56 protein-coding genes (2 of these 56 cut by a window edge) are annotated in these 56,233 nt (G+C 63.2%); 23 read left to right on the forward strand and 33 right to left on the reverse strand.

Annotation, left to right across the window (positions count from 1 at the left end; genetic code table 11):
* Together O7B34_RS14330 and O7B34_RS14335 are read right to left on the reverse strand one after the other, a co-directional pair.
* Positions 1-156, reverse strand: the beginning of a protein-coding gene (locus O7B34_RS14330; protein ID WP_337146645.1) for a glucose 1-dehydrogenase. The gene continues 627 nt to the left of window position 1, outside the view; 156 of the gene's 783 nt are visible here — the first part of the coding sequence; it begins with the start codon at positions 154-156; its stop codon lies beyond the left edge, outside the window.
* Between the two features lie 159 nt (positions 157-315).
* Positions 316-606 carry a muconolactone Delta-isomerase family protein gene (locus O7B34_RS14335; protein WP_337146646.1) on the reverse strand — a complete coding sequence of 97 codons (291 nt, stop codon included), beginning with the start codon at positions 604-606 and terminating at the stop codon, positions 316-318.
* Between the two features lie 119 nt (positions 607-725).
* Here O7B34_RS14335 and O7B34_RS14340 point away from each other — a divergent pair, with 119 nt between their 5' ends.
* Positions 726-1,649 (forward strand): LysR substrate-binding domain-containing protein, encoded by a 924-nt coding sequence (locus O7B34_RS14340; protein ID WP_337146647.1) that lies wholly within the window; start codon positions 726-728, stop codon positions 1,647-1,649.
* Positions 1,650-1,702: 53 nt separating this feature from the next.
* On the opposite strand, the gene O7B34_RS14345 is transcribed toward O7B34_RS14340, so the two are convergent.
* Positions 1,703-2,314 carry a TIGR00730 family Rossman fold protein gene (locus O7B34_RS14345; RefSeq protein ID WP_337108062.1) on the reverse strand — a complete coding sequence of 204 codons (612 nt, stop codon included), beginning with the start codon at positions 2,312-2,314 and terminating at the stop codon, positions 1,703-1,705.
* Between the two features lie 126 nt (positions 2,315-2,440).
* Here O7B34_RS14345 and O7B34_RS14350 point away from each other — a divergent pair, with 126 nt between their 5' ends.
* From O7B34_RS14350 to O7B34_RS14365, 4 genes are all read left to right on the forward strand, one after another.
* The gene (locus O7B34_RS14350; RefSeq protein ID WP_337146649.1) at positions 2,441-3,916 is read left to right on the forward strand and encodes a LysM peptidoglycan-binding domain-containing protein; all 1,476 of its coding nucleotides are present in this window, start codon (positions 2,441-2,443) and stop codon (positions 3,914-3,916) included.
* A gap of 77 nt (positions 3,917-3,993) precedes the next feature.
* The gene (locus tag O7B34_RS14355) at positions 3,994-4,341 is read left to right on the forward strand and encodes an ArsR/SmtB family transcription factor (RefSeq protein ID WP_442920963.1); all 348 of its coding nucleotides are present in this window, start codon (positions 3,994-3,996) and stop codon (positions 4,339-4,341) included.
* Positions 4,342-4,366: 25 nt separating this feature from the next.
* Entirely contained in the window at positions 4,367-6,250 is a 1,884-nt protein-coding gene (locus tag O7B34_RS14360) for an ABCB family ABC transporter ATP-binding protein/permease (protein ID WP_337146651.1), read from the forward strand.
* Positions 6,251-6,340: 90 nt separating this feature from the next.
* Positions 6,341-6,694: a hypothetical protein gene (locus O7B34_RS14365; protein ID WP_051442686.1), complete on the forward strand. Its 354-nt coding sequence runs from the start codon at positions 6,341-6,343 to the stop codon at positions 6,692-6,694.
* Here the strand turns inward: O7B34_RS14365 and O7B34_RS14370 are convergent.
* Positions 6,691-7,557, reverse strand: a complete 867-nt coding sequence (locus O7B34_RS14370; RefSeq protein WP_337146652.1) for an SMP-30/gluconolactonase/LRE family protein — start codon at positions 7,555-7,557, stop codon at positions 6,691-6,693. The two genes, O7B34_RS14365 and O7B34_RS14370, sit on opposite strands and share 4 nt — an antisense overlap.
* A gap of 240 nt (positions 7,558-7,797) precedes the next feature.
* Here O7B34_RS14370 and O7B34_RS14375 point away from each other — a divergent pair, with 240 nt between their 5' ends.
* The 4 genes from O7B34_RS14375 (at position 7,798) to O7B34_RS14390 (ending at position 10,754) form a co-directional block, all read left to right on the forward strand.
* Complete coding sequence (locus O7B34_RS14375) at positions 7,798-8,784, forward strand: DMP19 family protein (RefSeq protein ID WP_337146653.1); 987 nt, start codon at positions 7,798-7,800, stop codon at positions 8,782-8,784.
* A complete protein-coding gene (locus O7B34_RS14380; RefSeq protein WP_337146655.1) occupies positions 8,769-9,068 on the forward strand; it encodes a hypothetical protein in 300 nt (99 codons plus the stop codon). The genes O7B34_RS14375 and O7B34_RS14380 overlap by 16 nt, the downstream gene beginning before the upstream one ends.
* A gap of 166 nt (positions 9,069-9,234) precedes the next feature.
* On the forward strand, positions 9,235-9,933 hold the full coding sequence (locus tag O7B34_RS14385) for a phosphatidylserine decarboxylase (protein ID WP_337142962.1): 699 nt from the start codon (positions 9,235-9,237) through the stop codon (positions 9,931-9,933).
* 2 nt (positions 9,934-9,935) lie between these two features.
* Positions 9,936-10,754, forward strand: coding sequence for a CDP-alcohol phosphatidyltransferase family protein (locus O7B34_RS14390; RefSeq protein WP_337142961.1), 819 nt, complete (start codon positions 9,936-9,938; stop codon positions 10,752-10,754).
* On the opposite strand, the gene O7B34_RS14395 is transcribed toward O7B34_RS14390, so the two are convergent.
* The 4 genes from O7B34_RS14395 to O7B34_RS14410 all read right to left on the reverse strand — a co-directional run bounded on the left by O7B34_RS14395 (position 10,751) and on the right by O7B34_RS14410 (position 15,161).
* Positions 10,751-11,344, reverse strand: a complete 594-nt coding sequence (locus tag O7B34_RS14395; RefSeq protein ID WP_337146657.1) for a TetR/AcrR family transcriptional regulator — start codon at positions 11,342-11,344, stop codon at positions 10,751-10,753. The genes O7B34_RS14390 and O7B34_RS14395 overlap by 4 nt on opposite strands.
* Before the next feature lie 78 nt (positions 11,345-11,422).
* A complete protein-coding gene (locus tag O7B34_RS14400) occupies positions 11,423-12,223 on the reverse strand; it encodes an SDR family oxidoreductase (RefSeq protein WP_337146658.1) in 801 nt (266 codons plus the stop codon).
* Between the two features lie 204 nt (positions 12,224-12,427).
* A complete protein-coding gene (locus O7B34_RS14405) occupies positions 12,428-14,650 on the reverse strand; it encodes an AMP-binding protein (protein WP_337146659.1) in 2,223 nt (740 codons plus the stop codon).
* Between the two features lie 103 nt (positions 14,651-14,753).
* Positions 14,754-15,161, reverse strand: coding sequence for a tautomerase family protein (locus O7B34_RS14410; RefSeq protein ID WP_337142957.1), 408 nt, complete (start codon positions 15,159-15,161; stop codon positions 14,754-14,756).
* Positions 15,162-15,273: 112 nt separating this feature from the next.
* Here O7B34_RS14410 and O7B34_RS14415 point away from each other — a divergent pair, with 112 nt between their 5' ends.
* Positions 15,274-16,137 (forward strand): LysR substrate-binding domain-containing protein, encoded by an 864-nt coding sequence (locus tag O7B34_RS14415; RefSeq protein WP_337146660.1) that lies wholly within the window; start codon positions 15,274-15,276, stop codon positions 16,135-16,137.
* 205 nt (positions 16,138-16,342) lie between these two features.
* Here O7B34_RS14415 and O7B34_RS14420 read toward each other — a convergent pair whose 3' ends face one another.
* Both O7B34_RS14420 and O7B34_RS14425 read right to left on the reverse strand, forming a co-directional pair.
* Entirely contained in the window at positions 16,343-17,251 is a 909-nt protein-coding gene (locus O7B34_RS14420) for a DMT family transporter (RefSeq protein WP_337146661.1), read from the reverse strand.
* A 53-nt stretch (positions 17,252-17,304) separates the two neighbouring features.
* Positions 17,305-18,192, reverse strand: coding sequence for a DMT family transporter (locus O7B34_RS14425; protein ID WP_337146662.1), 888 nt, complete (start codon positions 18,190-18,192; stop codon positions 17,305-17,307).
* A gap of 336 nt (positions 18,193-18,528) precedes the next feature.
* Between O7B34_RS14425 and O7B34_RS14430 the strand changes: the two genes are divergently transcribed.
* The 3 genes from O7B34_RS14430 (at position 18,529) to O7B34_RS14440 (ending at position 20,859) form a co-directional block, all read left to right on the forward strand.
* Positions 18,529-19,110: a VOC family protein gene (locus O7B34_RS14430; protein WP_337108047.1), complete on the forward strand. Its 582-nt coding sequence runs from the start codon at positions 18,529-18,531 to the stop codon at positions 19,108-19,110.
* A 26-nt stretch (positions 19,111-19,136) separates the two neighbouring features.
* Entirely contained in the window at positions 19,137-19,985 is an 849-nt protein-coding gene (locus O7B34_RS14435) for a glutathione S-transferase family protein (protein WP_337146663.1), read from the forward strand.
* A gap of 166 nt (positions 19,986-20,151) precedes the next feature.
* On the forward strand, positions 20,152-20,859 hold the full coding sequence (locus tag O7B34_RS14440; protein WP_337146664.1) for a response regulator transcription factor: 708 nt from the start codon (positions 20,152-20,154) through the stop codon (positions 20,857-20,859).
* Between the two features lie 19 nt (positions 20,860-20,878).
* On the opposite strand, the gene O7B34_RS14445 is transcribed toward O7B34_RS14440, so the two are convergent.
* From O7B34_RS14445 to O7B34_RS14455, 3 genes are all read right to left on the reverse strand, one after another.
* Entirely contained in the window at positions 20,879-21,982 is a 1,104-nt protein-coding gene (locus O7B34_RS14445; RefSeq protein WP_337146665.1) for a polyamine ABC transporter substrate-binding protein, read from the reverse strand.
* Positions 21,983-22,057: 75 nt separating this feature from the next.
* Positions 22,058-23,164, reverse strand: coding sequence for an agmatine deiminase (gene aguA / locus O7B34_RS14450; RefSeq protein WP_337146667.1), 1,107 nt, complete (start codon positions 23,162-23,164; stop codon positions 22,058-22,060).
* Between the two features lie 182 nt (positions 23,165-23,346).
* Entirely contained in the window at positions 23,347-24,864 is a 1,518-nt protein-coding gene (locus tag O7B34_RS14455) for a S10 family peptidase (RefSeq protein WP_337146668.1), read from the reverse strand.
* 191 nt (positions 24,865-25,055) lie between these two features.
* Here O7B34_RS14455 and O7B34_RS14460 point away from each other — a divergent pair, with 191 nt between their 5' ends.
* Positions 25,056-25,559, forward strand: a complete 504-nt coding sequence (locus tag O7B34_RS14460) for an OsmC family protein (RefSeq protein WP_027144133.1) — start codon at positions 25,056-25,058, stop codon at positions 25,557-25,559.
* A 50-nt stretch (positions 25,560-25,609) separates the two neighbouring features.
* Here O7B34_RS14460 and O7B34_RS14465 read toward each other — a convergent pair whose 3' ends face one another.
* The 3 genes from O7B34_RS14465 to purF all read right to left on the reverse strand — a co-directional run bounded on the left by O7B34_RS14465 (position 25,610) and on the right by purF (position 28,342).
* On the reverse strand, positions 25,610-25,828 hold the full coding sequence (locus tag O7B34_RS14465; protein ID WP_015318519.1) for a hypothetical protein: 219 nt from the start codon (positions 25,826-25,828) through the stop codon (positions 25,610-25,612).
* Between the two features lie 255 nt (positions 25,829-26,083).
* Positions 26,084-26,824, reverse strand: a complete 741-nt coding sequence (locus O7B34_RS14470; protein ID WP_337146669.1) for an SDR family NAD(P)-dependent oxidoreductase — start codon at positions 26,822-26,824, stop codon at positions 26,084-26,086.
* A 48-nt stretch (positions 26,825-26,872) separates the two neighbouring features.
* Entirely contained in the window at positions 26,873-28,342 is a 1,470-nt protein-coding gene (purF, locus tag O7B34_RS14475; protein WP_337146670.1) for an amidophosphoribosyltransferase, read from the reverse strand.
* 133 nt (positions 28,343-28,475) lie between these two features.
* On the opposite strand from purF, the gene O7B34_RS14480 reads away from it, so the two are divergent.
* Positions 28,476-28,952, forward strand: coding sequence for a DUF4826 family protein (locus tag O7B34_RS14480; protein WP_337146671.1), 477 nt, complete (start codon positions 28,476-28,478; stop codon positions 28,950-28,952).
* A gap of 30 nt (positions 28,953-28,982) precedes the next feature.
* Here the strand turns inward: O7B34_RS14480 and O7B34_RS14485 are convergent, their stop codons facing one another.
* The 9 genes from O7B34_RS14485 to rpsF all read right to left on the reverse strand — a co-directional run bounded on the left by O7B34_RS14485 (position 28,983) and on the right by rpsF (position 37,380).
* The gene (locus O7B34_RS14485) at positions 28,983-29,642 is read right to left on the reverse strand and encodes a CvpA family protein (protein WP_337146672.1); all 660 of its coding nucleotides are present in this window, start codon (positions 29,640-29,642) and stop codon (positions 28,983-28,985) included.
* A 47-nt stretch (positions 29,643-29,689) separates the two neighbouring features.
* The gene (gene radA / locus O7B34_RS14490) at positions 29,690-31,093 is read right to left on the reverse strand and encodes a DNA repair protein RadA (RefSeq protein WP_027144129.1); all 1,404 of its coding nucleotides are present in this window, start codon (positions 31,091-31,093) and stop codon (positions 29,690-29,692) included.
* Positions 31,094-31,218: 125 nt separating this feature from the next.
* Positions 31,219-32,709 (reverse strand): replicative DNA helicase, encoded by a 1,491-nt coding sequence (locus O7B34_RS14495; protein ID WP_337142942.1) that lies wholly within the window; start codon positions 32,707-32,709, stop codon positions 31,219-31,221.
* Between the two features lie 245 nt (positions 32,710-32,954).
* Positions 32,955-33,920 (reverse strand): small ribosomal subunit Rsm22 family protein, encoded by a 966-nt coding sequence (locus O7B34_RS14500; protein WP_337146673.1) that lies wholly within the window; start codon positions 33,918-33,920, stop codon positions 32,955-32,957.
* A 3-nt stretch (positions 33,921-33,923) separates the two neighbouring features.
* Positions 33,924-34,247 (reverse strand): YnfA family protein, encoded by a 324-nt coding sequence (locus tag O7B34_RS14505; protein ID WP_337146674.1) that lies wholly within the window; start codon positions 34,245-34,247, stop codon positions 33,924-33,926.
* Between the two features lie 89 nt (positions 34,248-34,336).
* Positions 34,337-35,683, reverse strand: a complete 1,347-nt coding sequence (locus tag O7B34_RS14510; RefSeq protein ID WP_337146675.1) for a cyclopropane-fatty-acyl-phospholipid synthase family protein — start codon at positions 35,681-35,683, stop codon at positions 34,337-34,339.
* A gap of 161 nt (positions 35,684-35,844) precedes the next feature.
* On the reverse strand, positions 35,845-36,429 hold the full coding sequence (gene rplI / locus O7B34_RS14515) for a 50S ribosomal protein L9 (RefSeq protein ID WP_027144124.1): 585 nt from the start codon (positions 36,427-36,429) through the stop codon (positions 35,845-35,847).
* Between the two features lie 214 nt (positions 36,430-36,643).
* Positions 36,644-36,892, reverse strand: coding sequence for a 30S ribosomal protein S18 (rpsR, locus tag O7B34_RS14520; RefSeq protein ID WP_006203718.1), 249 nt, complete (start codon positions 36,890-36,892; stop codon positions 36,644-36,646).
* The gene (gene rpsF, locus O7B34_RS14525) at positions 36,892-37,380 is read right to left on the reverse strand and encodes a 30S ribosomal protein S6 (protein ID WP_027144123.1); all 489 of its coding nucleotides are present in this window, start codon (positions 37,378-37,380) and stop codon (positions 36,892-36,894) included. Before rpsF ends, rpsR begins: the two co-directional genes overlap by 1 nt.
* A 463-nt stretch (positions 37,381-37,843) precedes the next feature.
* On the opposite strand from rpsF, the gene O7B34_RS14530 reads away from it, so the two are divergent.
* Entirely contained in the window at positions 37,844-39,484 is a 1,641-nt protein-coding gene (locus O7B34_RS14530; RefSeq protein ID WP_337146676.1) for a pilus assembly protein, read from the forward strand.
* A 42-nt stretch (positions 39,485-39,526) separates the two neighbouring features.
* Here the strand turns inward: O7B34_RS14530 and O7B34_RS14535 are convergent, their stop codons facing one another.
* Entirely contained in the window at positions 39,527-41,488 is a 1,962-nt protein-coding gene (locus tag O7B34_RS14535) for an LTA synthase family protein (protein WP_337146677.1), read from the reverse strand.
* A gap of 245 nt (positions 41,489-41,733) precedes the next feature.
* Here O7B34_RS14535 and fabD point away from each other — a divergent pair, with 245 nt between their 5' ends.
* The 7 genes from fabD (at position 41,734) to gmk (ending at position 48,333) form a co-directional block, all read left to right on the forward strand.
* Complete coding sequence (fabD, locus tag O7B34_RS14540) at positions 41,734-42,687, forward strand: ACP S-malonyltransferase (protein WP_337146679.1); 954 nt, start codon at positions 41,734-41,736, stop codon at positions 42,685-42,687.
* Between the two features lie 57 nt (positions 42,688-42,744).
* Positions 42,745-43,482, forward strand: a complete 738-nt coding sequence (fabG, locus tag O7B34_RS14545) for a 3-oxoacyl-[acyl-carrier-protein] reductase (RefSeq protein ID WP_337108030.1) — start codon at positions 42,745-42,747, stop codon at positions 43,480-43,482.
* 222 nt (positions 43,483-43,704) lie between these two features.
* On the forward strand, positions 43,705-43,941 hold the full coding sequence (locus tag O7B34_RS14550) for an acyl carrier protein (RefSeq protein ID WP_006203723.1): 237 nt from the start codon (positions 43,705-43,707) through the stop codon (positions 43,939-43,941).
* A 34-nt stretch (positions 43,942-43,975) separates the two neighbouring features.
* Positions 43,976-45,238: a beta-ketoacyl-ACP synthase II gene (fabF, locus tag O7B34_RS14555; RefSeq protein WP_027144118.1), complete on the forward strand. Its 1,263-nt coding sequence runs from the start codon at positions 43,976-43,978 to the stop codon at positions 45,236-45,238.
* Positions 45,239-45,340: 102 nt separating this feature from the next.
* Positions 45,341-46,609: an endolytic transglycosylase MltG gene (gene mltG, locus O7B34_RS14560; protein WP_337146681.1), complete on the forward strand. Its 1,269-nt coding sequence runs from the start codon at positions 45,341-45,343 to the stop codon at positions 46,607-46,609.
* A gap of 155 nt (positions 46,610-46,764) precedes the next feature.
* A complete protein-coding gene (locus tag O7B34_RS14565) occupies positions 46,765-47,655 on the forward strand; it encodes a YicC/YloC family endoribonuclease (protein ID WP_027144116.1) in 891 nt (296 codons plus the stop codon).
* Between the two features lie 21 nt (positions 47,656-47,676).
* Positions 47,677-48,333 carry a guanylate kinase gene (gmk, locus tag O7B34_RS14570; RefSeq protein ID WP_140509905.1) on the forward strand — a complete coding sequence of 219 codons (657 nt, stop codon included), beginning with the start codon at positions 47,677-47,679 and terminating at the stop codon, positions 48,331-48,333.
* Between the two features lie 6 nt (positions 48,334-48,339).
* Here the strand turns inward: gmk and O7B34_RS14575 are convergent, their stop codons facing one another.
* The 7 genes from O7B34_RS14575 to lptF form a co-directional block, all read right to left on the reverse strand.
* Complete coding sequence (locus tag O7B34_RS14575) at positions 48,340-48,633, reverse strand: DUF1330 domain-containing protein (RefSeq protein WP_337146682.1); 294 nt, start codon at positions 48,631-48,633, stop codon at positions 48,340-48,342.
* Positions 48,634-48,701: 68 nt separating this feature from the next.
* On the reverse strand, positions 48,702-49,535 hold the full coding sequence (gene rsmA / locus O7B34_RS14580; protein WP_337146683.1) for a 16S rRNA (adenine(1518)-N(6)/adenine(1519)-N(6))-dimethyltransferase RsmA: 834 nt from the start codon (positions 49,533-49,535) through the stop codon (positions 48,702-48,704).
* 25 nt (positions 49,536-49,560) lie between these two features.
* Positions 49,561-50,589 carry a 4-hydroxythreonine-4-phosphate dehydrogenase PdxA gene (gene pdxA, locus O7B34_RS14585; protein ID WP_442920964.1) on the reverse strand — a complete coding sequence of 343 codons (1,029 nt, stop codon included), beginning with the start codon at positions 50,587-50,589 and terminating at the stop codon, positions 49,561-49,563.
* A 1-nt stretch (position 50,590) separates the two neighbouring features.
* Entirely contained in the window at positions 50,591-51,523 is a 933-nt protein-coding gene (locus O7B34_RS14590) for a peptidylprolyl isomerase (RefSeq protein WP_337146684.1), read from the reverse strand.
* Positions 51,524-51,611: 88 nt separating this feature from the next.
* Positions 51,612-54,032, reverse strand: a complete 2,421-nt coding sequence (locus O7B34_RS14595; protein WP_337146686.1) for an LPS-assembly protein LptD — start codon at positions 54,030-54,032, stop codon at positions 51,612-51,614.
* Complete coding sequence (lptG, locus tag O7B34_RS14600) at positions 54,032-55,117, reverse strand: LPS export ABC transporter permease LptG (protein ID WP_337146796.1); 1,086 nt, start codon at positions 55,115-55,117, stop codon at positions 54,032-54,034. Before lptG ends, O7B34_RS14595 begins: the two co-directional genes overlap by 1 nt.
* Positions 55,114-56,233, reverse strand: the 3' portion of a protein-coding gene (lptF, locus tag O7B34_RS14605; protein ID WP_337146688.1) for an LPS export ABC transporter permease LptF. Its footprint extends 83 nt past the window's final position; the window shows 1,120 of its 1,203 coding nt (coding positions 84-1,203); its start codon lies beyond the right edge, outside the window — the gene reads right to left on this strand; the stop codon is at positions 55,114-55,116. The genes lptG and lptF overlap by 4 nt, the downstream gene beginning before the upstream one ends.

A 56,233-nucleotide genomic window follows, 5' to 3' on the forward strand; every position in this document is an offset into this window, starting at 1 on the left:
CAGATCGTCGGCCTTGCGGCCGCCGATCGTGACGCGAGCGCCCGCGCTCGCAAGCGCCTCCGCGAAGGCCAGGCCCAGGCCGCGGCTGGCGCCGGTGATGAAGGCATGCTTGCCCTCGAGGCCGAACAGGCGGCCGAGATAGTCAGTCGAATGCAATTTTGCACCTTCATCGATTGCGATTTATCGCCGCCAGTGCGAAGGCTCGTCTGACCTCGGCGAGCGGCAGCACCAGCGTGCCGCGTGGCTTGACGACATGCAAGGCGCTTTGTCGCCCTGGCGCCTGGCTGACGGCCTCGGTTGTCGCGGTCGTCAGCCTCAGCGTTTCGGCCCAAACCCCGGATAGGGGTTGAGCGGCACGATCGCGGCAATGTCCATCATGCCGGCCTTGACCAGCGGCAAGGTGGCGAGATGGCCGCGCACATCGGCATCGCTGCCGGCTTCGAACATCATGCCGCTGCCGGGAATGTCACCGCGATTCCAGATCTGGCGCACGGCGCCTTCGGCATAGAGGGTGCGACGCTGCTCGGCCTCGCCAGGCAGAAGGGGTGCGAAGTCGGCGTCGGCGAACTTTTCCGTGTTGCGGATGAGAAGGGCAAGGAACTGCATTTCGGTCTCCTGTTGTCAGCGGTTGATGACAGGAGATATCGCGCCGGATGGTCAGACTGTCCAAGACTGATTAGGCTAAAGTTGAGACCTGATAGGACTTGGGTTTCGAGGAGCTAAAAATGTTCGACCTGCGACAGATCAGATATTTCGTCACCGTCGCCGAAACCGGCAATGTCGGTCGAGCCGCCGAACTGCTGCATATCTCGCAATCGCCGCTCAGCCGGCAGATCATGCAGCTGGAGCAACAGCTTGGTGTCCCCCTGTTCGAGCGGGCAAAGCAGCGCGTTCATCTCAATGCCGAGGGCCGCGCCTTCCTGACCGAAGCCCGTGCCTTGCTGTCGAATGCGCGCCGGCTGGAGGAACTTGGCCGCAATCTGGCCAGCGGTTCCATTGGGCGTCTTGCCATCGGCTATGTCGAGGGTGCGGTCCATGCCGGGCTTGTCGCCGGCATGCTGCGCCAGTTCCGCCGCGACCGGCCGGATTTTCATCTGCAGTTGAGAAGCCTGCGCTCGGCGGCGCAGATGGACGGGCTTCGGCAGCGGTCGCTGGATCTTGGTTTGGTGTATGCCCCCGCGGCGGCCGACGATCCTGACATCGCCAGCACGCCGCTGCGCCACGAGCCGCTGGTGCTGGCCATTCCCGAAGACGATCCGCTCGCCGATGTGGCTGATATCCAGCCGCATCATCTCGACGGCCGCGTCTGGATCACCGTCGTGCGCCAGCCCGACGACACCAATCGCGGCCAGTTCCTGGCCGCTTGCGCAGAGGCTGGCTTTACGCCCGACATCGCTTACGAGACGGCGGACCCTCTGACCTCACTCGGGCTTGTGAGCGCCGGCCTCGGTCTCGCCACCGTGCAGGCAAGCCTGCGCACCGCCGCGCCGCCCTCGATCCTGTTCCGCGACATGCCATGGTTCGGGCGCATGGTTTCCATCCACCTCGCCTGGCGGCGGCAGGACCGGCGCGTGGTGATCACTGACCTGCGGGAGGCTGCCCGGAGGGAGGGGAGTAGGGGAGGGGGGAGTAGGGGAGTAGGGGAGTAGGGGAAAAGTGTACACTCCGGAGACTGCAAACCTACTGCCCTACTCCCGTGACTCTACATCTTGTCGATCACCGACTGGACGCCTTCCGTTGGTGCATCGACCGAGGACCCGGCTACCATGATGGCGGCGACGATAGCCTCGGGATCGTTGACGACCAGCGGCTTCACACGCTGCGCGGTATGAATGAAGCCTTCCGCCGCCATGTGGTCAAGCAAAGCCGTCATCGGATCCCAGAATCCGTTGACATTGCCGAAGACGATCGGCTTGCGGTGATGGCCAAGTTGCGCCCAGGTCATGATCTCGACGATCTCCTCGACTGTGCCGATGCCACCAGGCAGCGCCACAAAGGCGTCGGATTTCTCGAACATCTTATGTTTGCGCTCGTGCATGTTGTCGGTGATCAACAACTCGTCGAGCCGGTCAAGCGCGGTTTCGGTTGCTTCCTTGTTGATGAGGAAGCGCGGAATGATGCCCGTCACCTTGCCGCCGGCCTTGAGTGCGCCTTCGGCGACGGCGCCCATGATGCCTTTGGTGCCGCCGCCATAGACCAGCCGCAGTCCTGCCTTGGCAATTGAGCGTCCAAGCAGGTGACCGGCCTTGGCATAGATTTCGTCGCGGCCCGGAGACGAGCCGCAATAGACGCAGACGGATCGAATCGTGTTCATGCCGATGATTGGTGATTGGGTCTGAAAGCGCGGTCAAGCCCCAAGGGCTGAGAAGGCCGGGCTTTTTCTTGTCGGTCATGGCAAAACACGCTAGACCGGCGTTAGGTGGCTAAGGGGTAGGGAAATATGGCAATCAATCCACTGAAGGCGTTCCTGTTCGCGGCGGGTGGGACCGTCGCGGCCGCGGGAACCGCCTATGTATCGGGCGCGCTCGACCCGTATCTTCATCCAACGCCGCCGGCGGAAGTCGCGGCCTTGACGCCGCCCGCGGCGCCGAAGCCGGCCACGGAAGGGCGCCTGCCGGCTCCGGCGGTGCCGGCCGCTCCGGCCACAGCACCCCAGGCGACAGCTCCGGCAGCACCCGCAACCGATGCGGCGGCGCCTGCGGCGCCCGCGACGGCGGGTCCGATCGCCCCGACTTTCGACGTCGTTCGCGTTGAGGGCAACGGCTCGATCGTCATTGCCGGCAACGCGGCGCCCAACTCGAAGGTCGAAATCCTCAACGGCACGATGGTGATCGGCTCGACGGTGGCTGGCCCCGATGGTGCCTTTGTCATCGTGCTCGATGATCCGCTGAAGCCCGGCGACTATACAATCGCCTTGCGTTCGACGGTCGGCACGGTCGTGACCGCCTCGACGCAGACCGCCGTGGTCTCGGTGCCCGCGAATGCGGCTGGCCAGGTGCTGGCCATGGTCGAGGAGCCAGGCAAGCCGGCCGAACTGCTGACGGTCCCGGCGCCCGAGACAAAGCCTGCGCCGGCAACCGGCGACCAGGCCGCCGCTCCGGCTGCTGAAGCGCCCGCGACGGTCGCTCCAGCGACCGCCGCGCCGGCGGCGACTGCGCCAGCCGTGGTTGAAGCAAAACCCGATCCGGCGGCACCGGCCGCGCCCGCGGCGGCTGTGGCCGAGCCTAAGATCGTCGTCGAGGCGGTCGAGATCGAAGGCAACAAGATCTTTGTCGCCGGTCTGGCCGATCCGGGCCGCAAGGTGCGCGCCTACGCCAACGACATTCTGCTCGGCGACGCACAGACCTCGTCGGACGGCCATTTCCTGGTCGAGGCGACGCGCGACATTCCGGTCGGCAATTATACCATTCATGTCGACGGCCTCGATACCGATGGCGTGAAGGTGGTGGCTCGCGCCGCCGTGCCCTTCGAGCGCGAGCCGGGCGAGGCGGTCGCAGCTGTTGCCCCCGCCGCGACCAAGCCCGCTGCACCTGCTGCGGAAGCACCAGCCGCTCCGGCGCCTGCTGCTGCCGCCGCTGCTCCGGCTGAGACCGCACCGGCCACCGAGGCTCCGGCCGCCGTCGCGGCAGCCACGCCGCCAAGCGACGTGCCCGAAATCGTGTCGCCCAAGCTCGAACATGCCGACGGCGCGGTCATCATTCGTCGCAACGATACACTGTGGCGGATTTCACGGCGGGTCTATGGTCACGGCACGCGCTACTCCACCATATACCTCGCCAACCAGGACCAGATCAGGAATCCGAACCGCATCTGGCCGGGGCAGGTGTTCAAAGTCCCGGAAAAGTCGAAGGAAGGCGAAGCCGCCGACTTCAAGGCGATGGGTGAACAGGCGACCACCGCGACGAAGACGGAGTAGGGAGACCGGCAATTCCGGCGATCTACCCATCGGCCTAGCTTGCCCTGTCATCGTTCATCGTCTATCGCCGATGAACGATGACAGAGTGCTTCCCCATACCAGACCACGCCGTCTCGGCACTGTCCGGCCGCATGCCGGACAGTCGCGTTGTCGCGGCCCGGTTCGCAGCGCTTTCGCATCCGGCCCGGATCGAGATACTGAAGCATCTGTCCGCCAGCAATTCCTGCTGCTGCCGTGAGGTCGTCGATCATTTCGATCTGGCGCAGTCGACCATCTCACAGCATCTGAAAATCTTGGTCGAGGCTGGCCTGGTCCGGTTCGAGCCCGACCGTCAACGATCGCGCTATGCGGTCGATCGTGCGGCACTTGCCGACTTATCGGCATCGCTGGGCGCACTCATCAATTCCTGCTGCTCCGGCCGCTGACCCTCTCACCCAAAAGGCAAGAAAAGTGGCCGAAAAAACCGTCTCCGCCGACACCTCGACACTCACGACGTTGCGCAATCTCTGGCCCTATATGTGGCCGGCCGACCGCTCCGACCTCAGGGCACGGGTGACCTGGGCGACGCTGCTGCTGGTCGTGGCCAAGGTGACGCTGGTCGCCGGTCCCTATTTCTTCAAATGGGCAACCGATGCGCTGGCGGGCGGCTTCAAAACGCCCCCGCCGCTGCCGTCGTTCATGCTCGCCCCGGTGATGCTGGTCGTTGCCTATAATGTGCTGAGGCTCGTCCAACTCGGCTTCAACCAACTGCGCGATGCGCTGTTTGCCCGTGTCGGCCAGCATGCGGTGCGTCAGCTTGCCTTCCGCACCTTCGTGCACATGCATCAGCTGTCGTTGCGCTTCCACCTGGAGCGCCGCACCGGCGGCCTGTCGCGCATCATCGAGCGCGGCACCAAGGGCATCGAGACGATCGTGCGCTTCATCATGCTCAACACGGCGCCGACGATCCTCGAATTCGCGCTGACCGCCGGCATATTCGGCTTCACCTATGGCTGGAAATATGTGGCCGTCGTGGCGATCACCGTCTGCGTCTACGTCTGGTTCACCGTCAAGGCGAGCGACTGGCGCATCTCGATCCGCCGCGATATGAACGACAGCGACACCGACGCCAACACCAAGGCGATCGACTCGCTGCTCAATTTCGAGACGGTCAAGTATTTCACCAATGAGCGCATGGAGGCCGAGCGCTTCGACCGCTCGATGGCGCGTTACGAGATCGCCGCCACCAAGACCTGGACCTCGCTCGGCTGGCTGAATTTTGGCCAGGGCTTCATCTTCGGCGTCGGCACGGTCGTCGTCATGTGCATGTCGGCGCTGGAGGTGCAGGCCGGCACCCAGAGCGTCGGCGATTTCGTTTTCATCAATGCCATGCTGGTGCAGCTTTCGGTGCCGCTCAACTTCATCGGCTTCATCTACCGCGAGATCCGGCAAGGGTTGACCGACATCGAGCACATGTTCGACCTGCTCGACGTGCCGCAGGAGATCGTCGACAGGCCCAACGCCAAGCCGCTGGCCGTCAGCGCCGGCAAGGTCGAGTTCCGCGACGTCCACTTTTCCTATGATCCGAACCGCAAGATCCTGAAAGGCGTCTCCTTCGAAGTCCCGGCCGGCAAGACGGTTGCCATTGTCGGGCCGTCGGGCGCGGGCAAGTCGACCATCTCGCGGCTGCTGTTCCGCTTCTATGACGTACAGGGTGGCCAGGTGTTGATAGACGGCCAGGATATCAAGGACGTGACGCAGGACAGCCTGCGCGCGGTGCTCGGCATGGTGCCGCAGGACACGGTGCTGTTCAACGACACCATCGCCTACAACATCCGTTATGGCCGTGTCAGCGCCGGTGAGGAGGAGGTGCGCAAGGCCGCCGAACTCGCCCAGATCGGGCCGTTCATCGAGAAGCTGCCCGACGGCTACAAGTCGATGGTCGGCGAGCGCGGGCTGAAGCTTTCCGGTGGCGAGAAGCAACGCGTGGCGATCGCCCGCACCATCCTGAAGGCGCCGCCGATCCTGATGCTCGACGAAGCCACTTCGGCGCTCGACAGCCACACCGAGCAGGAGATCCAGACCGCGCTCGACCTGGTCAGCAAGGGCCGCACCACCATCGTCATCGCCCACCGCCTGTCGACCGTGATTTCGGCCGACGAGATCATCGTGCTCAAGGATGGCCAGATCGCCGAGCGCGGCACCCATGTCGAGCTGATGCGAAAGCACGGCCTCTACGCTTCGATGTGGGACCGCCAGCGCGAGGCGACCGAAGCCGAGGAGCGGCTGCGCATTGCTCGCGAAAGCGACGAACTGGGTGTCGTCGTGCGCAGGCGCACGTCGGAGATGTCGTAGCTCATAAAAAGCCACTTGACCTCAACCTAAGTTGAGATTGTAGACCGTCGCCCGAGAGCCGAAAAACAGCATCCTCGAGGACGGAATCAAATGGATATCAGCTTTACGAATCAAAACGTTAATGGCGGCAGCGTGTTCAGGGTGGACAAGTTCGTCGTACCCGCCAATGCCCGCGACGAGATCCTCACAAAGGTGAAGATGACGCATGAGTTGCTGCGTCTGCAGCAAGGCTTCGTCCAGGACTTCCTGCTCGAGCAATTCTCCGGACCGGGCGAGTTCAACCTCGTCACCATCGTCGAATGGGAAAGCCAGGCTGCCGTCGACAAAGTGGTGCCGATCGTCAAGGCGGCGCATGAGCGCATAGCCTTCAACCCGCAGGAGACGATCGCCCGGCTCGGAGTTCGGGCTGATATCGCCAACTATCAGCGCGTGCCTGGACTCTAGCCGGGCCAGCCCACGCCCGGTGCCGGCGCTTCGATGCCGAGCACCTGGCCGGTGCGGGCGTCGCTTGTCATGTGCTCGAAGCCGGGCCACTGGGCGGCGGTGATGAACAGCGTTTTCCTGTCCGCACCGCCCAGCATGCAGGCAAAACAGCCGCGATCGACGGCGACGGTCTGCAAGACGTCACCGCCTTCGCGCACCCGCACGCAGTGCTTGTTGGGAACGTCGGCATACCAGGCCGCCCCTTCGGCATCGAGGCAGATGCCGTCGGGATATCCGTCGAGATCGGCCCAGATGCATCGGTTGGACAAGGAGCCGTCGGAGGCAAGGTCGAAAGCGGTCAGCCTGTTGGCATGGGATTCGGCGATGATCAGCGTCTTGTTATCAGGGGTCACAGCCATGCCGTTGGCGAAGGCGATAGCGTCCGCCACCTGCCTGACCTTTCCATCCGGTGTGACCAAGACGATGGTGCCGGGGCCGAAATGCTGGCCCGCCGCCGGAGCCGGCCCGCCGCCATTGACATAGATATTGCCCCGCCCATCGACGACGATCTCGTTCCACGGGCTTTTCGACAGGCCGCGCAGATCCGCATGAGTGACGAGCGAGCCATCGGCTTCCTGCCGCAACAGCAGGCCCTCGCGGCCTGAGACAACCAGCAGACGACCATCCGGCAGCCAGTCGATGGAGTAGGGCAGGACAGCCGGAACCCTGAGCATGACCTCGCTGTTGCCGTGCGCATCGACGGCAATGATCTCGCCGGTGCCCCAGTTGCAGACCCAAAGGCGTCCGTCATGCCAACGCGGCGATTCGCCGAAGGCGAGACCGTCAACCACGACACGCGCTGGGGGAGGAGATTGGTTCTGCATGGCGGGAGACTCCTTGTTGCGCGACGGTCGTACCGGACGTTGCCGCCTCCCAAGGACGAGTAAGGGACGAATGTCCCGACATGATCACGGCAATTTTTATGCACCGGAATGCCGCCTACTCACTTTCTATGGCGAAGTGCGATGGATCAGGCTTTAGGTCCATTACCCCTTGTGCTGCTGATATTGTTTCATCACAATAATTCACTGAAAATTACTCTTGGCACCTAGGAAAATTTTTGGATGTTTGGCTTCTTCTCGCGAAAATCCAAGAGAAGTCCCAAAACTCCCTCAGGAGTTCAATCTCCCGCTGCGGCGCATGCATCGCGAGCCGAGTCCTTGTGGCCGGTGATCGTGCCTCGGTCGACTGTGGATCAGGCGAACGAAAAGCCTTTTGAAATCGTTTTTGCTGTCCAGAAATTCATCCACAGCATTGTTTCCGAGGGGCTCTACCGCAAATCGGAGCTCAACCCGAAGGCGATGCAGGTCTCCCATGCTGATTTGTATTCGGCGGAGATAGCGAACGGTGGCCATAGTCAATTCATTCATAATGCCGGCGGGGCGTTCGACACTATGGTTGCAAACGCTCGTGCCGGTCTCACGGCCATTGGAGCAAAAGGGCAGTTGGCGACTCTTGAAAAGATGTCCACCTGGGTCGCCGAACACCCCGACGAGGCCGAGGAACAGACTGGCTTCGAGGGTGGCCGCACCGATTTTCTCGATACACTTGACGATGCCTTCTACGTCGCCGACGAAGCTTCGCCGATGCAAGACCTGCTGGCGCGCTGGATCGTGTCATGGCCCGACCTTCGAGTTGTGGAAGACGAGGTCTGCGATGAAGCCATACTTCAGTTGGCAATGGCCAATCCCCGTCGCGAATCTCGGCTTCTCCACCGGTCGGTCGCCGAGCTCGTCGGCCAGATGATCAGCAAGCGCCATGTTGGCGTAGGTCTCGCTTGCGCCAATGCAGCGCCACCCGAAGTCAAGTTATCGATTGGCATGGCGAGGATGTTGGATGTCGATGGCGAGAAGCAGCTGGTTTTTCAACTGCTGACCAATGCGAGTGAGCCTCGCCTGTGCGTGGCTACGGAAAGCCATGCGGCTGTTTATGAATGCGGAGCTCCCGAAACACCGTCGATTGCTCGCCCAGGTGAAAATATATTAGCGGCCGGCGCGCTCGTGTTGGCCGCAGGCTCGGGCAGGTGGACGGGCAATTGGTCGCAAAATTGATTGAGCTGGCGGAGGAGTACCACGCGCCGGTTGCCGTCGATCTCCTGTTGCGAAAGATTGGGCTCGATCCGATGAAGGCTGTCGTATCGGCGAATTCCCTTGCCCAGCGCGAGGAAGGGCCGGTTGTAAATTGGGTGGTGATGGCTGGTGGTCACGCTTTTCTCTTCCAGTCGTATCCGGAGCGTGGCGTGCTGCTCCGCGGCGATAACGAGGAAAGTCTGGCAGAGGCTGATCGAAATGAGCTTGAGGAGTATTTTGACCTCACGGTAGCAGCTGGCGAATAGATTGTTTGTGGCGGCTCTGCGCGATCGTCCTTGCCGGTGCCGCTCTGCTCGACGGCCAGCGCGCCTCGCCATCGCGGCGGAAAGACAAACCCGCGCCGCCCATTGTCGCGTTGCGGGCAGGGGGTGTTTCCGCTATTGAGGCCGGACCTGAAACAGGGACCGCCCCATGAGCCTTGTCGACACGGTCAAGAACGCGTTCGTACCGATCCACCGCGAAGGTTATCCCTTCATCGCGGCCTTTGGCGCGGCGACGCTCTTCCTCGGCTATTTCTCCTCGATCCTGTTCTGGATCGGCCTGATCCTGACCGCCTGGTGCGTCTATTTCTTCCGCGACCCCGAGCGCGTCACGCCTGTCGACGACCGCCTGGTGGTGAGCCCCGCCGATGGCATCATCTCGGCGGTCGGGCCGGCCGTGCCACCGCGCGAGCTTGGCCTCGGCAATGTCGAGATGACCCGCATCTCAGTGTTCATGAACGTCTTTTCCTGCCACGTGAACCGCTCTCCGGTTCGCGGCCGCATCGCCAAGATCGAACATCGGCCCGGAAAGTTCCTCAATGCCGAACTGGACAAGGCGAGCACCGAAAACGAGCGCAACGGCCTTGTCATCGAGAGCCCCAACGGCACGGTGGCGGCAGTCCAGATCGCCGGCCTGGTGGCGCGCCGCATTGTCTGCTGGACCGAGGCCGGTGCTTCGATCGGCACCGGCGAGCGTTTCGGCCTGATCCGTTTCGGCTCGCGCGTCGACGTATTCCTGCCTTTGGCCGCCACGCCGCGTGTTGCCGTTGGCCAGACGGCGGTCGGCGGCGAAACCGTGCTGGCCGAGTTCGGCGGCGTCGCCGGCACGCCCCTCGTGCGGATTTCCTGACGGTGGGCACGCAGTATAAAAAATTTGAAGCCCATGCCAGCGGCGGTCCGCGCATCCGCGAGATCCCGATGCGCATGGTGTTGCCCAACCTGGTCACCGTGCTCGCGATCTGCGCCGGCCTGTCTGGCATCCGCTTCGGCTTCGAGGGGCGTTTCGAGCCGGCGGTGGTGATGGTGCTGCTGGCTGCTTTCCTCGACGGCATCGACGGCCGCCTGGCGCGGATGCTCAAGGCGACCTCCAAATTCGGCGCGCAGATGGATTCGCTGGCCGACATCGTCAATTTCGGTGTCGCGCCTGCACTGGTGCTCTATGCCTTCCTGCTCGACCGTGCCGGCTCGCCGGGCTGGATCGCGGCACTGCTGTTTGCGATCGCCTGCGGGTTGCGGCTGGCGCGTTTCAACGTGCTCGACGACGAGAAAGCCGAGCGCCCGATATGGCAGACCGAATATTTCGTCGGCGTGCCGGCACCGGCGGGTGCCGTGCTGGTGATGCTGCCGCTCTACCTCTCTTTCCTTCGCCTTGGGGTTGAGCCCAGCCGGCCGGCCGCCTTCGTCGCCACCGGCTTCACCATCCTGGTCGCCTTCCTGCTGGTCAGCCGGTTGCCGGTTTATTCCGGCAAGAACGTCAAGATCCCTGGCGACAGGGTGCTGCCGGTCATCCTCGCCGTCGTCCTATACGTCCTCCTGCTGATGACCTATCCTTGGTACACGCTGACGGCATCGGTCGCGGGCTACCTGATCTTCCTGCCGTTTTCCGTGCGCGCCTACTCCAAGCGCGCCAAGCTGGAGGGCGAGAAGGTGCCGCCTTCGGATATAGGTTAGGGCCGCAGGCCCCGGATCAGCAAATCGGTCCAGGCGGACGCGAAGCGTTCGTCGCTGACCTCGATCGAGCGCTCGGTCCAGATCGCTTCGAAGACGCGGAACATGGCGACGCTGCCGACGATGACGGCGGCGACCGCGTCGCTGTCATGGGGGCGCAGTTCGCCTTGGCGCTGGCGCTCCCGCAGCCATTCGGCGACTGCGTGGTAGGTGCTTTGCATGATCTCGCCACGCGCCGAGGCTTTCAATTCCGGGAAGTGCTCGAGATCGCGCCACAGGATTCTGAGCATGTCGCGATTCGCGCCGAGTTTTTCCAGCATACCCTCCACGATCCGCCGCGCCCCCTGATCGGCAGGAAGCACTTGTTCGCCAAGTTCGGCCCGTCCCTCCTGTGCCGCTCCAACAAACCGGTCGACAGCCGCGGCAAGCAGCGCTTCCTTCGAGGGAAAGTGCTTGTAGAGCGCACCCGAGCCACGCGACAGGCCGGCGGCCTCCTGAATTTCGGGAACGCTGGTCCGGTCATAGCCGCGCTCGGCGAACAGGCGGATGGCTTCGCGTAGAATGCGCTCGCGTCCTGCGGATGACGGCTTCATGGCAATTCCTGTTCACCCGATCCTGGCGGCGGGGGTTAGCGCTCGACAATACCATCCCGGTGCGAAATCAAGGCTCGCTCACCGCACGCTTCCACCCTGCTCGGAAAGCCATGCCTTCCATGTTCTTTCTCCCAGCCGCTCGCTGGTTTCGACCAGACCCAGGCCAAGGCTTATCTTTCGGCTGACTGGCAACGGCAGAATGAGACGTCGTAGCCCGAGCGCATCGCGGTACTGTCGAGCGAATGTCGAGAACGGCATCACCTCGGGTCCGCCGATCTGCGGGCGGACGCCGCGTTCCCCATCGCCGACAGCCTGGGCCAGATAGCTGGCGACGTCGCGCGTATCGACGGGATTTGATGGCGAGGTCGGCAGCGGCCAGACCGGTAGCCATCGCAGCCCGGCCAGCATCTGCGCCAGAAGGTAAAAGAATGGCGTCGCGCGGATGACCGACCATGAAAGTGGCGACGTCCGCACAAGCTGCTCGCCGGCCAGCTTCACGCGGCTATAGGGCAGGGTGCTGAAGTCGAGGCCGACGATCGACACGAAAATGAAATGCGAGACATCGGCGCGTTGCGATGCGGCAAGCAGCCGCCGCGTGCCCTCGACGTCGACATCCGACGGACTGGAGAAGAAATCGATCGGCCGCATACCGCGCCTGGCGATCGGCGACAGCGTCGCCGCATGAATGACCGTATCGATGCCGCCAAGGGCTTCATCGATGCCTTCGCCCGTTGCGAGATCGCCGGGCGCCCATTCCACGGAGCGGTCTAGCCCGGCTTTCCTGGCCAGCAACCTGACGGCGTGTCCGGAGGCGTTTAGTGCCGGCACGAGATCGCGTCCGAGATGTCCGGTGCCGCCGGTGACGAGGATTTTTGCCATTCGGGATCTCCTTGCCGTGCAAAGGAGGTGTCATGTCGCGCTGGCTGGAAATAGGCACGCGCAGCGTCTCTTTCCATCGTGAGTGAATACTCTCTCACCTGCGATTTGTCCATCTGAATCGCTGCGGCACGACGACGCAATCCTGGGTCGGGCGATCTCGAAAGAGTAGTTTTATTCAGCAATTGTATCAAACACTGAACGGCTCTAAGCCGCCAGGCCAAGCCCCAGCCGGTCGATCGCCAGCTTCCTGGTCGATACATAATCGGTCTTGCCCGAACCGAGCACCGGGATTTCTTCGACCTTGACGATGTCGTTTGGCACCATCAGTTCGGCCGCTCCGGCCTTTTTGCCGAACTGTCGCAGCTCCTCGGCGCTTGCCTCGTCTGCGGTGGTGACCAGCACGATGCGCTCGCCGCGCCTCTTGTCCGGCACCGCTACCGCCGCATGGCGTTCTTCCGGCCAAAGCGACTGCACCAGCATCTCGACCGCGCCCAGCGACACCATCTCGCCGGCGATCTTGGCGAAGCGCTTGGCGCGGCCGCGAATGGTGATGAAGCCTTCGCGGTCGACGGCGACGATGTCGCCGGTGTCGTGCCAGCCGGTCAGCGGCTGTAGCTCGCCGGGTCGGTCCGCGGTCATGTAGCCCATCATCATGTTCGGCCCGTCGAGCCACAACTGGCCGGCATCATCGATGCCTTCGACCGGCTCCAGCTTCATGCGCATGGCCGGCAGCAGCCGCCCGACCGTGCCGTCGCGGCCGTGGATCGCGGTGTTGACGGCAACCACGGGCGCCGCCTCGGTAAGCCCGAAACCTTCGATGATCTCGGCCTGGAAGCGTTCGCGATAGACGCGGCGGGTATCCTGCTTCACCGCCTCGGCGCCGGCGACGACGAAGCGCAGGCTGGAAAAATCTCCGTCCTTGGCGGTGCGGGCATAGTTGGCGAGGAACGTATCGGTGCCGAACATGATGGTCGGTTTCACCTTGCGCGCAATCTCGGGGATGATCTTGTAGTGGAGAGGCGAGGGATAGAGGAACAGCTTCACCCCTGTGACCAGCGGCAGGATGGTGCCGCCCGTCAGGCCGAACGAATGGAACACCGGCAGCACGTTGAGCAGGATGTCCGCCGGCGAGATGGTGATCCGCGCCTCGGCCTGCATGGCATTGGCGAAAAGGTTCTTCTGCGACAGGACGACCGCCTTCGGCGTGCCTTCCGAACCCGAGGTGAACAGGATCACGCCCGGCTTGGCCGCATCCTGTCGCTGCAGCGGCAGGCGCCACAGCAAGGCGGCTGCAAGCTTGTCCAGCGCGGTGACGCTCTGGTGTACATCTTCCAGCCACAGCAACCTGGCGCCGCCCTTTTCGACCGCGGCGACGATATCTGCGAGATCGGCCTTCTCTACGAAAGCACGCGAAGAGACAACGGTGCGGATGACGGCCGTGCGCACCGCTGCGGTGACGCTTGCCGGCCCGGCCGTGTAATTGATCATCGCCGCCACCCGGCTCGCCGAGAGAAGGCCGACGAACGACAGCACGACACCGTTGGCATTGGGCAGCATCAGTCCAACAGCCTCTCCCGGCGCCGTCACCGCCTCGAAGCGCCGGCCCAGCACGCGGGCGCCGATGAACATCTTGCGGTAGCTCAGGGCCCCAGAGATGACATCTTCGATGATGGTGTGCGAGGCGCCGACACGATCAGCGGCATCGCGCATGGCCAGGAACAGGCCTCGGTCGAGGTCGGTGCCGAAAAGCCGGGCTTCGGCAACCCGGTCGAACAGCGCATTGGTGTTCGAGGCCTGGTCCGGATTGCGCGCCACCAGTTCGGCGACCGTCATCGGCTCCAGAACACTGATCGACAGCCTTGGGAACCAGTGACGGGGTGCCTTGTCCTTAGGCGTCAGCGAGACCGGCAGGTTGCGTGCGCCAGCGACGAAGATCGGCACGATGCGGGCGTCGGCCTGCATAGCGATGCGGGTAACGGCGCGAAACAGCCGAAACGTCTTGACGTCGGGCTCGACCGCGTCCGGCAGATAGACGGCCAGCCGGCCCTTGCCCTTCAGCACGCGTACCAGCCGGCGGCTGACGAAGACATGTTCGGCGTTGAAGGCAATGGTGCGGCCGAGTTCGCGCCAGGGTTCGAGCCATGGCGAGCGCGCCGAAACCTCGTCGAGTATATGCAGCGTGTCGTCGGGCAACAGCGACAGCATCAGCGCCGGCTCGAAGCGCGACTGGTGCGAGATGACATAGATGACCGGCACCTGCGCCCTGCGGGCGAGCCTGATGCGATTGTCGCTGATCCGGTAGGCGAGCTTGAACGGCACGTAGAGCAGCGCCTGGGTGAAGCGCAGGCCGAGGCGGAATTTCTCCATCACGCCGATCAGCAGCCAGGCCACAACCAGACCCGCAAGCAGCGCCAGTGTCAGGACCATGCCGCGTCTCTCCCAACGATTTTGTCATAGCGGCTCTTGTACGGCCGCTTCGGGAGCAGAGCCTAGCGGAAGTCGGGGCAAGGTCAATGCGGAAGGGGCGCCCTCACGCCGGCTTCAGCCGTCCGCTGATGAAACGGAACTCCTGCGTCTTGCCGCCATAGCCGTAGGCGGCTGCCGGAACCTCGTGCACGAAAGCATAGCTTTCCTGGTGCACGCCGCCCAGCAGGCGGCCAAAGGCGTCGAAGATCGCCTTGAGATACGCTTCCAGTTCGAGCTTGGTATTGGTGCCGTCGACCACCTTGATGTCGAGCCAGAACGTGTTGGTGCCGTGCTCGGCGAGCGACTTGCCGCCGGCGAACCAGTGCTGCGGATCGAGATAGGACACGGCCACTGCGGTGATCGTCGGGTCCTTGCGCAGATGCGCGGCGGTGATCTCGGTTATTTCCCTGGCGATCTCGGCGGACAGGGTGGCGTCTGGCTTGCCGGTGACGCTGACATTGATGATGGGCATTTTTCTTCTCCTTTGTTTGACCGGCGTCGGTCGCCGTTGGAGAGACCGTGCCATCATTCTAGGATGAAAAAAATCGAATTGTTTCCAACTGAAGATTCGATAATGTCGAATTATGGAAACGCTCGATCCCGACCTGCTCAGAACCTTCCTTGCGTTCGCCGACAGCGGTTCGCTGGCGCAGGCGGCGGCCAATGTCGGCCGCTCACCGTCCGCGGTAACGGCCCAGATGCAACGTCTGGGAGAGATTGTCGGCGAGCCGCTTCTGGCGCCGCAGGGCAGGGGTCGCGGACTGACCCCGGCGGGCGAGGACCTCGTCGGCCATGCCAGGCGCATTCTCGCTGTGCATCGCGAGGCGTGGCTGGCGCTGAAAGGCGCACGCGCTGCCGGGCGTGTCGCCATCGGCACGACACAGGATTTCGCCGATAGCGGCCTGCCGGACCTGCTGCGTGCCTTCGCCTCCAGCCATCCGCGCGTCAGGATCGAACTGCGTGTCGGCCGCTCCGCCGAACTGGCGCAGGCGCTGCAGGCCGGCAGCCTCGATCTGGCGATCGTCATGCGCCAGACGGCGGCACCGGACGAGGTCGGGGTCCTGCGTGAGCCGATGATATGGCTGTGTTCGAGCAAGGGGCTGGCCTCGCGGCAGGAAGAATTGCCGCTGGCGCTGCTTGATCCCTATTGCGGGTTTCGCGAGGCGGCACTCGCCGCGCTCGATGCCGCCGGCCGCCGCTACCGCATCGCCGCCGGCAGCGCCAGCCTGGCCGGCCTGCGTACCGCGGTGAATGCGGGCGTGGCGCTAACCTTGCGAACATCGCGCTTTGCCCATTCCGGCATTGTCGAAGCACCGCGCGAGCTTGGCCTGCCGCAGGTGCCGACGGCTGAGTTCGCGATCCGGCTGCGCGCCGGCGCCGATATGTCCGCGAGCGATCTGGCGGCGTTGCTGGGTGCCAACCTGGCTCTCTCCGGATCGCCTGGTTGAATTCAACGAGACCACGTTCCGTCATCAGCCTGTTGGCAAAGAAAAAGCCGACCTTGCGGTCGGGCCGGTTTATCGCAAAGAAAAAGCCGACCTTGCGGTCGGCTTGGGAGTGAGACGGGCCGAGGGGTTTGGGGGGACTTGGGGGGTGGCCCGTCGCAGCCATAATGTCCGAGCACGGTGATGGTTCCGTGACTTCCGAAATTTTTTAAGAAATATTTGACGACGCTTGCCGGGAGCGTGCCATCAGCCAGTCGCGGCCGGCGTGGGCAAAGACCGCGCAGAGCACGATCGCGCCGCCGACCATGCTGGCCAGCGGCGGTATTTCGGCCAGGAACAGAAATGCAAACAAGATCGCGAACGGAACTTCCGCCGAGCCGAGCAGGCCGGATTCAGGCGCCGGGATAAGCCGCGAGCCTTCCGTCCACAGGATGGAAGCCAGCGCGAAGGACGCGCCGAATGTGGCAAGCAGAACCGCGTCCCTTGCTGAGACCGCCAGGGGATCGGCAACGAACCAGCCAAGTATGAACAACAGGAAGGCCGAAACCGCGCCGGCCCACACCACCGGCGTGTCGCGGAACGCGCGCACCATGATCATGTAGAGCGCGCTGCCGGCCGTCATCAGCAGCGCCAGCCCGTCGCCGAACAGGTTGCCGGTGCCGAAACCCGACCACACCATGATGGCGACCCCGCACAGCGACACTGCCGCTGCCACCATCGTCTGCAGGCGGAACGGCTCGCGCACCAGCATCCATGCCAGTACGGCGGCAATGAAGGGTGAAGTCGCGTAGATGACCGCGACATTGGCGACGAAAGTGAACTTGAATGCCGAAATGAAGGCGATGCTGGCCAGCGCGCCTTCCACCGCCAGCAGCCAGCCGCGCCAGCCGAGCCGCAGCGGCTCACGATTGCCGGCACGGTGGCGGCGCCACAGCACGTAGAGACTGATCAGGATCGCGCCGACAAAGCCGCGCCAGCAGGTGATCGTCAGCGGATCGGCATGGATCGACTTGGTCAGCACACCGGTCAGCCCGAATACGGCCGCCGAGGACGACACCAGTATGATACCAAGCGTGCGCTCGGTGCCAGTGTCGGTGGTGGCTGTCACATCAGTCATGCCGCAAGACTACGCCACTCCCCCTGACATCGTAGCGTCAGCAATAATGAACATCAAAGCCGCTTGCGGAAATGCTCGCCGCCGACGATCAGCAGGCCGGCGGCGACGATAAGGGCAGCACCCTGAAAAACCTCGCGGCGTGGCACGTCGCCCCAGATCGCGAAGCCGAGCGCGAACGCCCACAACAGTGAGGTGTATTCGAGTGGTGCCAGGATCGATGCCGGCGAGCGCTTCATGCCTTCGAAGAGAAGATATTGCGCCAGGCCGCCGAGTGCACCGACGCTGGCAAGAAGCAGCAATTGCGTCGGGTCCGGCGTATGCCACCACAACAAAGCCGGCACCGCCGAAAATACCAGGAAATAGAAATTGTTGAGGAGGAGCTGGATCATCGAGCGCTCGGCAAGGGCCGTCTTGCGCAGGAGCACGATGGCGATGCCCCACAGGCCGGCCGCCGTCAGCACCAGCAACACGGGAACCGAAAGGCCGAGATGGGCGGGATCGCAGGCTACAAAGACACCGGCAAAACCGATCAGAACCGCCAGCCAGCGCAGGACAGGCACCTTTTCGCCGAGCAGGACCACCGAAAGCACGGTGACGATGATCGGGGCCGCGTAATAGACGGTGGTCAGTTCGGCGAGTTGCAGGCTGCGGGCCGCATTGTAATAACAAAGCCATGCGGCAAGCGTGAAGGCACTGCGAACCAGCATCGGCCGCACGATAGGCGAGCGCACCGTATCGGCGAACAGCTGCCGCCCGCCTATGGCCGCGCAGGCGCCGAGAATGGTGATGCTGCGGAAGAATATGATCTGCCAGACAGTCATGCTGGTAACCAGCAGCTTGATCGAGGCATCCTGCGTCGAAAACAGCAAGTAGGCGGCGCCGGTCAAAAAAATGCCGGCGAGAACCCTTTCGCGTGTATCGAGAATGGCGATATCGGCCATAAGGCGTGCGCCTGCTTGAGTGAAGGCGGCTCCAGCCCCTGTCGGCTCCGCACCTGCCAGCTATACTGGCGAAATCCCGCATGGCGCTGCTCCAGCGCAGTGCCTGCGTTTGGGGCAGGGGAAGGCAGCGCTAAATACAGCCGGTCCCGGATGCCGCTTCTGGCGCGGCACGGCTGATTGGTTTAGCATCACCTCATAAAGCGGGGGCCGAAGGGCAGGCGCGCAGAACGCCGGGGGACGGACAGGGAATTCGCGCTCAGCCCATGCCGGATGTAGCATGTGCAGGTCCGGCCTGACGGACCGCCTCTGACAGAGCGGATTTTGGGGAGAAGGCCGATGCAGAAACTGCAGTCGCAAGGCGTCCATCACATCACGCTGGTCGGTGCCGGCCGCCAGACCTCGATCGATTTCTGGGAAGGTGTGCTGGGGATGCCTTTCATCTTCGAGCAGCCCAACCTCGACAAGCCGACCGAAAGCCATTTGTATTTCGATCCGGGCGACGGCCGGCTGATCACCATCTTCACCGACGAGACCCGCACGGCCGTGAAGCGCCGCACCCCGACCGACCCGGGCTGCGTTCATCACATCGCCTTTGCGGTGTCGCGCGTCACCTTCCTGCAGGCGGTCGCCCGGCTCGACGAGCGCGCCATCAAGCACAGCGGCGTCAAGGATCGCGGCTTCATGGATTCGATCTATTTCGAGGATCCGCTCGGCCTGCTGATCGAGCTTGCCTCCTACCGTTTCGAGCCGCCTGCCGGCTTCACCCATGCCGACGTGCTGATGGAGGCGCATAAGCTTCGTGTCGCGCGTGGCGACTACAACATCGCCGAAGTGCATCTGGCTGACGCCATCCAGGCGCTGGTGGAACGCGCGCGCGCGACATTGTCGGCCGACCGGGCACCCAAAAATCCATATTGAAGGCTGAACAGGCAAGGGAGGAATACGTGGCAAAGACAGTGACGAAGAGCGCAAGGAAACCGGCGGCCAAACCAGCGTCAAAAGCCGCAGCGAAGCCGGCAGCAAAAGCAGCGGCCAAACCCGCGGCCAAGACGGCGTCAAAGGCAGCCTCCGGCAAGGCCAAGGCGAAACCAGCAAAGAAACCAACACTGACAATCAGCATGCTGAAGCCGAGCGTCAACAACATGACCGTTCGCGTCTTTGCCCGCGCTGCCGGGCTCGACCATGCGGAGGCCGATGCGTGGGGGCACACGCGCTCGCCGGAATACATGGCGCGCAATCCGGCCCATCTGACGCCGATGATCGAGGACAAGGGCCTGCCGCGCGGCGTGCTTTGGGAGAGCTGCGCCATCATGCAATATCTTTCCAACAAACATGGACTGGAGAAATTCTACCCCAAGGCGCCAGCCAAGCGGGCGATGATAGACAGCGCCATGTTCTATCTGATCGGCACGCTCTATCCCTATGTGGCGCGCGCCACCTATCCGGCGCTCGGCTTCCCGCAATATGCCGGCGAGGTCGGGCACAGCGACGCCCACCCGGACAGGAAATCGGAGGCGCAGAAGGCCGCGGTCGCCGCCATTGCCGAACCGCTCGAGGTCTTCCACTCCTTCTTCCGCGACGGCAAGCCGTTCATCGGCGGCAAGAGCCCGTCGATCGCCGACATCCGCCTTGCGGCGACCCTCGAGTTCCTCGCCGTCATCGACTACGCCCTGCCCAAATGGGCGGAGGAATACATGGCGGCAATGGAGAAGAAGCTCGGCAAGGCCTATGCCGGCCCGGCCGGCGACGTACGCGGCTACATCGCCCATGTGAGGTCGCAAGCCCAGGCGTGATTCCAACCAGTCGATGGGGCGATGATCTGCGGAGGCGGCCGCAGGACTGGTTTCGCCGGTGGCGTCGTGGTTCCCCGCCAGCTTGAAGTTGGCGGGGCTTGCGTTAGTCTGGGCGCGCATGCAGTCGAATTTTTCTCTCGACCGGCTTGGACGCTGGAGCGGTGGCGTGGCCGCCGCGGCCCTGGCGGCAACGCCCGAAGACTTGTCGGCCCGCTTCAGCGCGGCGGCAAGCGTGCTGCTTGGCTCGGATCGCGCCTATGTCGGCTTCTATCGTCGCGACATAACCTCCCTGACCATCGACGAGGCCGGACCCGATCACTGGAACCGCGACTATGATGCGCGCATCTATCGCCAGGATCCCTTCTTCCAGAGATTCGCCAGCACCAGACAGGATTTCCTGCTGCCGTTGTCGGCTCTCAGCCACGGCGATTTCCAGCGCACGTCGTATTATCGCGAATTCTACGGGCCTTCCGGCAGCTTCGATGAAATAACCGGCGTGTTCAACCTCGACGGACTGACCGCCGGCTATGTGACCTTTCTGCGCCGCGATGGCGCGCCGCGTTTTGGCGAGCATGATCTGGCGGTGGCCGGCGCGGCGAGCAGCGCCACAAAGCTTATTCTGCAAAGGCTGCTTCATTTGTGCCGTCTTCGGGACAAGAGGGCCGCAATCGAAGCCGCAGGGTCGCACCTCAGCGCCCGGGAAAGGCAGATCGCACAGCTCCTGATCGAGGGCGGCAGCGCCAAGACGATTTCGCGAAACCTGTCGATTTCACCCGGCACCGTGCGCAACCACATCAAGCAGGTCTACCGCAAGCTCGGTGTGCACTCCCAGGTCGAGTTGTTGGCCGCCGGCTGGGAGGCCCCGCGCGACTGACGGTTTCGTTTCGCCAGCTTCACTGCCCCGTCACGACGCGTGTCCACATGCGGTTCTGCAGTCGCAGCAACTTTGCGTCGTTGTTCTCGACCACGAACAGCTTGGCTTTTACGTCATCGGGCGGGAAAACGCCGGGATCCTTGGCGACAGCCTGATCCATCAGGGGCAGAGATTCCGGGATCGCATTGGCATAGGAAACATAGCTGGAATTGGCCGCTGCGATATCGGGCCGCAAATTGAAATCGATCCAGGCCTGGGCATTCTCCGGGTGCGGCGCATCCTTCGGCACCGCCATCGTGTCGAAGTTTATCAGCGTGCCTTCCCTGGGAATGGAATAGGCAATCTCCAGCTTCTTGGCGGATTCCGCCGCACGGGTCTTGGCCTGCAATATGTCGCCCGACCAGCCCAGCACGACACAGATGTCGCCATTCGCCAGATCGTTGATGTATTTCGACGAGTGGAAGTAACGGATATAGGGCCGCACCTTGCCCATCAGCTCTTCGACCTTGGCGAGGTCGTCCGGACTGGTCGACCTGGGGTCGATGTGCAGGTAGTTCATAGCCATCGGAATGATCTCCGCCGGGGCATCGATCATGGCGACGCCGCAATCGGAGAATTTCTTGACGACGTCGGCGTCGAAGACCATGGCGAAGGAATCTGTCGGCGCGTCAGGCATCCGTTGCTTGATGGCAGCAACATTGTAGCCGATGCCGTCCGTGACGGCCATGTAAGGCACGGCGTGCAGGTTCTGCGGATCCGCGCCCGCGATCAGCGACAAGGCTTGCGGATCGATCTTCGAGCGGTTTGAAAGCTTCGATCTGTCGAGCTGCAGGAAAACGCCAGCCTTCACCTGGTTCTTCAGGAATGGAAAGGCCGAGGGATAGACCACGTCATATCCCGAGCCGCCGGTGAGCAGTTTCGTTTCAAGGACCTCGTTGCCGTCATAGACATCGTAGCGGACCTTGATACCTGTCTCCTTCTCGAATTTCTCAGCCGTGTCCGGCGCGATATAGTCGGACCAGTTGTAGACGTTGACGACCTTCTCATCGTCCGCCCGGGCAACGCCGAAGCAGATGCCGCAGGCAAGCGCGGCAGTCAGGACTGGGAAGAGCAGAGAGCGCATGGGTGTCCTTCTTTCGCTGGTGGCGGGCCGATGCGGTGTGCACCGTTCCAATTTCACTGTCGGCACCCTTGCCGCTCAACGCCGTTGCGGCGCATAAACCGGTAAGGTGATACAGGCGACGTTGCCGCCGCCGAGCAGGATTTCGCGGGAGTTCTCGATGCCGACCACCTTGTGGTCGGGAAACAGCGTGGCCAGTTGTTGCTTTGCCTTCCGATCGAGATCGCAGCCGAACTCAGGCACGACCACAACGCTGTTGCCTGGATAATAGTTGATGTAACTCGCCGCGATCCGGTTGCCGGCCGGCCGTGCCCAGGTCGAATCGACCCGGTCCACGCTCTCGTTCTCCTCCATCGTCATTTCGATCGGCAGGGGATGAGCAAGCCGATGAACCTCAAGACCACGGCCACGCGCATCACGGGCCGAACGCAGCACCTCCTCGGCTTCGCGCACGATCTCATATTGCGGGTCGTCCCGGTCTTCGGTCCAGCTTAACGCGACCACGCCAGGGCGCACGAAGCAGCAGAGGTCGTCGACATGGCCATCCGTCTCGTCGAAGGCAAAACCGCGCGGCAGCCAGATGATTTTGTCGACGCCGAGATAGTCGCCAAGCTGCTGTTCCACCTTCGCCTTGCCGAGATGGGCATTACGATTGCGATTGAGCAGGCACTGCTCGGTCGTGATGAGCGTTCCCTTGCCGTCGCATTGCAGTCCGCCGCCCTCGGCAATCAGCGGCGCGCGGTAGCGGTCCATCCTCTCAACCTCGAGGACCTTTTGCGCCGCGAGGTCGTCCAGGTCCCATGGCGAGTAGAGCCCGCCGTCGAAACCGCCATAGGCGTTGAAGATCCAATCGACGCCGCGAACGCTGCCTTGGTCGTTGACGACGAAATTGGGGCCGCTGTCGCGCAGCCAGGAATCGTTGGTGGACATTTCCACGACGCGCACGTCGGCAGGCAATCGCGCTCTGGCGTTCTGCCACTGGCGGCTGGATGCCGCCACGGTCACCGGCTCGCTTTGTGCGATCGCCGCCGCGACATTGGCGAACAGCTTCTGCGCGGGCTTGGCACCCAGACGCCATGTGTCCGGCCGTTCCGGCCAGATCAGCCAACAGCCTGATTTGGGTTCGAATTCGCCCGGGGCGCGAAATCCATCCTGTCTCGGTGTGGTCGAGAGCGTATGTGACATTGTGGGACTACCGGAAAATGGGACGACCAAACTTTTCCGGATCAGACGGTTTTAGGGCCTTGTCCGTCAATGTCCCATTTGGGATACCTTGATCACTGCGCTAGCCACTGGCCTGCGTTCGGCTGGGGCGAGCACCATTGGTGCCGGGCCCTGGTTGCCCGTAAGTTCGATGTCTCTGTCGTTTACTGCGTCGCCTGGTAAAGTTCCGAAGCGGCCTCTTTCAGCGCGCGCCGGCCGTCCGGCTTGAGATACATCATGTGCCCACCTTCAACGACGTCGAGGCGGATCGGCCTGGCGCCGGCGAGCGACGGGATCTGGCCGACCAGATAACGCGACGCCAGATAAGGAGTGACGAGATCAGTGTAGCCGTTGACGATGACGACGCCCAGCGCGGGATTCAGGGAGCGCGCCCGCTGCAAATCGTCCATCACACCGGCATAGCCCTGGCGCGAGGCACTCGTGCCATAGTCCCAGTTGTGGCTGACATCGCCGTTCAGCAAGCGGTAGCTGACATCGGTGCGAAAGTTCAGCTCGTCGCGCGCGTAACCGACAAAGGCCGAGGTCAGCGCCGGCACACTGCGGTCCAGCACCGGATCGGGACCGGCAATGCGGGCGCTCTGGGGAGCGATGTCCGCCGTCGCGATCATGCCGTCATAGGGGCTGAGCACCTTGCCCGTGGCACGGGCAAACTCCCTTGCGAAGAGCGAGGTCGGGACGCGGGCGAAGTTGCGGTGAACGAGGTCGGGTGGCAGGCCGGTGATCTCGGCCACGCGATCGCTCGCCAGCCGTCCGCCTTGCTCCAGCCCGCTGGTGAGCGCGCTGAGGTACTCGCCAAGTGCATAATGCTCGACCTCGGCGAGCTTTTTCCGCAGTGTATCGCCGTTGATACCTTCACTGCGCAAGCGGACCGCCGCGAGCGAGGGTAGTTCGAGAGCCCAATGCAGCGGCTCGAATTCGTCGGGCTGCACCAGGGTGAATTCCAGCGCCGGTGAGATCAGCACGATGCCGCTCGGGCTGATGCCGATATCTTCCTGCAGCGTCCTGGCAAGCAGTGCCGCCCGGAACCCGCCATAGCTCTCACCGGCGAGGAACAGCGGGGATCCCGTGCGGCCGTTTTGGGCGAGATAGAGCCGGATGAAGGCGCCGATCGAACTGGCGTCCTGGCTGACGCCCCAGAAGTCGTGCGTATCCTGGCCAGGAGCCTCGCGACTGTAGCCGGTTCCCACCGGGTCAACGAAGACGAGGTCGGTCATGTCGAGCCAGCTGTCGGGATTATCGATAAGCTTTTGCGGCGAAGGGAGGAATTCCCCGTCGGCTCCGGTCGCCACGATGCGCGGTCCGAGCGCGCCGAGATGCAGATAGGCTGATGCGGCGCCCGGGCCGCCGTTGAACACGAAGGTGATCGGCCGCGGTGCTTCCGTCGCGACGCTCTCCCGCGGTTTCAGCGTATAGGCAACATAGAAGATTTCCGCTGTGACCTCGCCCTTGCCGGAGAGCAGCGGGAGCGTGCCGGCCTTTGCCTGGTACTGCAGGCTGCGCCCGCCAATGCTGATCGAATGGTCGGTGATCGCGGGCGGAGGCAGCAGCGACAGCACGCCGCCCGCGGGCGCCGGCCGCTCTGGCGTTTCAGCCAGGAGAGGCTGCGCGAAGCCGGCAAGCATGAAGAGGGCAAGGCAGACGAGTTTCAGCTTGGAACGCATGAGGCCTCCGCGGGAACGACACCCGCATAGGTATGGCCGAGGCGAATGAAGTCAAAGGAATAGAGGATGGCGAGCCTCCTGCTGTCCCGCCGACACCAGTTCCTGACAGCTTGGGGCGTCCTGCTCGGATTGGCTCACACGTCGTGCACGACCGTGCTATCAAGGCAGATAGCCGTTCGGGAGGAACGAAAATGGACGCAACCGAGCTCAAAGCCATGCAGGCGCCGCTGAAGCAGGCCTACCGCGACGACGCGGCGCAAGCACTGATCACGCTGAGGGCAAAGGGCTCGATCGACGAACAGTCGGTGGCCTGCAAGGTGGAGACGGGCAGGGCGTTGGCAATCGCCGGCCTTCATCCGGCAACAGGCGGCTCGGGGCTCGAACTGTGCTCCGGCGACATGCTGCTCGAGGCGCTGGTGGCGTGCGCCGGGGTGACGCTGAAGGCAGTTGCCACGGCGCTCGAGTTCAAGCTCGGCGCCGCGACCGTTGAAGCCGAAGGCGACCTTGATTTTCGCGGCACACTTGGCGTCGCCAAGGACGCGCCGGTAGGTTTTCGCGCCATCCGGCTCAATTTCAGTCTCGACACGCAGGAGCCGCAGGAGCGCATTGATTCGCTGCTGAAGCTGACCGAGCGCTATTGCGTGGTGTTCCAGACCATCAACCAGAAGCCGGAACTGACGGTGAGCGCGCGGTGATGAATCACAAGGCCCGCGGCAATGGCAGCGGGCCTTGTGATACCTGATACTTACTGAGCTGCCGGCTCTTCGGCGTCGCCTTCGTCGGTGAAGGGCGAGGCGCTCGGCACGCACTGCACGGACCAGCCTGCGGGTGTCGGCTGCTTCTGATACTCGGTGATGGCGGCGGTGCACTGTTCGCGCTTGTCGAAGGTGCTGGGCAGCACGACCATGCCGCCCTGCGGACCGGCGATTACCAGATACCAGACCAATGCTGCGGTCGTAGCCATGGAGTTTTCCTTGTCTGCCCAGCAGGGCGCTTGGTGTGGGAGTCGTCCAATGCTAACAACTCCTCGGAAATGACGAAAGCATGACCGCCGCCTTAGATCACAGCCGCGTCATGATTCTGCAGGTTTTCAGGCTGGGCGTGTTGCAGCCGCCACTCAATCGGTCGCAAAGCAATAGAACAGCCGCCGAGGCATCGAGAACGGTGCGGCCGTGATGACCCATCATGGCCGCCTCTTCGGCACGTCAAAGGCTCGAGTTTATTCCGGTTGCCGGTAGGCGACGAAGCGGTTGTGCTTGGCCTGGAAGATCAGCCCGGTCTCTTTGAGATCCGGGCTGGCCAGCGGCACGATGCGTTTGGCGATCTCTGAAGGGTGCGGCAAAGTCTCGGGATCCTCACCGGGCACGGCTTGCGCGCGCATCGCGGTGCGGGTGGCGCCGGGGTCGGCGGCGTTGACACGCAGCGGCAGGCTTTGCGTCTCATGCGCCCAGGAACGCATCATGGTCTCGACCGCCGCCTTCGATGCCGCGTAAGGCGCCCAGAAGGCGCGCGCCGAATGCGCGGCATTGGAAGACAGGATAATCGCCCGGCCGGCATCCGAAAGCCGCAGCAGCGGGTCGACGGAGCGGATCAGCCGCCAGGTCGAGGTGACATTGATGGTCATCACCTTTTCGAAGGTCTTGGCCTCGACATGGCCGATCGGCGAGATGACGCCGAGCACGCCGGCATTGGCGACGAGAATGTCGAGCTTGCCCCAGCGCTCGTTGATGGCGCCCCCTAGCCGGTCGATGCCGGCCATGTCGGCGAGATCGAGCGGCACCAGCGTCGCCTGGCCGCCGGCCGCCTTGATCTGGTCGTCGAGTTCTTCCAGCCCGCCGACGGTGCGGGCAACCGCGATGACATGCGCACCGGCGGCCGCCAATTCCCTGGCGATGAAATAACCGATGCCGCGCGAGGCGCCGGTGACGATCGCAACGCGGCCGGTAAGGTCGAGGGTCATGCGATGGCTTCCGCAGATATGGCTGGAGCTAAGGACGGTCCGGCGATCCTATGCCCCATTGTTCGCCAGCAGCGACAGCGTGCGCACATTGTCGTGGCCTTCGAAGTCGAGCAGGCGGGTCGGATATTGGCCGGTGAAGCAGGCGTCGCAGAATTGCGGCTGGTCGTCGTCGCGGCCGGCCTCGCCCACGGCACGGTAGAGCCCGTTGATCGAGAGGAAGCCGAGCGAATCGACGCGGATGAACTCGGCCATCTCTTCCACCGACATGCGCGAAGCCAGCAGCTTCGACTTCTCCGGCGTGTCGACGCCGTAGAAGCACGACGCGCTGGTCGGCGGCGAGGCGATGCGCATGTGCACTTCCTTGGCGCCGGCGTCGCGCACCATCTGCACGATCTTCTGGCTGGTGGTGCCGCGAACGATCGAATCATCGACCAGCACCACGCGCTTGCCCTCGATCATGCGGCGGTTGGCGTTGTGCTTCAGCTTGACGCCCATGTGGCGGATCGAATCGCCTGGCTGGATGAAGGTGCGGCCGACATAATGGTTGCGGATGATGCCGAGCTCGAAGGGAATGCCCGCCGCCTGGGAAAAGCCGATCGCCGCCGGCGTGCCGGAGTCCGGCACCGGCACGACGATGTCGGCCTCGACCGGATTTTCCTGTGCCAGTTCGGCGCCGATGCGCTTGCGCACCTCATAGACGTTGCGGCCTTCGACCGAAGAGTCGGGCCGGGCGAAGTAGACATATTCGAAGATGCAGAAGCGGGTCTTCTGTGGTTCGAACGGGAACAGGCTCTCGATGCCCTTGGAAGTGACAACGACCATCTCGCCGGGTTTCAGGTCGCGCACGAAACGGGCGCCGATGATGTCGAGCGCGCAGGTCTCGGAGGCCAGGATCCAGGCGCCGTCGAGATCGCCCAGAACCAGCGGGCGGATGCCGAGCGGATCGCGGCAGCCGATCATCTTCTTGGCCGTCATCGCCACCAGCGAGAAGGCGCCCTCGACCTGACGCACCGCGTCGATGAAGCGCGCGTTGAGATCCCGTTCCTTGCTGGTCGCAACCAGGTGCAAAAGCGTCTCGGTGTCGGAAGTGGAGGAGAAGATCGCGCCTTGCTGCTGCAGCGCGCGCTGCACGGTCATGGCGTTGGTGAGGTTGCCGTTATGGGCGACGGCGAAGCCGCCATCGGCCAACTCCGCGAAGAAGGGCTGGATGTTGCGCATGCCGGCGCCACCAGTGGTGGCGTAGCGCGTGTGGCCGATGGCGCGGTTGCCTTGCAGGCTGTCGATGACGCGTTGCTTGGTGAAGGTGTCGCCGATCAGGCCGACATGGCGTTCGACATGGAACTGGGTGCCGTCATAGGAGACGATGCCGGCCGCTTCCTGGCCACGATGCTGCAGCGCATGCAGACCAAGTGTGACGATGGCTGCCGCATCCTGCCGGCCAAAGATGCCGAACACGCCACACTCGTCATGGAAATGATCGTCAGCCTCGGCGGAAAGCACGTCGTCTGCGTCTGCCATCTGTTCGAGCCTCGCTGCGGAAAGGCGTCATATAGTGCAGTCAAGCTTCTAATGCCACTGGAAATCAAGAACGCCGGCTTGTGATCGCCGTCACTTGTCCGGTAGCGTTTCTATCGCAAAGAGGACTTTGCCGATGAACGATACATCCAACGAAGCTGAAGAGCCCAGTGAGGCCGAAGAAGAGGCGTGGTGCGAATCACAACGCCAGTATGTGATCGACTATTTGGCACGCGAGCAATTGAAACACGGGAGGGTGGGCGAGTGGCCCGCTTGGCACGTCTATCCCTACGTTGCCATTTGGGCCATTGAGAGCGCTGCTCGACCTGAATGGATCGGTTGGTGGGCGATCTCTGGGGATCTTCCCGCCGATTTTATACCCTGCGGACATGACCCCACGCCGCGCGCCGCAGTCCGGGAGTTTGGCTTGCGTTGGAAGGAAGCGGCTGCGGCAATGGCCCAGGGCCGGGAATCCGAGGAATTTACGATCGGCAGGCCCGAGGATGCCGCAACGCTAGCGCCTCTGCTTGCGTCTAGAGCAAGGATACTCCTCGGTTGGGCCGAGGACGACGAAGCCTGGGACGACGATCCCGACGACCAGTCGGGAACTTGATCCGTCGCTGCGGGCCAATCGCCTGCTGCCTCAGTTCGCCGGCGCTGGCGCCGGCTTGGCCGAGTTGTCGGCAGGACCGGCGTCGTTGTCGTCTGGCGCCGGCGCATTGGCGTCGTCACCACCGGCCGGAGCATCCGCCGCCGGCGCGTCCGGCGCGGCGGGCGTCTCGGCGGCCGGCTGATTCGGATTGAGCTTCTTGAGGATGGCGTTTTCCGGATCTTCTGGCAGCAGGCTTTCGAGCTTGGCGCCGATCTGTTCCAGCAGCGGCCGCGACTTGGCTTCCGTGACCCAGGCCGGGGCCTTGGCGCCGGCCAGCCAGTTGAAGAACAACAGCGCCACCGCGACGACCAGGATGCCGCGCGCGGCGCCGTAGAGGAAGCCGAGCGTGCGGTCGAGCGCGCCGATGCGTGAATCGATGATCCAGTCGGCGAGCTTCATGGTGATGACCGACACGACGATCAGCGCGATGATGAAGACGACGCCGGCGGCCGCCGCCATGGCGATCTTCTCATTGTCAATATAGGGCTTCAGGTAGGGCAGGACCGGTTTGTAGAAGAAGAAGGCCGCCGCCGCCGCCGCCGCCCAGGACACGACCGAAAGCACCTCGCGCGAAAAGCCGCGAACCATGGCGAGCATCGCCGAGACCAGGGTGAAGCCGACGAGAATTCCGTCAAGCAGCGTAATCGGCATGTCTTTGGCCCCACTCCGATCTCATTTTCACGGCCCGGCGAGCCGCGTCACTCTTCATCGTCGACACGGCTGCGCCGTGAGCCGGCTATGCGCGCCACGAGGTCGGCAAGCTCGGTGGGCTGGAAAGCGCCGGCCCCGATCCCTCCGGCAAGTTCCTCGCTGCCCAAGGGCAGAACCGCGCTACCAAAACCCAGCTTTTCGGCTTCCTTGAGGCGCTGCTGCGCATGCGCAACCGGCCTCACCGCGCCCGAAAGGCTGATTTCGCCGAAATAGACGCAATCGGCGGGAAGGGCAAGACCGGTGAGCGAGGAAACCAGTGCGGCGGCGACCGCGAGATCGGCCGCCGGCTCGCTGATGCGATAGCCGCCGGCGACGTTGAGATAGACGTCATGCTGCCCGAAACGGACACCGCAATGCGCCTCCAGCACCGCCAGCACCATCGACAACCGAGCCCCGTCCCAGCCGACCACCGCCCGGCGCGGCGTGCCGAGCGAGGAGGGTGCGACCAGCGCCTGGATCTCGACCAGAACGGGCCTGGTGCCTTCCATGCCGGCGAAAACCGCCGCTCCCGGCGATTTCGCGTGCCGTTCGCCAAGAAAAAGTTCGGACGGGTTGGAGACCTCGCGCAGACCCTTATCCGACATTTCGAAGACGCCGATCTCGTCGGTCGGTCCGAAGCGGTTCTTCACCGTGCGCAGGATGCGGAAGTGGTGGCCGCCTTCGCCCTCGAAATAGAGCACGCCGTCGACCATGTGCTCGACCACGCGCGGGCCCGCGATCTGGCCTTCCTTGGTGACGTGGCCGACCAGGACGATCGCGGCGCCCGTGGATTTCGCATAGCGGATCATTGCCTGGGCGGCGGCGCGTACCTGGGTAACCGTGCCCGGCGCCGAATCGGCAAGGTCGGTCCACAGTGTCTGGATCGAATCGAGGATAACCAGATCCGGCCGCTTGCCGTCGGCGATCGTTGCGAGGATGTCCTCGACATTGGTCTCGGCCGCCAGTTCCACGGGCGCCGACGCGACGCCGAGACGCTGCGCACGCAGCCTGATCTGGGCAACGGCCTCTTCGCCCGAGACATAGACGATGCGATGGCCCTTGGAGGCAAGAGCGGCCGCGGCCTGGGTGAGCAGCGTCGACTTGCCGATCCCGGGATCACCGCCGACCAGCAGTGCCGAGCCGCGCACGAAGCCGCCGCCAGTGGCGCGGTCGAGTTCGCCGATGCCCGAGACGATGCGCGGTGCGTCCTCGATGTCGCCCGAAAGCGTGGTCAGCACCACGGCCCGGCCCTTGCGGGCATTGCGCGTGTTGGCAGGCCCCGAGCCGATGCCGCCTGACGTGCCTTCCTCGACCAGCGTGTTCCACTCGCCGCAGGCATCGCATTTGCCGGCCCAGCGCTGGTGCACCGAACCGCAATTCTGGCAGATGAACTGGACGCGGGATTTGGCCACGCTTTTACCTTCCCGCGCGCTTGCGGGCGCCGCGATCCTCCGCGCCCCCTTCTGTCCTGCCGGACAGAGGGGAGCGTCGTAGAACGCCTTGCTTGCGTATTTCTGTTGCGACCGCGGGCAAGAGGCTACTCAAACCTCTCCGCGATGTGGTGCTCTTCCGCCAAATCCGAGAAGCGGGTGAATTCGCCGTGGAAGGCGAGCGTGACCGAGCCGGTCGGCCCGTGGCGCTGCTTGGCCACGATCACCTCGGCCTTGCCGCGCATCTCGTTCATGTCATTTTCCCACTTGACGTATTCCTCGGTGCCGAGCTTCGGCTCACGGTTCTTGAGGTAATATTCCTCGCGATAGACGAAGATCACGACGTCGGCGTCCTGCTCGATCGAACCGGATTCGCGCAGGTCGGAGAGCTGCGGGCGCTTGTCGTCGCGGCTTTCGACCTGACGCGAGAGCTGCGACAGCGCGATGATCGGCACGGCCAGTTCCTTGGCCAGCGCCTTCAGGCCCGTGGTGATCTCGGTGATTTCCTGCACGCGGTTCTGCGAAGACTTGGCGGATGAGCCCTGCATCAGCTGGATATAGTCGATGACAATCAGGTCGAGGCCACGCTGGCGCTTCAGGCGACGCGCGCGGGCAGACAACTGGGCAATGGAAATACCGCCGGTCTGGTCGATGAACAGCGGGATCTTCTGCATGGTCTGCGAACAGGCGACCAGCTTTTCGAAATCCATTTCGCTGATTTCGCCGCGGCGGATCTTCGAGGAAGAGATTTCCGTCTGTTCGGAAATGATACGGGTTGCGAGCTGTTCGGACGACATTTCGAGCGAGAAAAACCCGACCACGCCGCCATTGGCCGCCTTGAACGAGCCGTCGGCCTGCTGCGCCGGCTCATACATCTCGGCAATGTTGAAGGCGATGTTGGTGGCGAGCGATGTCTTGCCCATGCCTGGACGGCCGGCGATGATGATCAGATCGGACGACTGCAGGCCGCCCATGCGGCGGTCGAGATCGCGCATGCCGGTGGCGAGGCCTGACAGACCGCCGTCGCGCATATAGGCGGCGTTGGCCATGTCGACCGCGGTCTTGACCGCGTCGGTGAAGCTCTCGAAGCCGCCGTCATAGCGCCCGGTTTCAGCCAGTTCGAACAGGCGGCGCTCGGCGTCCTCGATCTGTTCGGAAGGCGACATGTCGACAGGTGCGTCATAGGCAATGTTGACCATGTCCTCGCCGACTGTGATCAGCGCCCGGCGCGTCGCCAGGTCATAGATGGCGCGGCCGTAATCGGTGGCGTTGACGACGGTGACGGCTTCCACCGCCAGCCGCACGACATATTGCGCCACCGTCATGTCGCCGACCTTTTCGTCGGCCGGCAGGAAGGTCTTCAGCGTGATCGGCGTCGCCGCCTTGCCCATGCGGATCAACTCGGCCGCGACGTCGAAGATCTTGCGGTGCAGGGGTTCATGGAAATGGCCGGACTTCAGGAAGTCGGACACTCGGTAGAAGGCATCGTTGTTGACGAGGATGGCGCCAAGCAGCGCCTGCTCGGCCTCGATGTTGTTGGGCGATTCGCGATAGAGCGGTTGCTCCGCGACGCCGAATTTTCGCGCTGCCTCTGCCATGATGTCCCCGATTTAGATCCCGGCCTTTCGATATCAGAACTGGACAAGTCGATGCTGACTTATCTGCAACAGCTCGAGTCGAAGCGGCTTTGATGCTCGCGATTCACAGCCAAAATTTTTCCGTGGAAAGAATCGCAATTGACTCGAATCGAGAGTTGCGAGTTTAGCGTTTCTCGAACGAGAACAAAACAGGAAAGTGGGCGATCGTTGACACCGGATTGCGGTGCGATCGTCTTCGTTTCATCTCACGCCAGCGCATCGCCCCAGTCCAGCCGCCGCGCCACCTTGAAGGCGTCGCCGTCGCGTTTGGTGAAGAGCTTTTCGTCGGCGCTGCCGTCTGCCTCGCATAATTTCAGCGACACCTTGCCGGATCCTGACTTCGGCGGCGCGATCACCCGTGCGGCCCGGGAGGCTGCGGGCTGGCGCGAAGCGACGACGTAAATGAATTTCTCGTCTTCCCACGGCACCTCCGCGTCCTTGGCCAGCCGGTGCAGGCGCGAGCGGGCGACGCGGCGGGAAAAGTGGCACCAGTCGGGCGGGTTGAGCGGGCAGGGTGCTTCGTGCGGGCAAGGCGCCAGCAGATGCGCGCCGGCGGCGATCAGTTGCTGGCGCACCGCCAGAATTCGCAGCCAGCCCGTCGGCGTGCCCGGCTCGACGATCAGCAACGTGTCCCTCGTGAGTTGCCATAGCCGATCGACCATTTTGGGCAAGGATGCCGGCACGATCTCGTCCAGCACATAGGCGCATGTGACGAGGTCGGCCGGTTGGAGGTCGGCAAGGTCTGTCGTGACGTCGCCGGCGTGCCAGATGGTCCGGGCCGCGATTGCGCCGGCCGCGAGTGTCTCGCCGATCTTGCGCACCGCGGCACTCGCCTCCAACAACGTTGCCAGTTCCAGTTCAGGCCAGAGATCGCCGGTGGCCCAAAGCACCGTACCAGGGCCGGCGCCAACGTCGAGCAAGGTCACAGGCGTGAAATCCGGCCGGGATTCGGCGAGCGCATCGAGGCTGGCGCGGACCGCCGCGTAGGTCGCCGGCATCCGCGTCGTCAGATAGGCCTTGACCGCCATGTCCTGCGCCATGTGCAGGCGCCCGTCGCGCAGTTCGGCGCGGTAGCGGTCGGACAGGATTTTTGCTGCCTGCTTCAGGTCCGGCAGCGGCACCTTCTCCAAAATGCGATCGACAGCCTGTCGAAGAGTGGCCGGCAGTTCCACGGCCTATGCCCCTCTCGGTGCGAGCAGGATGATCGAGGCGCCGGCCACGCAGAGCGCCGCACCGGCAAGGTCCCAGCGATCGGGCCGCACGCCCTCGACCAGCCACAACCAGGCGAGCGAGGCAGCGATGTAGATACCGCCGTAAGCGGCATAGGCGCGGCCGGCCGCACTGATGTCGACCAATGCCAGAAGCGAGGCGAACACAAGCAGCGAGGCAAAGCCCGGCAGCAGCCAGAGCGGCGACTTCTCCAATCGCCACCACGCCCACACCGAAAAGCAGCCGGCGATCTCGGCCAGCGCCGCGGCTGTGTAGAGGAGATAGGTCATGAAAAAGGCCTCGCTTCGATCACGAGGCCTTTTTCGGTGCAGGAGCCGGCAATGGCAAGCGCCAATAATGCGTCCTGACAGCGTGGTTCCTATTCCGCCACCTTGCGTCGGCGGGCGGGCTTGGCGGGCTTCTCGGCGGGAGCCGCCTCGCGGCGGCCCATATCTTCACGGTGCCCCATATCTTCACGGTGCCCCATGTCCTCACGGTGCCCCATGTCGCGCATTTCCAGCGCCTTTTCGCATTTGGCCATATAATCGCGCGTCATCGGCAGCGTGTCGTTCGTCTTGGTGATCTGGAACTGGAAAATCACCAAATCCTGCCAACGGAAGGCGGCTTCCGAGGCGGCCACATAGAACTCCCACATGCGGCAGAAGCGTTCGTCATAGATAGCCTTGGCCTTGTCGCGGTTGGCGGCGAAGCGCTGGCCCCAGTGCTTCAGCGTGTCGGCATAGTGGAGCCGCAGGATCTCGACATCGGTGACCACGAGGCCGGACTTCTCTATCGCCGGCAGTACTTCGGACATTGCCGGAATGTAGCCGCCCGGGAAAATATACTTGCGGATGAACGCGCTGGTCGCCCATGGCACGCCGGAGCGGCCGATCGTGTGCAGGAGCATGACGCCATCAGGCTTCAGCAATGTTGCCGCCTTGTCGAAGAAGGTCCGGTAATGGTTGACGCCGACATGCTCGAACATGCCGACCGAGACGATGCGGTCGAAGCGTTCGTTGAGCTCGCGATAATCCTTCAGCTCGAAATGGACGTGGTTTTCCAGCCCTTGCGCATGCGCCCGGTCGGTGGCGACGCCATGCTGTTCGGTCGACAGCGTGACGCCCTGTACGTCGACGTCGAAGGCTTTGGCGAGATAGAGGCCGAGCCCGCCCCAGCCGGAGCCGATGTCGAGCACCGTCTGGCCGGCCTTCAGCCGGAGCTTGGCGGCGATATGGCGCTTCTTGGCGGCCTGCGCCTCGTCCAGCGTCATGTCCGGTTGGTCGAAATAGGCGCAGGAATACTGCATGTCCTCATCGAGGAAGAGCCGGTAGAGCTCGCCCGACAGATCGTAGTGGCGCTGCACGTTGCGGCGCGAGCGCGAGGCGGTGTTGATCTGCTGCAGGCGGCGGAAGGCGTGGCGCAGGCCCTCGATGGCTTTCGACCAGGTTGCGTCGATGCCGCCGCTGCCCATGTTCTGGAAGGCAATGCGCATCAGTCCGAGCACGCCGCCTTCCAGAATGTCCAGCTCGCCGTCCATGTAGGATTCAGGCACCGCCAGCATCGGGTCGAAGGTGATTGCGCGCTCGGCATGCCGGGTCTTGATGTGCATATGCACCGGCTCGCCGCTGCCGTCGCCGAAGATGAATGTCGAACCCTGCGGCCCGGTTACCTTGAGATTGCCCGTGCGCACCAGGCGGTCGAGAACGCGCTTCAACAGAATATTCATGGTCCGATGTCCCCTCGCGGTCAGACAGGCTGTCCTACTCTGCATCAATATATAGGGTTTCGAAAAGTTCCTTTTGGCACAAAAATGCCCGGGCGAGAGGCCCGGGCATTGGTCCAGAAATGGCTGGAAAGCCGTGGTCCGAGTGGCTCGGACCTGTGCGATCAGGCGTTTTCTTCGCCGCCTTCGAACTCGGCATTCGGATCGAAGAAGTTTTCCGGCCGCGCATTGTCGTTGATGTCGTCGCCGTAAATAGCTTCGGCGGTGGTCAGCGTCTCGCCCTTGGCCTGGCGTTCGGCCTCGTCGGCCGTGCGGGCGATGTTGAGCGTGATGGTGACTTCGACTTCCGGATGCAGGGCGATCGCCACATTGGTGACACCGATGGTCTTGATCGGCTGGTTGAGCTGGATCTGGTTGCGGTTGACCGTGAAGCCCTCCGTGATCAGCAGATCGGCGATGTCGCGCGTCGACACCGAACCGTAGAGCTGACCGGTCTCGCCTGCCGAGCGAACGGCGATGAAGCTCTTGCCGTCGAGCTTTTCGGCAACCTGCGCGGCTTCAGACTTGCGCTCGAGGTTGCGGGCTTCGAGCTGGGCGCGCTGGCCTTCGAATTTCTTCTTGTTGGCTTCGTTGGCGCGCAGCGCCTTGCCCTGCGGCAGCAGGAAATTGCGGGCAAAACCGTCCTTGACCTTGACGGTATCGCCCATCTGGCCGAGGCGGGAGACGCGTTCGAGAAGAATGACGTCCATGGTTATGTTCCTTTTGGTTGGGCGTCCGTCCACAAGGCCGGCGCCGAATTCTCTGGAACAGGTCAGGAAGCAAAAGGGCGTTGCCGCCGGGTCGCTGTCCTGCCTGTCGCGGCAGTTAGAGGTTTTGACCTCAACTCGGGATTCGATGTCTAACCGATCATGCCCGTCATGGCCGGCGATAAGGAACGGGCGGCGAACCGCCCGTTCGGAAGAATTAGCGAACCACGTAGGGCAGCAGGCCGAGGAAGCGGGCGCGCTTGATCGCCTTGGCGAGCTCGCGCTGCTTCTTCTGGCTGACGGCGGTGATGCGCGACGGCACGATCTTGCCGCGCTCGGAAATGTAGCGCTGCAGCAGACGCACATCCTTGTAGTCGATCTTCGGTGCGTTGGCGCCGGAGAACGGGCATGTCTTGCGGCGGCGATGGAAAGGGCGCCGGGTCGGGATCTGGTTGATGTCGACCATTATTCTGCACCCCCTTCAAAACCTTCGCGCGGACGGCGCGGACCACGGTCGCCGCCTTCACGATCGCCGAACGAACGCGGGCCACGATCGCCGCGGTCGCCGAAGCTGCGCGCCGGACGATCGCCACGGTCGCGATCGCCGAAGCCGCCGCGCTCGGAGCGCTCTTCGCGCTTCTGCATCATGGCCGAAGGGCCTTCCTCATGCGCCTCGACCTTGATGGTCAGGAAACGCAGCACGTCCTCGGACAGACCCATCTGGCGCTCCATCTCGTTGAGCGCCGCCGGCGGGCAGGTGAGGTCCATCAGCGTGTAGTATGCCTTCCGGTTCTTGTTGACCCGGTAGGTGAGGGACTTCAGTCCCCAGTTCTCGACCCGGCCGACGGACCCGCCATTTGCTGCGATGACGCCCTTGTACTGTTCGACAAGCGCATCGACCTGCTGCTGCGAGAGGTCCTGCCGGGCAAGAAACACATGTTCGTAAAGAGCCATTATGTATCAGTGCCTTTCTTCGTTTCTCTCCCGGTTCCCGGCGGCAAAAGCCTCTGCAACTTCTCTGACCCGCGTGTGCCTCGAAAGGCGCGGGGAAGAAAGGAGCATGACGAGACGGTCGAGAGCGGAGACACGGGAGGCGGAAGCGCTTCTGGCATCACACGAAGGTTCTAGAAAAACCTCCGGCCCTCCGTTCAGCCCCCAGCTGGGACCGGCAGATTGGCGGCGTCTATACAGCAATCCGCTGATAAGGCAAGGGCAAGCGGCATCCCCGATGTCGCAGCCACCAGAAAATCAAGCCGCGGCGCGCGCAAGGCCTGGCGGTTTTCCCAGCAACCGGCGCTTAACCACAATATCAGCTTGCGCCGGGTTGAGCCCCACCGTCAACGGTCGATTCATCATGCAACATGCAAAAGACCGGGCAACCGCGCATATCAAGCGGCAGGCATTTCCGGGGGTAAGGATGCTTCTCAACAGATTCTGGCGCTCGAAGAGCGGCAATTTCGCGCTTCTGATGGGGTTGGGGCTGCCAGCCATTCTGTCAGCCGTGGCCTTCGCGACCGATGTCTCGACCATGATGCGGGCGAAGAGCAACCTGCAGAACGCGCTCGATTCCGCAAACCTTGCCTCGTCGCATCTTGGCGATCTGGACATTACCCGCACCGACGCCTTCAACCGTTATTTCCAGGCAAACATCGCCGGGCATGGCGAACTCGTCAACGCGCAGGCGACGCTGACCGTCGACAAGGGCGTCAATTTCGTCAAGACCAAGGCGGTCGCTTCGGCCGACGTCAATCTGAACTTCGCTTTCCTGTTTGGCCAGAGCAAGCACATCGTGGTCGATGCCTCGGCGGTCGAATCGAACAATCAGCTCGAAGTCGTGCTGGTGCTGGACAATACCGGCTCGATGCGCGGCGCCCGTATGACGGCGCTCAGGGCCGCGACCAAATCATTGCTCGATACTCTCGAATCGACAAAATCGCCGACGCGCCAGGTCCGTGCCTCACTGGTGCCATTCGTCACGGCCGTGAACGTCAACGGCGACGGGTTCGACCCGTCCTGGATCGACATGGACGGCAAATCCTCGACCAACGGCATAAATTTCCCCGTCATCGACGGCAAACGCCCGAACCACATGGCGCTGTTCAAGCAGCTCAAGGACACCGGATGGGCCGAGCCCGGATGGAACGACACGGGATGGAAGGGCTGCGTGGAGGCGCGGCCCGGCGCCTACAACATTTCCGACACGCCGCCCGATCCGACCAAGCCCGATACGCTGTTCGTTCCCTATTTTGCGCCGGATGATCCCGGAGATGCGCAGATGCCGTCCAGCACCTATGGCAATGAGGCAAAATACTACAACAATTCTTATCTCGCCGACACCGGCGACACGGTCAAGCTGGACAAACAGAAAGGCAACAACCGGCTCGGCATCGACTTCAGCGGCCTCGGCAGCGATCCCGACAAAGCCACCAAGGAAAAAGTCGCCAAATATGTGGCGCCAGACAAGGAACTTATCACCGAGACAGGAACGTCCGTCACCGTTGGCCCGAACCGTTCCTGCCCGACCCCTGTCGTTCCCTTGACCGAAGATTTCGACAAGCTGCGCAAGGCGGCAAGCCAGATGACCGAGTGGAACGGCTCGGGCACCAACGTGTCGGAGGGCCTGTCGTGGGGCATGCGTGTGCTGTCGCCCGCTCCGCCTTATACCGATGGGGCGCCGTGGAAGACGCCTGGCATCAGCAAGATCGTGCTGTTGCTCACCGACGGTGAGAATGTCGTCTATGGTGCCAGCGAACAGACGACGAAATCCGACTACACATCCTACGGCTATCTGGCGGGTGGCCGCTTCGGGTCGGATAACCAGGCGACGGCGGCCCGCAATGTCGACGGCTGGACCAAGAGCGTCTGCACGCAGTTGAAGAACGAGGGCGTGCAAATCTACACTCTGGTGCTGCAGTCCGACACGCCCGCCAACCGCTCGCTTTACAGCGCCTGCGCTTCCGACCCCAGCAACTATTATGCCGTCAATGACCCGACCAAACTGCCGGACGTGTTCCTGCAGATCGCCAACAAGTTCTCGAAGCTGCAATTGACGAATTGAAGCCATGGCCCGAGAGCATCGGGCCTGAGCCGACCGGTCGGCTCAACTCGTATGGGAGACGACCTTGTCGACCGTTTCAGGGAAGAAGTCGGGTGCCGCGAGGCGTTTGCCGAACATCATGTCGTATTGCAACAGACGGAAATCGCGGATCGCCGGGTCGATCTCCTTCTGCCGCGCCCAGTCGGACGTGGCCTCGCCCGTCGGCGTCAGCAACAAGTTGCGGTCGACGACGCGATAGCGCTCCCGCATCTCGCCCAGGAAACCCGTGTAGTAGGGGTGGGTGATGCCTGCGGCGGTGAGGATATGATAGGGCAGGAAGGCAGGGCTCACCGTCCCCAGATTCTCGACCGGGCCTGAGCGGTTCGACCAGATGATCAGCGGTGTCGCGTGATGTTCGAGAGCGGCCTCCGGCGTCGGTTCCTTGCGTGGCGCGACGTTGTCCTTCAAGAAGCCCGTCTCGACATAGACCGGTCCGAGCGGCGGCAGGTGGTCACCGAAAAAGGCGACAATCGTTGGCCGCTCGCGCGTCTTGGCCCATTCGATCAGCCGCTCGAGGCCGCGGTCCGCGTCGGCTGAACCCTCGGCGTAGGAGATCAGCGAGTCACGCGCCCACTGGCTGATCGGGGCTTGCACCGAGTGGGTCGGGTTCGAATAGCGGTTCGGTTCATACGGGCCATGGTTCTGCAGGCTGACGGCGAAGAAGAAGACCGGGTCTTCGCTGGCGTCGGCTTCGCGGATGATCTCGTCGGTCATCGCAGCGTCGGATGCCAGCGGTCCGCGCTTTTCCATGGGCGGCAGCGTCTCTTCCGATTTGAAGTCGTTGAAGCCGAAATCGGCATAGACCGCGCCGCGATTCCAGAACCAGTTTGTGCCTGGATGGATGGCGCGTGCCCTATAGCCTTCGCTCTTCAGGAAGGTCGCCATCGACGGCGTCGGGGTGCGTACATATTGCTGGTAGGGGATGCTGCCGGCCGGCAGGAAGGCGTTCGAGAACCCGGTAAGCGCTTCGAATTCGATGTTGGCGGTCATGCCGCCGAATTCAGGCGAGAACATCGAGCCCGAGCGGAGCGCCCGCACATTGGGGATCGGATCCGGGGTGATGGTGACGCCGGGCAGCTTGGTCGAATCCCAGAAGGATTCGCTCATGACGACGATGATGTCGGGCTTCTCGGTAGGCACCGAGGCCGTCACATTGGTTCGGTCAATGGCCGCAATTGCCTTGTCGGAATAGCCTGGTGGTGCCGAGACATGCGCCATCGGCACGTTGAGCGCGAAGGCGAGCGCAAAGCCGTTGGAGGCGTAGTTTTCCTTCTGGTCCCACATGATGGGGATGATCTGCAGCCGGTCCCGCGTCCACGAGAAAGTGGCGTAGTCCATGATCGAGACGAAGAAGGCGAGCAGCGGCACCGCCAGCGTCAGCCGGGCAAGGCGGCCCTTGTGGCTGAGGGCTGGAACCTTGCGGCGCCATAGCCGCCAGCCGTAGACGAGCAGGGACAGGCCGGCGACGATGCCCGCGACCATGGCGAGCGCGGTCATAGGCCGCTCGCGCACCAGCAGCGGCAGCAGGGCGAAAATCTGGCGGGCATAGAGAAAATCGGTGGGGTAGAGCGGATCGCCGAGATAATGCGATTTCTGGTGGCCGACAAAGGCCAGCGACAGGGTCAGCGGTGCCACGATCATCAGGCTCTGATGACTGCGCCCGAGCACCGCGTCGAGACCGATCAGGACCAGCGCGAACACGACGATGGTTGTCCAGCCCGGCTTGAACGGCTGCAGGAAGAAGGAAACGGTGCCGGCAACGTCGCCGCGCACAATCAGTTCGATGGCGAACACCAGCACGGCCGAGATCGCCAGGCTGATCAGCCCGTAACGGACGACCGGCCATCGCCGGCCCGGTAGATAGCCGGTGGACGGATCGTCTTCCAGGAACTGCGGCGCGGCGTTGCCGGCACGTTTGAAGCTCTTTGCCACTTTAACTTCCCACCCCAAGACAATCCACGTCATTCGATTGTCATATAATTGTCACGCAAAGCTAGCGCCTATGGCGGAAATAAGAAGAGCCAGCAAACGATTCGTGAGCGGTTTTCATCAGGTGTGATCGCCGCAAAGCCCTTTGGGAACAGGCGCTCGGCGCATGGTTCGGATTCGGCGCCGGGTTGAACCGGGCTTGACTTGGCGGCCTGCCTTGCGTCACAGGCAGGGAAAATTCGTAGTATCAGGCAAGCAAAACAAGTCTGGGGAGCCCTCGCATGGCCGTCGCATTCACCTTTCCAGGACAAGGAAGCCAGGCTGTCGGCATGGGCAAGGATCTTGCCGATGCCTTTCCAGAGGCGCGCGGGATCTTCCAGGAAGTCGACGACGCGCTTGGCGAAAACCTGTCGAAGCTGATCTGGGAAGGTCCCGAAGAGACCCTGACGCTGACGGCCAATGCGCAGCCGGCCCTCATGGCGGTATCGCTGGCGGCGATCAGGGCGCTGGAAGCGCGCGGTTTCTCGCTGAAGGACAAGGTCGCCTATGTCGCCGGCCATTCGCTGGGCGAATATTCGGCACTCGCCGCCGCCGGCTTCGTTTCCGTTGCCGATGCCGCCCGTCTGCTGCGCATTCGCGGCAACGCCATGCAGGCGGCGGTGCCGGCTGGCGAGGGCGCCATGGCGGCGATCATCGGATTGGAGCAGGCCGATGTCGAAGCTGCCTGTGCCGAGGCCGCCCTGGGCGCTGGCAAGGGCGCTGCCTGCCAGGTGGCGAACGACAATGGCGGCGGCCAGCTGGTCATATCAGGCACGAGAGCCGCAGTGGAACTGGCGGCGAGACTGTGCACCGAAAAGGGTGCCAAACGGGCCCTGATGCTGCAGGTTTCGGCGCCTTTCCATTCCGCGCTGATGACACCGGCGGCCGAGATCATGCGCGAGGCGCTGGCGAGCGTCGCGAGGGCCGCGCCGGTGGTGCCCATCGTCTCCAACGTCACCGTCACTCCGACCAGTGACCCCGATGAGATCGCACGGCGTCTGGTCGAACAGGTGGTTGCCCGCGTGCGCTGGCGCGAAACGGTGGAATGGTTCGGCGCCAACGGCGTCTCCACGCTTTACGAGATCGGCGCCGGCAAGGTGCTTTCGGGCCTGGCGCGGCGCATCAACCGCGACATCGCCACCGCCTCGGTAGGTTCCGCGGCCGAGGTCGAGGCGGCATTGGCGGCGCTTGCATAAAACGCCATTTGATACCATCCCTATACGGGGTGCCCTCTTCTCAACCTGGAGACAAAAATGTTCGAATTGACCGGCCGCAAGGCGCTTGTCACCGGCGCATCGGGGGGCATCGGCGAGGCGATCGCCAGGGTGTTGCATGCGCAGGGCGCGATCGTCGGCCTGCACGGCACGCGCCTCGAGAAACTGGAAACGCTGGCCTCCGAACTGGGCGACCGGGTCAAGCTGTTCCCGGCCAACCTGTCGAACCGCGACGAGGTCAAGGCACTCGGCCAGAAGGCGGAGGCCGATCTCGAGGGCGTCGACATTCTGGTCAACAATGCCGGCATCACCAAGGACGGCCTGTTCGTGCGCATGTCGGACGCCGACTGGGATACGGTGCTGGAGGTTAACCTCACCGCCGTTTTCAGGCTGACCCGTGAACTGACCCACCCGATGATGCGCCGCCGCCATGGCCGCATCATCAACATCACTTCGGTGGTCGGCGTGACCGGCAATCCCGGCCAGGCGAATTACTGTGCCTCCAAGGCCGGTATGATCGGCTTGTCGAAGTCGCTGGCGCAGGAGATCGCCACCCGCAACATCACCGTCAACTGCGTCGCTCCGGGCTTCATCGAATCGGCGATGACCGACAAGCTCAACGACAAGCAGAAAGAGGCGATCATGGCGGCGATCCCCACGAAGCGCATGGGCACCAGTGCCGAAGTGGCGTCCGCCGTTGCCTATCTGGCTTCGAACGAGGCCGCCTACGTAACCGGGCAGACCATTCATGTGAATGGCGGTATGGCGATGATCTGAGCGAGGATCTGAGCGAGGTCCGCGGTAACATCGCCGCGCTGTGAAAACCCACCATTTCGGCTTGGACCTTGGCTATTTTTCGTGTAATGCGGCCCGCAACCCGGCGGTTCGGGCAAAAACCGGTCCGTGGCCGTTGCGTTTCCGGCAGGACCATCTTTCAGCTTGATTAGCGGCATTCCGCCCGCTAACGAAGACAGACAAACAAAAGACGAGGATGCCCAAATGAGTGACACCGCAGAGCGCGTCAAGAAGATCGTCATCGAACACCTTGGCGTCGATGCCGACAAAGTGACGGAGCAGGCGAGCTTCATCGATGATCTGGGCGCTGACAGCCTCGACACTGTCGAACTGGTCATGGCGTTCGAAGAAGAATTCGGCGTTGAGATCCCCGATGACGCAGCCGAGACCATTCTGACCGTCGGCGATGCGGTGAAGTACATCGACAAGGCTTCGGCCTGACGCTTTCCGCAGTCGTCACCGGGGAGGACCTGCGATGAGACGTGTCGTCGTCACGGGCCTTGGCCTGGTTTCACCGTTCGGCATGGGCTTCGAGCACGGCTGGAAGGAACTGCTGACCGGCCGCAGCGCTGCCAAGCGCGTCACCGAGTTCGAGGTGGACGATCTTGCCTGCAAGATCGCCCACGTCATTCCGCGTGGCGACGGCTCCAACGGCACGCTCAATCCCGAAGCCATTCTTGAGCCGAAGGAACTTCGCAAAATCGGCGACTTCATCCTGTACGGGATCGCGGCCGCCGATGAAGCGCTGAAGGATTCCGGCTGGCAGCCTTCAACCGAGGAGGAGCGTTGCGCCACTGGTGTGCTGATCGGCTCCGGCATCGGCGGTCTTGAGGGCATCGCCGAGAACGCGATCATCCTCAAGGAACGCGGCCCGCGCCGCATCAGCCCGTTCTTCATTCCCGGAAATATCATCAATCTCGTGTCGGGCCAGGTTTCGATCCGGCACGGATTGAAAGGCCCCAACCACGCTGTGGTCACTGCTTGCTCGACCGGCGCGCACGCCATTGGTGACGCCGCCCGGCTGATCATCTTCGGCGATGCCGACATCATGTTGGCAGGCGGCGCCGAATCGCCGGTGACCCGGCTTTCGCTCGCCGGCTTCGCCGCCTGCCGGGCACTCTCGACCGAGCGCAACGATAGCCCGCAAACGGCCTCGCGGCCTTACGACCGCGACCGCGACGGCTTCGTCATGGGCGAAGGCGCCGGTGTCGTCGTGCTGGAAGAGCTCGAGCATGCCAAGGCGCGCGGAGCGAAAATTTATGCCGAGGTGACCGGCTACGGCCTGACCGGCGACGCCTATCACATCACCGCACCGGCCGAAGATGGCGACGGGGCCTTCCGTTGCATGACGGCGGCGCTGAACCGGGCAAAGCTTACGCCAGCCGATGTCGACTACATCAATGCGCACGGCACCTCGACCATGGCCGATACGATCGAACTCGGCGCTGTCGAGCGGTTGGTCGGCAATGCGGCGTCCAAGATTTCAATGTCGTCGACCAAGTCGTCGATCGGCCATTTGCTGGGAGCAGCCGGCGCGGCCGAAGCGATCTTTTCGATCCTCGCCATACGCGACAATATCGCACCGGCGACCATCAACCTCGACAATCCCGAACGCGAAACCGCGATCGACCTGGTGCCGAACAAGCCACGCCCGCGCCAGATCGACGTAGCCCTGTCCAATTCCTTCGGCTTCGGCGGCACCAACGCCTCGCTCGTCTTCCAGCGGTATAATGGCTGACGGTCCGGTTACCGGGCAATGCTTTGGCGTGCCGTCAATTTTGCCATATTCGCCCCTACTCTGCCGCAGGGGATTCGTTGAGAGATCGAACGGTAGGGCGAAATGAACACAAATCCGTCAGACAACGGAGAATTCGGGCAAAGGCCGGCGAATACCGGGCCGATCGTGCCGAAGACGGCCAGCGAGGCGCTGCGGCCGGAAGCCGGAACGCCGCCGCCGAAACGCTCGCGCGCTTCGCGCAGCCAGGTCGTCGTGTTCATGAACTTCGTCATCTCCTCGGTGATGCTGATGGTTCTGGCGGCGGGCGTGGCCCTCTATTTCGGCAAGCAGGAGTTTACCGAGCCCGGCCCTTCCGCCAACGGCGACACTTTCCTCGTCAAGCCCAACAGTGGCGTCCAGGATATCGCCGACCAGCTTGAGCGCCGCGGACTGATCAGCGACGCCCGCGTATTCCGCCTCGGTGTGCGTGCCTTCGGCAACGATTCCGCACTCAAGGCCGGAGAATACGAGATCAAGCCCAGGGCATCCATGCGCGACATCATGGAACTCCTGAAGAGCGGCAAGTCGGTGATGTACTCGCTGACTATTCCTGAAGGGCTGACGGTCGAGCAGGCCTTGCAGCGCATCGCCGACGAACCCGCCCTGAGCGGCGATATGCCGGGGAAGACGCCCCCCGAGGGTAGCCTTGCCACCGACACGCTGCGCTTCACGCGTGGCGCAACGCGTCAGCAGATGGTCGAAAAGCTGCTCGCCGATCAGAAGAAACTGGTCGATGAGGTGTGGCAGCGGCGCGCGCCGGATCTGCCCTTGGCCAACGTCGAGGACTTTGTCACCCTGGCCTCGATCGTCGAGAAGGAAACCGGCAAGGGCGATGAACGCTCACGGGTGGCTGCTGTCTTCCTGAACCGGTTGGCCAAGGGCATGCGCCTGCAGTCCGATCCGACCATCATCTATGGTCTGTTTGGCGGCAAGGGCAAGCCGGTGGACCGCCCGATCTACCAGTCCGACATCCAGAAGCAGACGCCTTACAACACCTACGTGATCAGCGGCCTGCCGCCGACGCCTATCGCCAATCCAGGCCGCGCGGCCCTCGAGGCCGTGGCCAATCCGTCGAAGACCGACGACCTCTATTTCGTCGCCGACGGCACGGGCGGCCACGTCTTTGCGTCGACCCTGAACGAGCATAATGAAAACGTCGCCCGCTATCGCGCGCTGCAGAAGAAGCAGGCCGATGAAGCAGCCAAGGCCGCCGCTGCCGGCGGTACCAGCGGCAGTGCCGACAAGCCTGCTGCCGACAAGCCTGCTGACGACAGCGACGGCACCGGTGGCGACAACGGCGATGCCGGCGGTGATGCGGGCGCGGTCCAGTAAGGTGAAGAAAGGCGTTGCCTGGAAGGCGGCGGCCTGACATTTGAAGGAACGCCGGGCGTCCGATTTCGACGCATTCGCGGTGTGGTCATTTTAAGCCGCGCTTGCCCCTCCGGAAAACCGTTTCGGGGTAAGGCGCCAGGGGTGTACAGGGCGACATGAATTTGCAGAGCATGACCGGTTTTGCGCGCGTCGTCGCCGAGCATGACGGCACCGCGATTGCCTGGGAAGTCAAATCCGTCAATGGCAAGAGCGTCGAGGTTCGCCTGCGGCTGCCTCAGGGATTCGAGCGGCTGGAGCCTGTGGTCAGGCAAACGCTGCAGAAGCGTTTCGCCCGCGGCAATTTCCAGGCGACGCTGACCATCGGCCGCGCCGCCAGCGCGCAGACGCAACCTGTCGTCAATGAGGCGTTTTTGAAAGATCTCGCCGGTCTGGCCAAGCGGCTGCAGGAACAGTTCGGCGTTGCGCCTGCAACGGCTGACGGATTGCTGTCGCTGCGTGGCGTGCTCGACGTTGCCGAAACCATCGAAACCGAAGAAGTGCGGGCCGCGCTCGATACCTCCATCATGGCCGCGCTGGACGTGGCGCTGAACGGCCTGGAACAGGCCAGGCAAGGCGAGGGCGCCGCGCTGGCCGTGCTTTTGTCCGGCCATATCGACACCATCGAGACACTGACCCTGCGCGCGGAAGCCGACCCGTCACGCGATACGGCGGCGATCCGCGAACGCATTGCCGAGCAGGTCCGGCTGCTGATGGACGCATCCGCCAATCTGGATGCAAGCCGGCTGCACATGGAGGCGGCGTTCCTTGCCACCAAGGCCGATATTCGCGAAGAGATCGACCGGCTGAAAACGCATGTCGCGTCTGGCCGGGCCTTGCTCGAGGGCGGCGGCGCCGTCGGCCGCAAGCTCGATTTTCTGGCACAGGAATTTAACCGCGAATCGAATACGCTGTGTTCGAAGTCGAATGCCGCCGCCGTCACCGCGATCGGGCTGGAACTGAAGGCGGTCGTCGACCAGTTTCGTGAACAGGTCCAGAATCTGGAGTAGCCGATGGTCGCCGAGGAACCGATGGTTCCCAGGGATATGGGGTCCCGGATCCGCCGCCGGGGGTTGATGCTCGTCCTGTCGTCGCCATCGGGTGCCGGCAAGTCGACGATCGCGCGCAATCTTCTGGAGAGCGATTCAAGCCTCGAACTGTCGGTCTCGGTCACCACAAGGCCACGCCGCGGCTCGGAAATCGAGGGCGTTCACTATCACTTCCGCACCATGCGCGAATTCGAGCGGCTGCGCGATTCCGACGCGCTCCTCGAATGGGCGGAGGTGCATGGCAACTGCTATGCGACACCGCGCGAGCCGGCCGAACTGGCGCTGGCGCAGGGCCGCGACATGCTGTTCGACATCGACTGGCAAGGCGCCCAGCAGCTCAAGGAGAAGATGCGTGCCGACATCGTGTCGATCTTCATCCTGCCTCCGTCGATGAAGGAATTGAAGGCGCGGCTGAAGCGGCGCGCCGAGGACCAGGAAGCGGTGATCGAGACGCGGCTGAAGAACGCCCGCAACGAGATCGAGCACTGGAAGGAATATGACTTCGTCATCGTCAATGACGATCTCGACCGTGCCTTCGCCGAGGTTCGCGGCATCGTCGTGGCCGAGCGGCTGCGGCGCGACCGCCGGCCCGGTCTCTTCGATTTCGTGTCGGGATTGTTGGACGAAAAAACCGTCTGACTGGCGTCAGGGCGCCATGCCCTCGACCAGGATCAGATCTCGACTGAGCGCGGCATCGCGCACCTCCAGTGCCGCCGCATATTCGGCGGATGCGTACCAGCGCCTTGCCCGCTCGATGTCGGGAAATTCGACGACGATCAGCGGACCAGGATGCCAATCACCCTCCAGCGTCTGCACTTGGCCGCCGCGCACCAGATAACGCCCGCCATGCCGGGCGATCGAGGCCGCGGCGCGGGAGCGGTATGTCTGCAACGCCTCTTCGTCGCGGACCGTGACATCGGAAATGACATAGGCGGGCATTCCTGGTTCTCCGGCATGTTCGCCAGACTACCTATGCCTCGGTCATCACAATTCCAGACCTGCCGGCGCTAGACCGCATTGGTCAGCCGCACGAACTCCTCGACGCTGAGCGTTTCGGCACGTCGCGTCGGGTCGATCCCCGCTCTTTCGAGCAAGGCCTCGCCGCCGAGGCTTTTCACGCTCTGCCGCAGCATCTTTCGGCGTTGGCCGAAGGCGGCTTCCGTGACCCGGCCGAGTTTCTTCACATCGGCGGGCAGGGGCGTCGCGCGTGGTTCCAGATGCACCACCGAGGAGGTGACCTTGGGCGGTGGCGTGAAGGCTTGAGGCGGGACGTCGAAGACGATCCTGGCCTGCGTGCGCCAGCCGGCAAGCACACCCAGCCTGCCATAGGCGTCGCTGTCGGGCGCGGCGACGATGCGCTGCGCCACCTCACGCTGGAACATCAGCGTCATCGAGGCATAGAAGGGCGGCCAGTCCGCGACCGTCAGCCATCGGACCAGCAGTTCGGTGCCGATGTTGTAGGGCAGATTGGCCACGATCCGGACCGGAGCGTGTTCGGTCCCCGAGGCGAGGGCGGCGAAGTCGGTCTTCAGCGCGTCGCCTGAAATCACCTCCAGCCGACCGGGGTAATGAGCGGACACCTCGGCAAGCGCCGCCAGGCAGCGTTCGTCGCGCTCGATGGCGATGACCCGGCGGGCGCCGTTCGATAGCAGCGCCCTTGTCAGCCCTCCAGGCCCCGGCCCAACCTCGATCACCGTGGCATTCGTCAGGTCGCCGGCGCTGCGTGCGATCTTGCCGGTCAAATTGAGATCGAGCAGGAAATTCTGGCCGAGCGCCTTTTTCGCCTGCAGCCCATGGCGCTCGATGACGTCACGCAGCGGCGGCAGCCCATCGATGCTCATGCGCGAAGACCGGAAGCGAAAGCGCTCATGCGGTGCCGGCCTTTGCGTCGACGTCAGCCAGTCTTCTGGCGAGCTTCAGCGCCGCGATCAGGCTGTCGGGTCGCGCCACGCCCTTGCCGGCGATGTTGAAGGCGGTGCCGTGGTCGGGCGAGGTGCGGATGAAGGGCAGGCCCAGCGTGACGTTGACGGCCTCGTCGAAGGCCAGCGCCTTGGCCGGGATCAATGCCTGGTCGTGATACATGCACAGTGCAGCGTCGTAGCCTGCCCGCGCCCGGGCATGGAACAGCGTGTCGGCGGGCAAGGGCCCGAAAGCATCGATGCCTTCAGCACGCAGGATGTCGACTGCCGGGCGCACGATATGCCCGTCTTCCAGGCCCATGGAGCCGCCTTCGCCGGCATGCGGATTGAGGCCCGCAATGGCGAGCCGCGGCCTGGCGATGCCGAAGCGGCTGGCAAGGTCGGCCGCCGTGATGCGCGCGGTCGCGACGATCAATTCGGTGCTTAGGACCTTCGGCACCTCGGCCAGGGCGATGTGGATGGTGACGGGAACCGTGCGCAGGTCGGGGCCTGCCAGCATCATCACCGGCATCGCCTCGACGCCGCTGTGCCGAGCCGCCAGATGCGCCAGATATTCGGTGTGGCCGGGAAACCGGAAGCCGGCATCGTAGAGCGGTTTCTTGGCTATCGGGCAGGTCACCACGGCAGCGGCCTCGCCGGCAAGACAGGCGGCGACCGCGCGGTCGATCGCTTCAATGGTGCCGGCTGCATTGGCCGGGTCGGGTCGCCCGGGGCTGTCGATGAAGCGCGCCGTCAGGGGAACGATCGGCAAGGCGCGGCCAAAGACCTCGATCGCCTGCACCGGCGTCACTTCCTCGACAGGCAGCGAGACGCCAAGGTGGCGTGCGCGCGATGCGACCACGGCCGGGTCGGCCAGCAGGTAGAAGGCGGGCAAGCCGACGGCGTTCCGCGCAAGGAAGGCGGCGATGGCGATTTCAGGGCCGATACCGGACGGATCGCCGACGCTCAACGCCAGCGCGGTCATCGTGCTGCTCACGTCAGCGCTTGACGATGCGGGCTTTCGCCTTCAGCTCGTCGACATATTTCTTGCTGAGATCGTCGGCGGCCTTGTCGTTGGAGCCTTCGCTCTGGAACACCATCTGGGCGGTCTTGTCGTCGGATACTTCGCGCGACGAGCAGATGCCGATGAATTCGACGCCGCGTTCGGTCTCGCGCGTGACGGTGGCGCCACCGACCTTGGTCGCCTTGATCTGCTCCGCCCAGTCAGGCGGCAGTTGCGGCGCCAGAATCCGGCCGAGGTCGCGAACGGTGACGTCGATCAGGCCTTTGGCGAACTCGCGCGTCGTGTTGCAGCCGTTGAAGCGGGCACGCATGGCGTCGGCCTCGCGCTTGCGTTTGGCCAGCGTCGCGCTGCGTTCGGCCGCTGGCACGACGAAGATGACCTGCTGCAGCATGTATTCCATGGCGCTCGGCTTGGCTCCGCCCTTGTCAAGCATGCGCCGCACCGCGTCCTGTTCGGTCACGCTACCACCTTCGCCGGAACGGTAACGTGCGCTCAGGGCCTGGCTCCATGCCATCTGGGCGCGAATGAACTCCTTGAAATGATCCTTGCCGACGCCGGATTTTTCCATGACGCCGTTGAGCTGGCCGAGCTGCATCTTGTTGTTAGTGGCAAAGCGCTGGTAGGCGGCCTCGACCTGGGCATCGCTGATACGGATGCCAAGCCGTCTGGCCTCGGCCGTGCGCAGCGTCTGGTCGATCATTTCCTGGGCAGCGTCGCCCTTCTTGCGCTGCAGCTTCAGGAAGGCAGCACGATGGGCGATATCACCAGTGGTGATTGCTATGTCGTTGACGACGTACTTGATCTCGCTGGCGAAAGCCGGCGGCGTCATCACTATCATCGACACGGATGTCGCCGCCACGAGCAACGCGAACCCTGCTGAAAAGAGGTATTTCCTCATCGTTGGCATCCCAATTCTATCCCGGCTCCGCCCAATTCCGTCCCCTTCCGGATACGCGAATCCGTGCCAGCCCTATGCGGCGAAACGATGTCGCCGCTTATTGGATGGTGTCGACTGCGTTGGTCGACGAGCCGAAGTCGCCGAGGGTGCGGAACGACAGGTTGAATCCGATGCTCTGCGTCACTTCCCTGGTGTTCAGGTCACGCGACTGCGCGTACGTCATCAGGTAAGTGAAGCAGGAATCGTTGTAAGCGAAGCCCACCCCGTCCTTGACCAGCAGGCCTTCCTGCAAATCGTAGGTTCCTGTTCCGAACACGCGCCAGTTCTCGGCAAGATGCGTCGATGCGCCGAGCGTAACCTCGTGACGGTCGGTCGTGAAACCATAGAGCGGCTGGGCCTGGATGAAGGCATACTTGGCGCTCAACGACACCGGCAGCCCGGAATAGGCGGCTTTAAACTCGGCGCGGCGGATCTCGAAGCTCTGTTCGTCGAAACGGCCGCTGACCGAGGCCGCGAATCCATTGGGGCTGGTTATGCCAAACAGGCCGACATAGTCTGACTTAGTGGTCTCGAGCCCCGAATTTGCACCGACATTGACCAGATCAGGTGCCGCGAAGGAGTTTTCGCCGCCGATCTGATAGGACTGGCCGAAGATCGCATTGGTGCCCCAGCCATTGATATAGGAGCCGGAATAGCGCAGCCCGACATTGGCACGCGAGCCGCCCTCGATGCGGTCGTAGCCGGAGAACTTGTCGCGTTCGAACAGCGTGGTCGCATCGAAAACCATGCTCTGCGCGTCTTCGTTCGGAATGGAGAGGCCGCCGACATACTGTTCGTTCGGGCGCAGGAACACCTGAGCCATCGGCTCGAAAACGTGGCTCGACCCGCTGGCCAGCGAGAACAACAGGGGCCAGCTCATCTCGAGCCCGGCGGTCGCCATGTAGCGGGCAAATGACGAGCGCATGTCGTCCTGCTCGCCCAGATTCGTCGCCATCTGGTTGATCGCGGTGAGCGAGGCCGATGACGCTCTGACATAGTCGACGTCGCCTTGCAGCGCCAGCAACGGTGTCAGCACCAACCCGTCATCGGTGACAAAGCTCCGTTTCCACTCGGCCTCGGCGGTAAGACGGCTGGACTCGCCTTCGATGCCGCGCACGCGCTGCGTACCTGACGGGGGGTAGTAAGGGGTGAAATATGTCTCGTCGAGATCTTCGCGGCGGATGACGCGCGTATTGACATTGAGCGACAACTGGCCGCCGGCGACCGACGCGTCGGGGATATAGGCATAGTCGAGCGAGGGCAGCACCCAAGGCTGCTGGCCGCTTCTCGCCGCGACGTTGTCGTTGAGCGTGTTTTCCTGGACTTCGAAATGCATGGCGCGCACGTCGAAATAGTTACGATCATTGAGACCGGTCAGATAGACCGACGACTGGTGGACGTATTCGTTGTACTTGCCGATGTTGTAGGTGTGCGAGAAATCCTTGTCGGTCTGCAACAGCACGTCCCAGCCGAAATTCCAGCGTTCGTTGATCGCGAACTGCCCCTGCGTGCCCATCATGCCGCGGAACTTGTTGGAATCGCCAGCCGCGCCTGAATCGATGTTGCGGCCGGCGCTGTCGATGAAGGCGTCCGGATTCTGCTGCTGGATCCCGGCGACCTTAAAAGTGTATTCGCCATTGTTGAAGCGCTGGCGCCATTCGGCTTCGCCGAGGAAGCCCTGCTTGGTGTAGCCGCTTCCGGTCACCGTCAGGTCATATGTTGGGGAAAGAGCGAAATAGTAGGGAACCTTGACGCTATACCCCAGATGGCTGTTGTAGCCGATGCTGGGAATCAGGAAGCCGCTCTTGCGCTTCACCGTCGGGTCGGCGATCTCGAATGCCGGCAGGTAGGCCAGCGGAAAGCCGAAGAACTCGAAATTCGCGTTCTCGAAGCGAACCGTCTTCTTCTCGCCGTTCCAGATGATCTTCCTGGCTTTGACACGCCATGTCGGCGCCTTGTCGGGCTTGTCCTCGCACGGTTCGCAGGCGGTGTAGACACCATTGTGGAAAGTGGTCAGCACGCCGCCCATGCGTTCGGCGCTTTCGGCGGCGAAATAGGCCTTGTCGACGGTTTCAACGCGCAGCGCGTTGACGAAGCCGTCTGCGAAATCGTCGGTGATGTCGATGTGCTGCGAATTGATCTTGGTGCCGTCGCTGTTGACGATCTCGACATTGCCGCTGGCAACCATCCGCTTGGTGTTGCGGTCGTACACAACCTTCTGGGCGACGAGGCGGTTGCCGCCATAGTCGATCTGCACGCCGCCGATGGCGGTCACTGTCTGGTTGTCGTTGTTATATTCCAGGGTGTCTGCCGCGAGCAGCATCTGCGAGCCGGACGGAACCGTGGCCGCCATGTTGCCGACATCCTGCGCGAACGCCGGCAGCGGGACGCCGTAGGCGATCAGGCACGCCAAGGCGCTCGCCGCATAAAGGCGCGCCAAACGGGCCTGCCTGTCGCTGGGCAAAAACGCCTCCCTCACTAGCCGTCTTCCTTGTATAGCAGGAAAGTCACCCCGAAGAACATAGCTACCACGACCGGCACCCAGGCGGCTATGGCAGTCGGCACGAACCCCGCCACGCCGAACGCCTTCACCAGCACCGAAACGACATAAAGCAGAAACCCGGCAACGACGCCACCCAGAATCATCGTTCCCGATTGCCCCATTCGCGCAAATCGCATTGAAACTGTTGCCGCAATCAGCGTCATGGCGACGAGGAGGAATGGCAACGCCACCAGCGAATCAAACTGCATGGCAAAGGCATTTGCCTTGAGGCCGAAGGAACGGGCAACCTCGATTTTTCCGGGCAGGTCATAGAAGGGGATCGTCTCCGGGCGCGCCAGCCGCTCCTGCACGAATTCCGGCTTCAGATTGGTCGGCACACGATCGTTCGCGACGGGCTGGATGGAGCCGTTCCTGAAGATCTTCACATCCTGCAATTCCCAATAGCCGTCGCGCAGGTAAGCACGCGCCGCATCCTTGCGCTCGACGATATTGCCTTGCTGGTCGAGGATGAAAAAGACCGCGTCGGACATCTCCAGACCCTGGCCGAGGATGGCGCGCGCGCCGATGATCGTGTCGCCGGAACTGGTTTTCTGGCGGATCCAGGGAGCGGCATCGGCCGAAACCGTGTTGGATTTGCCGGAGCGCAGCTCGGTCTCGATCTGTTCGGACAAGGAGAAGGCGTGCGCGGCGAGCGGGTTGATGATCCCGACCGACACCGCGCCGAACAGCAGTGCGCCGATGCAGCATGGCAAAAGAAACTGCCAGGCCGAAACGCCCGCGGAGCGCGCGATGACGAGTTCGTAACGTCGGTTGAGCGACACCAGCGTCGCCATCGCCGAAAACAAGCCGACAAACGGCACCGTCTGCAGCATGATCATCGGCATGCGAAGGCCTGAAATGGCCATCGCCGTGCCATAGGTGAACCCCGGCAGGCCGGTGGTGCGGCCGGACAGTTCGGTGAAATCGATAAGGAATACCAGCGCCAGAAGGCCGAGGAAGAACCAGATCGTGATCGCCACGTAGCGGAAGAAGAAGTAACGGCCCAGCGTCCAGCCCATCAGCCGGCTCCTTGGCCTGAGGTGTCGCGCCTGGATAGACGCAACTTGAGGGCATTCCAGCCGTCACCGATGCGGCTGGCCAGGTTTGTCATCCAGTCCGCCCAGGCAACCGGCAGTTCCATGGTCCGGTTCGACACGATGAACCAGATCGCCACCGCGGAAGCCACGATCGGTACGCCATAGACCACATAGGAATATTGCGGGACCTCGTCGGCCTTGCTCGCGCCGAAGAAACCCAGCCAGCGCACGAACAGCGATATCGCGATGGCCGTGATCAGCGGATTGACGCGCGCCTCGCGATGCGAACGCGCGTCTCCCGCGACCGCGAGCGCGATCAGGGCGAAAACCATGGAGTATGTCCATTCCGAAAACCGCTGGTCGACCTCGGCCCGGTACTCCTGCGGATTTTGCTGATAGTTCTTGTCGTTAGGGCTTGGGTTGAGCAGGTACTGGGTCGTCTGGTCCTTTGGCAGGAGCGTCACCTGGTTGGCCGCCGACATGAAGGCCGACATGTCGAAGGCATAGGACGTGAACCGGATGACACTGAGGTCGCCCGTCAGCGTTTTGCGATGGATGACGCCGTCATTCATCATCAGCACCTTTTCGCCGCCGCGTTCGATGATGCTGCCAGTCTTCGCATAATAGACGAGATTGACGCCTTCCTCGCGGGAATCGGCGACGAAGATGCCACCCAGCCGGTTGTCGGGAAGCCGCTCGCCAATCTGCAGGAACAGTCCCTCCTCGATTTTCCGGAACGTGCCTTCCTGGATGATCAGCGACAAAAGGTCGGCGCGCGACTCCGCCACCAGGGCGCGGTTCTTCTGTCGTGCGTAGGGGTCGATGCCGTTGTCCACGGCGAATGAAAAGACGCTGGCGGCCAGCGCCAGCAGCATGATCGGCCGCACGATGGTCCAGCGCGAGGCGCCCGATGCGTTGACCACCGCGAGTTCCGAATCCGAATTCATCACACTGAGTGTCTGGGCGACAGCCACCACGAGCGCGAAAGGCACGACGATCGGAACGATGGAGGGGAGAATAAGAGACGCGACCTCGAAGAAGGTCAAGGCCGACTGACCGCTGTCGGTGACCAGGTTGATCTTGGCCAGTACCTGCGTCGTC

The organism is Mesorhizobium sp. Cs1299R1N3, assembly GCF_037179625.1.
GTDB lineage: Bacteria > Pseudomonadota > Alphaproteobacteria > Rhizobiales > Rhizobiaceae > Mesorhizobium > Mesorhizobium salmacidum.

Coding starts and splice junctions, on each gene's coding strand:
- O7B34_RS14460 (WP_027144133.1), top strand. CDS start 25,056: ATGGACGCAACCGAGCTCAAAGCCATGCAGGCGCCGCTGAAGCAGGCC.
- O7B34_RS14410 (WP_337142957.1), bottom strand. CDS start 15,161: ATGCCCATCATCAATGTCAGCGTCACCGGCAAGCCAGACGCCACCCTG.
- O7B34_RS14370 (WP_337146652.1), bottom strand. CDS start 7,557: ATGCAGAACCAATCTCCTCCCCCAGCGCGTGTCGTGGTTGACGGTCTC.
- O7B34_RS14530 (WP_337146676.1), top strand. CDS start 37,844: ATGCTTCTCAACAGATTCTGGCGCTCGAAGAGCGGCAATTTCGCGCTT.
- O7B34_RS14470 (WP_337146669.1), bottom strand. CDS start 26,824: ATGACCCTCGACCTTACCGGCCGCGTTGCGATCGTCACCGGCGCCTCG.
- O7B34_RS14430 (WP_337108047.1), top strand. CDS start 18,529: ATGCAGAAACTGCAGTCGCAAGGCGTCCATCACATCACGCTGGTCGGT.
- O7B34_RS14535 (WP_337146677.1), bottom strand. CDS start 41,488: ATGACGTGGATTGTCTTGGGGTGGGAAGTTAAAGTGGCAAAGAGCTTC.
- O7B34_RS14420 (WP_337146661.1), bottom strand. CDS start 17,251: ATGACTGATGTGACAGCCACCACCGACACTGGCACCGAGCGCACGCTT.
- rsmA (WP_337146683.1), bottom strand. CDS start 49,535: ATGAGCATCGATGGGCTGCCGCCGCTGCGTGACGTCATCGAGCGCCAT.
- O7B34_RS14495 (WP_337142942.1), bottom strand. CDS start 32,709: ATGGCAGAGGCAGCGCGAAAATTCGGCGTCGCGGAGCAACCGCTCTAT.
- O7B34_RS14445 (WP_337146665.1), bottom strand. CDS start 21,982: ATGCGCTCTCTGCTCTTCCCAGTCCTGACTGCCGCGCTTGCCTGCGGC.
- mltG (WP_337146681.1), top strand. CDS start 45,341: ATGAACACAAATCCGTCAGACAACGGAGAATTCGGGCAAAGGCCGGCG.
- O7B34_RS14340 (WP_337146647.1), top strand. CDS start 726: ATGTTCGACCTGCGACAGATCAGATATTTCGTCACCGTCGCCGAAACC.
- O7B34_RS14400 (WP_337146658.1), bottom strand. CDS start 12,223: ATGGCAAAAATCCTCGTCACCGGCGGCACCGGACATCTCGGACGCGAT.
- O7B34_RS14505 (WP_337146674.1), bottom strand. CDS start 34,247: ATGACCTATCTCCTCTACACAGCCGCGGCGCTGGCCGAGATCGCCGGC.
- fabF (WP_027144118.1), top strand. CDS start 43,976: ATGAGACGTGTCGTCGTCACGGGCCTTGGCCTGGTTTCACCGTTCGGC.
- fabG (WP_337108030.1), top strand. CDS start 42,745: ATGTTCGAATTGACCGGCCGCAAGGCGCTTGTCACCGGCGCATCGGGG.
- rplI (WP_027144124.1), bottom strand. CDS start 36,429: ATGGACGTCATTCTTCTCGAACGCGTCTCCCGCCTCGGCCAGATGGGC.
- gmk (WP_140509905.1), top strand. CDS start 47,677: ATGGTTCCCAGGGATATGGGGTCCCGGATCCGCCGCCGGGGGTTGATG.
- O7B34_RS14590 (WP_337146684.1), bottom strand. CDS start 51,523: ATGCCAACGATGAGGAAATACCTCTTTTCAGCAGGGTTCGCGTTGCTC.
- O7B34_RS14510 (WP_337146675.1), bottom strand. CDS start 35,683: ATGAATATTCTGTTGAAGCGCGTTCTCGACCGCCTGGTGCGCACGGGC.
- O7B34_RS14355 (WP_442920963.1), top strand. CDS start 3,994: ATGACAGAGTGCTTCCCCATACCAGACCACGCCGTCTCGGCACTGTCC.
- O7B34_RS14485 (WP_337146672.1), bottom strand. CDS start 29,642: ATGCCGATTACGCTGCTTGACGGAATTCTCGTCGGCTTCACCCTGGTC.
- O7B34_RS14455 (WP_337146668.1), bottom strand. CDS start 24,864: ATGCGTTCCAAGCTGAAACTCGTCTGCCTTGCCCTCTTCATGCTTGCC.
- O7B34_RS14395 (WP_337146657.1), bottom strand. CDS start 11,344: ATGAAGCCGTCATCCGCAGGACGCGAGCGCATTCTACGCGAAGCCATC.
- O7B34_RS14365 (WP_051442686.1), top strand. CDS start 6,341: ATGGATATCAGCTTTACGAATCAAAACGTTAATGGCGGCAGCGTGTTC.
- rpsR (WP_006203718.1), bottom strand. CDS start 36,892: ATGGTCGACATCAACCAGATCCCGACCCGGCGCCCTTTCCATCGCCGC.
- O7B34_RS14575 (WP_337146682.1), bottom strand. CDS start 48,633: ATGCCCGCCTATGTCATTTCCGATGTCACGGTCCGCGACGAAGAGGCG.
- O7B34_RS14425 (WP_337146662.1), bottom strand. CDS start 18,192: ATGGCCGATATCGCCATTCTCGATACACGCGAAAGGGTTCTCGCCGGC.
- rpsF (WP_027144123.1), bottom strand. CDS start 37,380: ATGGCTCTTTACGAACATGTGTTTCTTGCCCGGCAGGACCTCTCGCAG.
- O7B34_RS14375 (WP_337146653.1), top strand. CDS start 7,798: ATGTTTGGCTTCTTCTCGCGAAAATCCAAGAGAAGTCCCAAAACTCCC.
- O7B34_RS14385 (WP_337142962.1), top strand. CDS start 9,235: ATGAGCCTTGTCGACACGGTCAAGAACGCGTTCGTACCGATCCACCGC.
- O7B34_RS14480 (WP_337146671.1), top strand. CDS start 28,476: ATGAACGATACATCCAACGAAGCTGAAGAGCCCAGTGAGGCCGAAGAA.
- O7B34_RS14565 (WP_027144116.1), top strand. CDS start 46,765: ATGAATTTGCAGAGCATGACCGGTTTTGCGCGCGTCGTCGCCGAGCAT.
- O7B34_RS14335 (WP_337146646.1), bottom strand. CDS start 606: ATGCAGTTCCTTGCCCTTCTCATCCGCAACACGGAAAAGTTCGCCGAC.
- O7B34_RS14345 (WP_337108062.1), bottom strand. CDS start 2,314: ATGAACACGATTCGATCCGTCTGCGTCTATTGCGGCTCGTCTCCGGGC.
- aguA (WP_337146667.1), bottom strand. CDS start 23,164: ATGTCACATACGCTCTCGACCACACCGAGACAGGATGGATTTCGCGCC.
- purF (WP_337146670.1), bottom strand. CDS start 28,342: ATGGCAGACGCAGACGACGTGCTTTCCGCCGAGGCTGACGATCATTTC.
- O7B34_RS14350 (WP_337146649.1), top strand. CDS start 2,441: ATGGCAATCAATCCACTGAAGGCGTTCCTGTTCGCGGCGGGTGGGACC.
- O7B34_RS14550 (WP_006203723.1), top strand. CDS start 43,705: ATGAGTGACACCGCAGAGCGCGTCAAGAAGATCGTCATCGAACACCTT.
- fabD (WP_337146679.1), top strand. CDS start 41,734: ATGGCCGTCGCATTCACCTTTCCAGGACAAGGAAGCCAGGCTGTCGGC.
- O7B34_RS14465 (WP_015318519.1), bottom strand. CDS start 25,828: ATGGCTACGACCGCAGCATTGGTCTGGTATCTGGTAATCGCCGGTCCG.
- O7B34_RS14405 (WP_337146659.1), bottom strand. CDS start 14,650: ATGGTCCTGACACTGGCGCTGCTTGCGGGTCTGGTTGTGGCCTGGCTG.
- O7B34_RS14415 (WP_337146660.1), top strand. CDS start 15,274: ATGGAAACGCTCGATCCCGACCTGCTCAGAACCTTCCTTGCGTTCGCC.